The organism is Bacillus cereus group sp. MYBKT14-1 (genome assembly GCF_051915185.1).
In the GTDB taxonomy this organism is placed as follows: Bacteria; Bacillota; Bacilli; order Bacillales; family Bacillaceae_G; genus Bacillus_A; species Bacillus_A cereus.
This window is the reverse complement of sequence record NZ_JBQAEF010000010.1, coordinates 1-57671: the sequence shown is the minus strand read 5'-3', so window position 1 is coordinate 57671 and position 57671 is coordinate 1. Positions and strand designations below refer to the sequence as shown.

Here is a 57671-nt window from a genome sequence, read left to right as displayed (position 1 = left end):
TACCTCTGGCCTTGAAGCACTAAAATTAATCGAACAAAAAGAATTCGATATTATTTTATTAGATGTTATGATGCCAAGTATGGATGGATGGGATACTTGCTATCAAATTCGTCAAATTTCCAACGTTCCTATCATTATGTTAACAGCTCGCAACCAAAACTACGATATGGTGAAAGGCCTCACGATGGGCGCAGATGATTATATTACAAAACCATTTGATGAGCATGTATTAGTCGCACGAATCGAGGCTATATTACGCCGTACAAAAAAAGATGGCTTTGTTAGTTTCAATGGTATTGAGTGGGATAAAACGAAACATACTGTCACAGTTTATGATGAAAAAATCTCATTAACTCCTATCGAATTTTCGTTACTCGGACTATTTTTACAAAATACAAACCGTGCTTATAGCCGAGATGATTTAATCGAAAAAATTTGGGGCTATGAAACAGATATCGAATATAGAACAATTGACTCACACATTCGTAATATCCGTGATAAACTACGCAAAAAAGGATTTCCGATTGAAGATTACCTAGAAACGGTCTATAAAGTCGGATATAAATGGAAAAGTGAATAATTACTTCGGTCAGTGGGAAATCGTATACCACTGACTCTTTATTATGAATAAGGTATGGTGAAAAAATGAGTAAACTTTCCCTTAAAATTGGGACATACTTTTTAATATTAGCTTTATGTATTGAAACAATTGCTTTCGTATCTTTTTATAAAAGCCTTTCAAAAATGCGTATTGTAGAGGAAACAGATGCTCTTTTAGAGAAAGGTAATCGCTATAGTAAAAAAATTAAAAGCCGCGAGAGACGGGATGAATATTATAAAGAAATGAAACACGCTGAACATAATAAAAATCCTAAACGTCCTGTGTACCCTGAGTTCGATATTACGAATGAGGCTGCACACTTAGTTGAATCGGAATCAATTTCTAACTCCGATATAGCTATCATTATTACTGACCATAACGGCAAAATTATTTCCACCTCAGAACCCGTAACAAAAGATATGCAAAAACAACTTACTTGTAAAACAGAAACTGTCCCAGACGGCGGATTGGTCGTTGAAAGGAACTGGAAAAAATCAAAGTTCATCACAACAGTAAGCCCACTTAACACAACAAAGTTTCAAGGAAAGCTATATATGTTATTAAAAACATCTTTCCTAGAAAATATGTTACTTAAACTCATGAACCAATTTCTTATCATTAGCGTTTTAACAATTATTTTAACAACAATTTCTGTCTTTGTTTTTTCACGCGTTATTACAGAACCACTTGTAAAAATGAAGAGAGCGACAGAAAAAATGTCAAAATTAAACAAGCCAATTCAATTAGGTATTAAACGAAATGATGAACTCGGAAGTTTAGCAAAAACAATTGAAGATTTATCGAGTGAACTTACGTATATGAAAAAAGAGCGCAATGAATTTCTCGCTAGTGTCGCTCATGAACTATTAACTCCATTGACCTATATGAAAGGTTATGCGAAGGTAGCAAAGAGAGACTCTTTAACAAAAGAGGAGCGAGAAGAATACTTACAAATTATTGAGGATGAAACGGATAGTGTAACCGATCTCGTCCAAGATTTATTTATGCTTGTACAATTAGAACAACACCAATTTGTTATAAAAAAACAAAAAGTGCTTCTTCAGCCATTTTTAGAACGAATGGTTGAAAAAACAAAAACAACATTAACGAATAAGCAAATGCAACTTCATGTATATTGCAAAGATGATTTAGAAGTTTGCATAGACGAAAGACGTATGGAACAAGTTATGTTAAATTTATTACACAACGCTTATCAACATTCGCCAGAAAACACATCCATTACGATACGTGTACTCATGGAAACAGATTCTTTTACAATAAGTGTACAAGATGAAGGTGAAGGTATTCCTGAAGAAGATATCCCGCATATTTTTGACCGTTTTTATCGTGTTGATAAATCCAGAACACGAGCTACAGGTGGAAAAGGCATCGGGCTAGCTGTTGCAAAAGAAATTGTAGAATTGCATAACGGTTCTATTCTAGTAACAAGCCAATTAGGAGCGGGAACAAACTTTATAATCGAGCTCCCTTTTGAATAATATGCGTGTGAAAACACCAGTAGTAGTAAACACTACTGGTGTTATTTTGTTCATAACAACAGCTCATATAAGCTAAGCTTTTGAAATTATTCTTATTTCAATATAAAATAAAGGTACATTTGCAAAGATTTGGAGGGTGATATAATTGGATATCCATGTATTAACAAAAGACGAAGCAGAAATTTACTTAGAACTTCGCGTAGAAGGATTAAAGCAAAACCCTGAAGCATTCAGCTCTTCTTATGAAGATATTATTAATAAAGAGTGTGCGATTGAATATAAAGCACAAAAATTAGCACAAGATGAAAACTATACGCTAGGTGCATTTAAAGATGGAAAATTAATCGGGGTTGCAACACTGGAAACGAAACCATATGTAAAACAAGAACATAAAGCTAAAATCGGTTCTGTATATGTATCTCCAAAAGCGCGCGGACTTGGAGCAGGAAAAGCACTTATTAAAGAATGTCTTGAGCTTGCTAAATCTTTAGAAGTAGAACAAGTTATGCTTGATGTTGTTGTTGGCAACGATGGAGCGAAAAAACTTTATGAATCATTAGGTTTTAAAACATTCGGTGTACAAGAACGTTCATTAAAATATAACGGACAATATTGGGACGAAGAGCATATGGTCTTATTCTTAGATGAAAATAAATAATAAAAAACATCCTCATGTTTGGAGGATGTTTTTTACTTTATTGTAAACCATGCCGTGTGTAATAATTGAATCGCTTTCGCAATTTCTTCCTCTGATAATATCGCAAACCCAAGTAAAACTACATTTTCAGGTGCAGTATCGTCTTTATAGTACGTAGACACAGGATATATTTTGATACTATGTTTCGCAGCTTCTTGAATTAATTCTTCTTCCCGCATTCCATTATGCACTTTTAATAAAATGTGTAATCCTGAATCTTCTCCTATCACTTCAACACGATTAGAGAAATACTTCTCTATTTCAAAAACAAGTCGATCTCTCTTCTTTCGGTAGACGACACGCATTTTATGAATATGTTTTTCCCAATAGCCTTCATTTAAAAATCTTCTAATCACTTCTTGGTCCATTCTTGAAACACTTTGTGTATAAAATAAATATTGCTGTTGATACTTTTTAATTAATTTCTTCGGCAACACCATATAGCTCATCCGTAGCGATGGTAATAATGCTTTAGATAGCGTCCCCATATAAATAACTTTCCCCTCTGTATCTAACCCTTGCAGCGCCGGTATAGGCTTTCCAGAATAGCGAAATTCACTATCATAATCATCTTCAATAATATACCTGCTCTCTTCTTTCTTGGCCCATTGTAAAAGTTGCATCCTTCTCGTAATAGGCATAATCATTCCATACGGAAACTGATGGGAAGGTGTAACAAATACAACATTCGCATTGCTATTTTCTAAATCCGCAATACAAATTCCATCTCTATCTAAAGATAACATTTGGACTCTTGCTTCTCCCTGTTCAAAAACAACCATCTTTCTATGATACCCTGGGTTTTCAACTGCATAATTGCTTCCCTTTAACAATTGAAACAATAGTTTCACTAATATTTGTGTTCCCGCTCCTAATACAATTTGACTAGCTGAACAACGTACACCTCTAGATTCATACAAATAATTCGTAATCTCTTCTCTTAAGCTCGCTTCTCCTTGAGGGTGTCCTAGAAAGAGAAGTTCGTTATTATGCGGCTGCCATATTTCATTTACAATTTTCCGATACATATTGAATGGAAAAGCATTTGTATCAATTCCTGTTTGTGTAAAATCAAATTTATAACTCTTCTCCTGAAACGGTACTTCTTCTATTCTATCTCCGCTATCCTCTATATGAACCATTTGCTCAATCTTGCATACAAAATAACCTTTTCTCGATATCGACTCAATATAACCTTCTGCCAGTAATTGTTCGTACGCTGCCTCTACTGTATTTTTACTTACTTGTAAATGTATCGCTAACTTTCGCTTAGCCGGTAATTTCGTAAAAGGGACAATCGATCCATCTTTAATTTCTTTTTTTATATACTCATACAATTGCACATACAATGCCTTTTTACTATTCATATTTAAATTAGGCGTTAATTCTAACATAATATCTGACCCCTTAATAAAACTAAAATCTGATACTTTTTACAGTACCAGAAGTTATATATAATTCCTTTTATCATGTCACACATAAAAAATCAAATACTGGAGAGGAGAAACATGATAATGAACAATGGTAGACGTATCGGACTCATTATGATTATTACAGGGGCTACATTATGGGGATTATCTGGTCCAATGATTCAGTGGCTATTTCAACATACTAATGTATCCTCAATTGATTTTTTAACAATTCGATTGTTGCTTGCAGGAATATTTATTTTGTCTTTCTTACTTATAAAGAAACAAAACATATTTCAAATTTGGAAACACCCTAGATATTCTATACAACTTATTATTTTCTCTATTCTCGGCATGCTCGGTGCGCAATACGCCTTTATCGAAACGGTTCATATTAGTAATGCAGTCACAGCAACGCTATTTCAATTTCTAGGTCCTGTTCTTATTACCATGTATGTTGCATTTGAACAAAGAAAATTCCCTGCTTCCATGCAACTATTCGCAATTATAGCCGCGCTAATAGGAACATACTTTATTATTACAAATGGCTCAATTGAAAATATTGTTTTATCCAAAGAAGCTATTATTTTTGGACTATTAACAGCAATCGGATTTGCATTTTATACCCTTCATCCGGCTTCTCTCATTAAAGAATGCGGGACAACTGTAGTAATTGGTTGGGGGATGTTAATCGGAGGAATTGCACTACTTATTTATAATCGTTCATTCGGGTGGAATCAATTTTCACAAACCCTTACACTAAAAACTTTTTCTATGCTTATTCTTATCATTATTAGTGGTACCCTTTCTTTCCTTCTATATATCGGTAGTCTTAAATATTTAGCAGCAACAGAAACAAGCATTTTATCTAGCATTGAACCCCTTGTAGCTGCCATCGTTTCAATCACTTGGCTAAATGAATCTTTTGGAACATATCAATTATTAGGCGGCGTATGTATCGTTCTGTCCGTTATTTTTTTGACGATGCCTCAAAAAGAAACCGAACCAACCTATACAACGGAACAAATATAAAATGAAACTTTAATTAGTGGGGACTATCTCCCACTAATTATTAACCTACACCAATCGGGCTTTTACGGGATAAAAATGTCAAAAGAGGTCGTACAAAACTTACGACCTCTTTTTATACTTTAAAGGAATTGTCCCGCCTTCTAGCAAATACAATTACACTAACAATAAAAACTAGGAGTGTGGCACCATGAAAAAAATCGGAACTATGCTACTTCTCTCCTTCCTCATCACTGGATGCACACAAACGCAATCGGATTCAAAAGAACAAAAAAAAGACGTAATAGCAACGTCATCCACTCAAGTGAACGCACCTTCCTTCTTTCACCTTAGTGTTTTAAAAGATGTAAATTGGGAAGAAACACCTTCTTTCGTAGAAGGAAAAATGCCTTTAAAAGGCATCGAAGGTAAAGTCGCAATGGCTGATAGTCCTATTATCGCAAATGAACAAAATGAAATAATGTGGCACTTTCTAGATTCTGAAATACCAACTGGAAAATTGTCTATTATTGCGCTAAAACAAGGATCTGTAACTCCGACACAAGTACTCTTTCCAAAAAAAACTTCCAAACAAACTTGGACTACTTCAAATACAATCGATTCTACTACAAACGAACTCCCTCTCACTATGTCACTACCTTCATCTGGATTATGGTTATTAAATATATATGTGAATGAAAAATATTATGATCAGTTTGTAATCACTGCTGAGTAAAGTGACAAAAATAAACCACTTTCTTACAACAATGTAATTTCTACGTCATGTACTTCGATAGTTGAATTATCTCTCTTCTCTTATACTTAAAGTAAGAAATGAAACGAGGAGAGATGAGAGATGAAAAAAATGATAGAAGTGATCGTAGCAGTAACTGAGGTTTTAGTGAATGGTAAACAAGTTGCAATGGAATTAAATAAATAGTGAAGAAACATAAATAATTCTACACTTCTTCATTATTTTGATTTCTTATCTCAAAAAAGCAGTGCCTTTTAGGCACTGCTTTTCGCTATTAATAACGTGGTATTTTCGTAATTTGTGCCACGCCTGAATCAATAGCTGCTTTCGCTACTGCTTCTGCAACACTTGGAACAACTCTTTTATCTAATGGATTCGGGATTACATAATTCGCATTACGTTCTTCATCAGTAATGATGTTAGCGATCCCATATGCTGCCGCTAATTTCATCTCTTCTGTAATATCAGTTGCGCGCACATCTAACGCACCGCGGAATATTCCGGGAAACGCCAATACATTATTTACTTGATTCGCATAATCCGAGCGTCCAGTTCCTACTACAGCTGCCCCAGCCTCTAATGCATCCTCAGGGAAGATTTCTGGAATTGGATTCGCCATTGCAAACACAATTGCTTTCTCATTCATCGTCTGTACAAGTTCTTTCGTTAATACGTTAGGAGCAGATACGCCAATAAAAATATCAGCTTGGTGAATTGCTTCTTTTAACGTTCCACGCACATGTTCACGATTTGTCTTTTTTGAAACTTCAATTTGTGCTTCGTTCATCCATGTTTCACCTTCACAAACAATACCTTCTAGGCTAACTAACGTAATGTGCTTTGCACCAGCCTTTAATAATAATTTTCCAATTGCAATTCCTGCCGAACCCGCACCGTTAATAACGATTTTCACATTATCCATTTGTTTGCTAACAACTTTTAATGCATTAATAACAGCTGCTAAAACGACAATAGCTGTTCCATGTTGATCATCATGGAATACAGGAATATTCGTTTCTTCTTTTAATCGTTTTTCAATTTCAAAACAACGCGGTGCTGCAATATCTTCTAAATTAATCCCTGCAAATGTAGGCTCTAAATTTTTTACAAGGGTAACGATTTCATCTACATCCGTTGTGCCTAAACATAATGGGAAAGCATCTACATTCGCAAACTTCTTAAACAAAATACTTTTTCCTTCCATAACAGGCATAGCCGCTTTCGGTCCAATGTTTCCTAAACCGAGTACCGCTGTTCCATCTGAGACAACTGCCACCATATTGCCACGTGCTGTATAGTCATACACTGTTTCTTCATCTGCCGCAATTGCTTTGCAAGACTCCGCTACACCTGGTGTATATGTCAGACTTAGATCATCCGCTGAATTTACTTCTACTTTACTTGTAATTTCAATTTTTCCTACTAATTCTTTATGCAATAACAATGATCTTTCATTAATTTGATTTTCTAACATACTTATAATCTCCCCTTAATTTGACAAGCTAGCTATATGAATATAGCTAGCTTGTTTGATCATGAAAACATTTTTAATAAAATTGTCGCTGTTACAACCATTGCTGCCCCGCCTAAACGAGTCGAAATTTGCGCAAACGGCATTAATTCCATTCGATTTGAAGCTGATAAAATAGCAACATCTCCAGTTCCACCTAAACCACTATGACATCCAGTTACAATTGCTGATTCAACCGGATACATTTTCATCACTTTCCCTACAAGGAAACCTGACGCTACCATTGTAAGAACAACTGATGCGCACACGACAACATATCCTACTGAAAGAACTGCTGCTACGTCTTTTAGCGGAATATATAGTAATCCTAGTCCAACCATTAAAGGCCAAGTTAAATTCTTCGAAATGAATTTATATAGATGGAATGCTCCTTGCTCCATTTTTGCTGGCATTAATTTAAAGTATTTCACAAGTGCTGCTGAGAAGATCATAATGATTGCCCCAGGAATACCGATGAACTTAGAAGCAAATCCTCCGAAGATGAAGAATGTACACGCAATTAATAAACCTGCTCCCATTAATGAGAAGTCAATTGGCTTCTCTGTATTTTGTTCTTTTAATAACTCGGATTGATTATCTGTTTTTACTAATACACCGTTACCACTAAGCTCCGGTTTCTTCTCACCTAAACGCTTCATATACCCTGCACTTACAATTGCGAACATATTTCCAATAATAGCTGCTGGAATAAGCTGTGATACAAACGTCGCTGATGATTCATTTAAAATATCACTATAAGCTAGCGACAATGGTAAAATCCCTTCCCCGATACCACCACTCACAATTGGTACGATGATAAAGAAGAATGTGTGCTTCATTTCAAATCCAAATAATGAACCGACCAATAACCCTACTGCTACAGAAGCTAACGTCCCTACTACTAAAGGAATAAACATGCGAACGAAACCTTGTACTAACACTTTACGGTTCATTCCTAAAATACTTCCGACTACTAAACAAGAAATATATAAATATAAAAAGTTCGATTTTTTCATTAACATAGTCGCAGCTTCCATTGAAGCTGGATTCATCCAGTTAAAAAATACAAGTAATGATGGAATAAATAACGAAAGTATTGCTGGACCGCCGATATTTTTTAAAATTGGAATTCTCATCCCAATATCGCCTAAGAAAATCCCCATGATCATAATAACTGCAAATCCACCAATCATATCTGCTGGCAATTTATTATATACAGATGCCCCATAAATAATAGCAGCCAATACTACATATAACGGTAAAGGTATAACACCGATTTTTACATTCATAATTTTAGAAGCGAAAGATTCTCTTTGTACTTCATTTCCTTCAGAAAATGATACCGCTTCCACATTCTTTTGAATTCCCATATGGCACCCCCTCGTTTTCTTAATAACAATATTAAAACGCTTTCAATAGTAAAAATAGTTTTTGTAAGTTTTGTAATTGATTTTGTAATTAAAAAAAGTATAAGCGACTTATATTAAGTCGCTTATACGTAAAACTCTATTTTATTTTGGTCAATACATCTTAATTTACTCACCGGTCTCCCTACATGTTGATACACCATTTCGTTTTCTAACACTCCAATTTCTGTCAAAAACATTACATACTTTCGAATAGAAACTCTTGAAACACCAACTAATTGCGCCATTTCATCTGTTGTAAACGCTCGTCCATTCAACGACTCGATCTTCTTCCAAATTAATTGCATCGTTTGCTTCGTTAATCCTTTCGGAAGCTCTTTCATGACAGTAGGTTCTCTTTTTTCTTTTTGCAAAATTAACGAATCTAATTCCGATTGACTAATTTTTTGTTGTTCTTTCATGAAAGTAAGTTTTTCTCGATATATAGTTAATGCTTCTTTAAATCGTTCAAATGTAAATGGTTTAATTAAATAATCTACTACGCCATATTGTAATGCTTTTTTAATACTCCCCATATCATGTACAGCTGAAATCATCATAATATCGATTTCTTTTTCTTGGTTCCGAATATACATTAAAAGCTCAAATCCAGTCTCTTCAGGCATAAAAATATCAAGTAATACTAAATCTACTCGTGATTCCTCTAATACTTCTATCGCCGATTTTACCAAATTCACTGCTTGAACAAGTTCAAATCCTCCTACTTGCTCTAAATAATGCTTATTTAGCATTGCTACCATCGGGTCATCTTCTACAATTAAAACTTTAATCATATTTGCCTCTCATCCCTACCTTTAGGTATTTCAATTGTTATCGTTGTTCCCTTACCTACTAATGAATGCATATGAATTTCCCCATTTATTCGCTGTATACTTTCTTTTACAAGATACAAACCATAACCGCGGTTATCTCCCTTTGTGGAATAACCTTTCGTAAATAATTCCTCTATTTCTTTTTCTTGTATACCTTTTCCCGTATCTTGTACTGTAATAGTTAGTATATCCCCATGTTTTATCTTAACTTCAACTCGCTTCTTTTCACAATTCGTAACTGCCTCTAATGCATTATCAATTAAATTTCCGACAATCGTAATAAGTTCATGAGTAATACTTTCATCATCTATTTCCGGCATATAAGAATCTTCACTTATAATTAATTTTATATTTTTCTCTCTAGCATAGCTGAGCTTCCCGAGTAAAAAACCAGCAAATACTGGACTTTTTATTCTTTTCATAACTCCACCAATTTCATATTGATGCTCTGATACCATGCCGCTTATATACTTCTGTAATTCTTCATACTGCTTCATATGTGTAAGCCCTAATACGACATGCATCTTATTCATAAACTCATGAGATTGTGCCCGTAATGCTTCTGCATATAGTCTAATACCAGTTAGTTCCTCTGCTAGTTTTCTAATCTCTGTTTTATCACGAAATGTTGCAATTGCACCAACTATTTCTCCTTTTACATATAAAGGAACTCGATTCGTCACAATCGTAATTCCATAAATATTTTGTTCTTCGTTTAATTGTACTTCTCCCGTTTGCAATACTTCTTTTATACGTGAATTTGGCATATACAACTCAACATCTTTACCGATAAAATCTTCTTCAAGTCCGCTTTTTTTAAATAGACGTTTCGCTTCATTATTAATTAATGTTACTCTAGCCTCTTTATCTACAGCAATAATACCTTCCTTTACAGATTGTAGCATCGTATTTCTTTCTTCAAGAATTTTTGCTATCCTGTGCGGCTCAAGACCGAATAAACTTTTCTTTATATGTCTAGCTAGCAATATTGCTCCTATAATTCCGACTAATACACCAACTCCGACACCAATATAAATGATATGTCTACTTTCCTTAACTCTCTCTTTTACATTATCTGCTGAAATACCAACAGCCACAGCTCCAAGTTGTTCACCTGTTTCAGAAAATATTGGTACAAACACTCGCATGGAAATACCTAAAGTTCCTTCTGCTAACGATACATGTTCTTTTCCTTTCAATGCAGGCCCTTCATCTCCCCCAATAAAATGATGCCCTATTTTTTGAGGATTTGGATGTGACTTTCTTATTCCATTCATGTCCATAACTACAATAAACTGAACACCTGTGTTTTGTAATATTCTATTTGTATACGTTTGGATTGCAGAGGTATCTGCTTTCCCAACCAAACCATCGATTACAATCGAATCATTCGCCACAATGTGTGCAATTGTTTTTGCCTTCTCTGCTTGGCTATCCTCCGTCGTCCGTTCTACATTATGACTAATTAATATATCTGTCACAAGTAAAGAAAAAATTACAACTGTACAAACTAACAATGTAATTGTTTTCCATAAATTCCATAGTCTTCTTCTTTTTTTCATCCCGTTAATGACTCCCCTAATTGCTGAATAGAAAAATAAGTAAGGTGATATTATTTTCACCTTACTTATCTGCTGTTATTATACTTTAAATTTACTAGTCATCGCTTGTAGTTCTTCTGCCATCTCAGCTAAGTTTTGCGAAGCTGAACTAATTTCCTCCATGGAATTAACCTGTTCTTCTGTTGAAGCTGCAACACTTTGCATACTAGCTGTATTTTCTTCTGCAGCAGCTGCAATTTCATCAATAGCATTTGTCACTTCATTTGCATCTCCAGCAATTCTCTTCGTTGTTTCTACCATTTGATTAACTTGAGAAACAATATGTGTAGTAGAACTTAAAATTTCCGTAAAACTTACTTTCGTTTTTGTTACAACATCAAGGCCCTGTTGAACTTCTCCATTCACATTATCCATCGCCTTAACAGTATGTTCAATATCCGCCTTAATTTCTGCAATTAAATTTGCAATCTCTCCAGATGACTCTCCTGATTGCTCTGCTAATTTTCTAACCTCATCTGCTACAATAGCAAATCCTCGTCCCTGTTCACCTGCTCTTGCTGCTTCAATAGCCGCATTTAAAGCTAATAAGTTTGTTTGAGTTGCGATGTTTTGAATTGCTTCAGAAATAGCTCCTACTTGCTTTGATTTCTCATCAAGCAGTTTAATAATAGCATCTGACTCGGATACCGACCTAGAAATAGACTGCATTTGTTTTGCAGTTTGTTCAACTAAATCTTCTCCCTCTTCAGCTCTTTCTCGCGCATGTAATGAGGAAATAGAAATTGACTCTGCGCTTCCAGTTACATCTTGAATTGCTGTATTTACTTGTTGCAATGTAGCCGCACCTTCTTCAACACCTTGACTTTGTGATTCAGCCCCACCTGATACTTGTTCCATTGCAATTGTAATTTGATCTGTCGCATCATTTGCTTGCTGTACGCTCGCTGTTAACTCTTCTGCCGATGCTGCAACATGTTCTGCTGAAAAGCTAATTTGGGTAATAACATCTTGTAAAGACGTAGACATTTCATTAAATGAATTCCCTAATTTCCCTATGTCATCCTTGGAATGGATTGTAATTTTCTCTGTTAAATCTCCCTTACTAATTTTATATGCCGATTCAGCTATTTTTCGTAATGGCCTTGTAATAGACTTTGTAATGAAATAAATTAATATACTACCAAATGCAATAGCGATAGCAATGACAATCAAAGTCTTATAAAACACTGGACTGGCAGCTTGGGTAATTTCTTCATCGAACATAACTCCAACTACTTTCCAGCCCGTTTTCTCATTTGTTGCAAAGATTAAATTCTTTTTATCATCTTGTTCTGTATAAGACACATTTCCTTGTTTATCTTCATAAATTGGTTTAATCCAAGGATCAGTAACTTTTGCACCTGGTTTTCTAGATGGATGACTAACAATTTGCTTATTTTGATCTAAAATAACTGCATAACCTTTTTCACCAATGTTAATCATTTTGGAAATTTTTAAGATGTTATCTAAGTTTAAATTAATTCCTATAACACCTTTACCATCTTTTACTTCTTTCGCAATCGTCACTACCATATTTTTTGTAGATGCTGACTGATATGGCGCAGTAACAATTACTTTCCCTTTATTTTCATGTGCTTCTTTATACCAAGATCTATCTGTTGGATTATACCCATCAGCCATTTGAATAAATGGTTCTCTTATAAACTTTCCCGTCTCTGTTCCAATATAAATACCTTCTACTTCTGGATGAAGCTTTATATATTGTGCTAACTTCGTTCTTACTATTTCTTCTTGTCCATTTGGATATGTATCCTCTGTTAAGATGTCTGCAAAGTACGTCGCATCAACAAATTTCTCTTCTATATTTTGAGAAATAACAGTATTTAAAATCGAAATATTCTCCTTTGCTTTATCTGTCATTTGATGTTCAAAATTTGTTTTGGCAGTTTGATATGAAACACCACCGATAATAATTCCTGGTATAGTTAAAATAATAAAAAATGAAATGATTAATTTTTTATTGATACTCATACATTTAACCCAGTTAAATATTTTTTGCATAATAAGCCTCCTTTATGTAATGTGGATACTTGTGTCATTTTATACAATTAACATATATAAAACAATATATAATGATAACATGTAATTTTTTCGTCAATTATGCATTTTTGCATATTCACTCCTTATACGTATTTTAATCATAAAAATAAGAGAACTTTAGCATTATATATACTAAAGTTCTCTCATTTCTTAACAGCTTCTACTCTACAAAACTTCTCTTATAATCCTCAAATCTTTACCCTTCGCCTTATAGTCATATTACTAAAACTCTTCGTCCTAATTTATTTGGCGCTCTTTACATAACTAATTGCCTGACTTCCCATTTGTACCCATGCCTGTTCAAAGGTTTCTCTCGGTACTTTTACATCTAAGCTATCCTCAAGTGGATCTCGAATATATACAGATTCCTGATCATATCCAATAAGTACAACACAATGTTCATTATACGTAATAGAAACATCTCCACTATTTGTTTCCCATGTAGTAAATTCATCTTCATCTAACGGTACAAATGTTGCATTCGTAATCATAACTACCGGTTGTCCTGCTTTTACACTCTTATAAATTTCCTCTATATTCTTCCCTGTTAAGTCTACAGCTTTATTAGGTAAATATTTTTCCGCTAACTGAAAAAGTGGCCCATGATATACACCATATCCCGATTCAGAAAATGTATAAATATTACCTACAAATCCTTCATTCGGATTCCCGCGCACACCATCATCTATAAAATCAACTTTTTTTATTTCATTTGCTAATGTCATCTTATCCACTGAAACACCAGCGTATTGTAACATCATCGCTAAGCTTGTCACTTCACAGCCTCTATCCAATTCTGGTAACTGCCGAATTAAGGGAACATTTGATAAGATGACTTTTTCATCGTTATTACTAAACTCCGTTTCTTTTCCTCTTTGTATATTTGAGAATGTAAACTTCTCTATATACTTTGGAATTCCATTTGTATATACACTCCATATTACTGCACCTAGTAAAGCTATACATATATACCACTTCAATTTTCTTATCGCTTTCACGTCCTTATTAATTCGTTAAATAAGAATAAAATGCGTCAGCATCCGTTCGTATCATCGGTACAAAATTTAGTTCTTTTCCTTTTTCAGGCTGATCTTTTTTTATCTTTTCCGCTAACTCTTGAATATTCATATTCATTTTATCCATATTAAGCTCATCTGCCATTTGTAGCACCTTTTGTTCATTAATTTCTCTTAATATTTGATATATATCTTTACCATACAAATCAATATGATATTTTTTTGCTTCTTCCTGTACTTTTTGTTCGTACACTTCTTGTGCTAACTCTTCAATTTCTTTTCCTTTTTGAGAAATGTCTAACTTTCCTGCTTCTTCTCTTACTTTCTTTCCGTAGATTTCTTCCGCGATGTCTTCGATTTCTTTTCCATCTGTCGAAATACCTAATTTATCTGCTTCATCTTTAATTTTAATCGCATTAATTTGAGTAATTAAATCTACAATTGATGTATTCTCTATAGATATACCTAGCTTTAACGCTTCTTGCTTTACTTTTGTTTCATAGATTTCTTCTGACAGCATCCCAACATCTTTTCCTTCAATCGATATGCCTAACTGCTCTGCTTCCCTTCCTACTTCTGTTTCATGAATTTCTTTTTCTAGTGTAATTTGTTCTTTTCCTTCCGTTTCAATACCTAGTTTCTCTGCTTTTTCTTCTGTATGCACTGCATGTATCTTACCATTGTTCAATTGTTCTTTACTGCGCTGCGTGTAATCTGTCTTTCCTTTTTGTGTTTCAGAAGGAGAGGCACCCCCTAATATACTTAAACTCATTACTCCAATAGTGAATACCGTTATCATTTTCTTTTTCAAAATTAATTCCTCCCTCTTATACTTTCTTTCCCATCATTCCCCTAGTTTTTTTAATACTATACATACATCTCATCGCTGCTTGAGATAACATTATGATTGATAAACCCCACTCACATACACCTAATCTCTTCTTCATGTAACGAACTTTCTTTATGCCATACATAATATAAATAGTTTCTTAACTTTCCCTTAAAAAAAGACGACCTTGTAAAAACAAGGTCGTCTTCTTACTTATATTTTTTGGTTTTTAGGGAAAATCACTTCAAAACAAGTGCCATCTCCCCATTTGCTCTCTACTGATATTTTTCCGTAATGCTTTTCTACAATCCAATTTGCGATTGAAAGACCTAATCCAGCTCCTTCTGACGTACTTCTTGCTTTATCCCCTTGATAAAAACGATTAAATAATTTCGGAATATCTTCTTCTTTCACTCCTATCCCGTCATCTTTCACCTGTATGCGAATTGAACTACTCGTTTGCGTACAATCAATTTGAATATGCCCACCTTCGTTTGTATACTTCATCGCATTATCTAACAGTATGACCATCATTTGATGAATCCGCTCTCTATCAGCCATAAAAGATACACCACGTTCTACTTTTAGCATCATTTCTTTTTCTTGATAAGAAGCAATCTCTTTATATGGAGCTACTATTTCTTCTAACAATTTATCAAGTTCAAATGTTTTCTTATCCATCTCAATTTGATTAGAATCAGAACGTGCTAGCAATAATAAATTACTAACGAGTTTCGATAACCGCCTACATTCTTTTGAAATTGTAGAAATATCCATCGCTTTTTCTTCTATCGTAGCGGATGGTGACTGGAATAAAACATCCGTTTTTGATTGAATAACTGCAAGTGGTGTCCTGAGTTCATGTGATGCATCAGAAACGAATTGTTGCTGTTTCTCCCATGAACTTTGAATAGGTACAAGTGCTCTACCAGCTAGGAAAAAGCCAATACCTATCGCACAGAGGCTTCCTATGCTACAACCTATAACGAGAATTAAAAATAAAGTATTTAACATTCCTTCTTCCGCTGTTATATCTCGCACGATTTGAACTATTTCTCCATCTTTTTGAAGCGAAAATGCTCTAAAATATCGTCCTTGTACTTCAATATCTTGTAACTCCTCTAATTTTTCGGGAGAAAAACTTTCCAAATTCTCTTCAAAAATAGAACGGAATTTACGGTTATCGCCCTCTATTTTCACTATTTTCCCATTCCAAGTTATTCTAGTTACTCGCGGATCTCCAATTTGGATATTCTCCATGCGTTTTCTTGGTGGTACTTTAACATCTAATTTTTCTCTATACTGAGCTATCATTTTTATAGATTGATCTACTTCACTATAAATACGCTTGTATGTGTACGAATAAATAATACTGCCTAATACGCCTATCAAAATGATAAATACTAACGAATTTATTATAGTCAATCGAATGCGCGTCTTCTGAAACATGCTTCCCTTTTTCATTGTTCTTTTAATATGTATCCAATACCTCGAACGGTTTGAATATCTTTCTGATAACCGAATGGCTCTAATTTTTTACGTAAATGATGCACATACACTTCTACAATCGCTACTGTCGTATCTGAATCAAATCCCCAGACGCGATCAAAAATTTGTTCACGCATTAAAATCTTTCCGCTATTTTGAACAAGGTACTCTAGAAGCTCATATTGTTTTAATGATAACTTCATACCTTTTCCATCTACTTGAACATCTTTATCTTTTCCGAACAATTCAATGCCTTTATAGCGAATTGTTTGCTGCGTTGTTAAACTACCACTTCTGCGTAGTAAAGCACGAATTCTCGCTTTTAATTCAGGGGCCTGAAATGGCTTAACAATATAGTCATCTCCACCAAAGTCCAATCCCTTCACCCGATCTTCTAAAGAATCTCTCGCTGTCAAAAACAGGACTGGTGTTTCAATCTTTTCATCTCGTATTTTTTGAATCACTTCAAATCCGTCCATCCCTGGCATCATCACATCCAGCAAAATTGCATCATATATATTTTGAAGAGCTAAAAACAATCCATCTTCTCCATTTATTGCCGTATCTACTTCAAATTCATCACGTAAAATTTGTACGATAGACTCTAATAACGAAGCATTATCTTCTACTACAAGTAAACGCATGCTCTCACCTTCCATCAAATAGTTCAATTCTATTTATTATTACATTTCTTCTCTTCATAACAAAAGAATGTAGTTACATTACGTAATTTCATTTTTAACTATTTCCTTCTAAAATTTTGAAGTTTTATTATAAAAACTTTGTCTTAAATTTAGCTTAATAAAAAATTGAAAGAAATAAGATTCCTCTTATCTCTTTCAATTTTTTATTACATATACCTTTTTACTCGGCAACTCTAAACAATTTAGCTGACCGCCATACACAGCCCCGCCATCAATCCCAATAATACGATTACTACCAAAATACACTCCGCAATCCTCACTACCATGAAGCGTTTTTGTTTCCGTATGCCCAAATACAATAACCTTTTCACCGCTATATCCATTATGAAATTCATTACGGATCCACATTAATGTATATGGTTCAGATTCAGAAACTCGTTTCATCGGTTCAACCCCAGCATGTACAAATATATACTCTTCTGTTTCAATGTAATGATCTAATTCTTGAATAAACTTTATATGTTCCTCTAATACACGAGAGTGTAAAATCGGTTTTTGGAAGTCTTTCTCATTAACCGCAATATCTTCTTCTACAAATCCATAGCTATATAATGTCTTATCTCCACCATTTCTTTTTACCCAATGGTTCCATGAACGTTCCTCATTTGTCCTTAACGCCTTAATCATCATATCTTCATGATTTCCTTTTAAAATGAGTGCTCCCTCTTTTTTCAATTCTCTTACCTTTTCAATTACAGCACGCGCATTTGGACCACGATCTACATAATCTCCCAGTAAGATTAATTGATCCTGTTTCGCATCATATTGAGCTTCTTCCAATAAATGTTCGAACTTTTCTATCTCTCCATGAATATCACTAATAACAAGAATTCTTTTCATATTATCCCCCCTCTTTCTAATTATAGTTCAAAACGACAGAAAGTTCAGAATTAAAATCAAGCATTAACGGGCAGTAAGCCCCCCACTGATTACAGTTTCACTTTATTACAAACTAAACTATTATCCTTACAACAATGTAAGTCTCTTGTCATCCAATTCGATAGTTGTAATTACTGTATTTCCTTATACTGAGAGTAAGAAATGAAACAAAAAATAAGGAGAGATGAGAGATGAAAAAAGTAATGGAAGTTGTAGTAGCGGTAGTAGAGGTTTTCGTAAATGGTAAACAAGTCGCAATGGAGTTAAATAAATAATGAAAAGGACAACATTCACTCTAGACCCTTTACTCATATAAAAGAGATAAGACTTCATCATTTCTTTGATCCCTTATCTCCCTATAAAGAAAGCCGTATCCCTTTTAAGGATACGGCTTTCTCTTATTTTTGACTCGTACGAGCTGAAACGCTAATTGCTCTATCTGTTGCTTTGGCAGCTTCATCTAACGCTTCTTTACTATTCTTCCCGTCATACATCGCTTCTAATGCTTTTACAACTGCATCTCGTGATTCTGGGAATACACTAATTAAAGCCCCTTGTGTTGCTGGAGATTGCTTCGTCGTTTGCAATTGATCTACTGTTACTTTCAACTGTGGATATTTTTCATATTGCTCTTTTACTAATGGCTCATTATATGCATCTGGATTAATTGAGAAATAACCTGTTGCAGTATGCCATTTTGCTTGTACGTCTGGCTTCGTTAAATATTTCATAAAGTCCCAAGCACCTTGTTGCGTTTCTTCTGAAACCATATTCGTCATCCATAATGATGCTCCACCAATAACAACACCATTTTGTTTCGAATCCTCAGGATACGGAATATATGAAACACCTACATTAAACTTAGATGCATCGATTAAATCACGAACACCTGCTGAAGAATCTAAATACATAGCAACTTGTCCAGATTGGAACGCGGCACGAATATCATCCCAACTTGCTCCATACTTTCCAAGTGCGCCAGCTTTATTTAAATCATCTAACATTCCAAATACTTTCTGTCCTTCTTTACCGTTAAATACCGCCTTCTTTGCAGCATCTTTACGGCCGTTTTCGTTATCTACATATAAAGCACCTTGTGTCGCTAACAATTCTTCAAAGAACCAACCGTAGTTAAGCATGGAGAATCCATATTGTTTTACATTTCCGCCTTCTTTAATCGTTAACTTTTTCGCTGCTTCTTGTAATTCCGCATATGTTTTTGGAGCTTTCTCTGGATCTAAGCCCGCCTTTGCAAAAGCATCTTTATTATAAATTAATACTGGTGTAGATGAATTAAATGGCATAGAATACATTTTTCCATCAACTGAATAATAATTTGTAATTGCTTTTTCTAATTTTGACGTATCGTACTTATCTTTTTTTATCCAGCTATCAATTGGTGTGATTTTTTTGCTATCAATCATATATTTCGTTGTAATTTCACTCGATTGAACAAGAGCTGGCGCTTCTTTCGTTGCAGACATCGTTCTAAATTTCGTTAAAGACTCTTCATATGTCCCTTGGAACTCTGCCTTTATCTCATATTTATTTTGCGACTTATTATAGTCTGCAACAAGACCATCTAATACTCCTTGTGTTTTTCCACCCATCGCATGCCAGAAGCGAATTACAGTTTTATCACCATTTTTTTCAACAGGTGCTACTTTTGCCTGTACTTCAGGTTTTCCCTCTGTTTTACTATTTGAACAAGCTGCACTAGATAATGCCATTGTTGCTACCATTAATAGAGCAGCACCTTTTTTAACTAGACTCATTTAAATCTCACCTTCTCTTAGTTATTTAATTGCACCTTTTGTTAATCCTTGTTGTAATTGCTTTTGCCCTAAAAATAGTAAAATCAATGTTGGAATAACGATAACCGTAACACCGGCCATTACGCTTCCCCAATCAGTTGCAACTTCTTGAGACTGAAGCTGCTTTACACCGATTTGCACTGTTCTTACTTTTTCATCAGTGGTCACTAAAAGTGGCCATAAATACATATTCCATGTTGTTAAAAAGCTATATACTCCAAGCGTAATAAAACTCGTTTTACAATACGGTATTACAACGCTGAATAAAAATCTTATATTTCCAATCCCTTCAATAAAAGCAGCTTCTTTCAGTTCATTCGGGAGTGTCATAAAATGTTGACGTAACAAGAAAATACCGAAAGCTGTTGCAAAAAACGGCACTGTCATCCCGGCGAAACTATTGATCCAGCCAAAGTTTTGAATCGTTAAAAAGTTAGGCACCATCGTTGCTTCCCACGGAATAAGCATCGTTGAAATAAACAGGAAGAAAATTAAGTTTCTCCCTTTAAACTGAAGAAAAACAAAAGCATAAGCTGCTAAACTTGATACGATAAGTTGTCCAATCATAACGACTGTCGATACAATTAAACTGTTATATAAGTATGTAAAAAGCGGTACTTTTTGAAAAATATTAATGAAATTATCAAAAGTAAACTGGGTCGGAAATAACCTTCTCATTTGAATATCGTCTGGTGTCATAAAGCTTATTAAAAATGCATACAGTACAGGAAAAAATACCATCACTGCACTAATAATGAGTAGCATGTATAATAGGAAATTTTGTTTCCACTGTTTAACAATCATTTATAATGCACCTTTCTCTCAGCAAACTTAAATTGAAGTAATGTAGCAACGAAAATGAAAACAAATAATACCATCGCTTGTGCACTTGCTGTTCCAAATTGATGATTCACAAACGCCTCTTTGTAAATCGAGTACACAATTAAATTCGTTGCATCATTTGGTCCACCGTGCGTTAAAATATCAATTTGTCCAAAGCTTTGGAACGCACTAATTAATGTTACTGTTACAATAAAAAATAAAGTTGGTGATAGCATCGGTAATGTAACACGGCGAAGCTTATATAAATAACTAGCACCATCTATAGATGCACTCTCATATAAAGACGTATCAATATTTTGTAAACCACCTAATATAACTAAAAATGCAAAACCTGTATTCACCCAAACTGTTGTAACTGATACAGAGAATAGTGCCCAGTCCGGACTCGTTAACCATGCGATTGCAGGAAGGTTCATAGAGGCTAATATATTATTAAATAATCCTACACTTGGATGAAATAAAAATAGCCAAATCACTGCACTAGCAGCTACTGATATTCCCATCGTCGAAGAAAACAGAACTCGGAATAACCCAATACCTCTTACCTTTCCATTTGCAATCAATGCAAGAAACAAAGCAAATATAATACTCGTAGGAACTGTATATAAAACAAATAATAAAGTTGATTTTATACTTTTGTAGAAGGCTGGATCAGAGAATAAATATTGATAATTTTCTAAGCCAACGAAAAGATTAGCTTCTCCATGTATATCGGTTAAATAAAAACTATAATAAATCGTCCTAAACAATGGATAGAACAGAAAAATCGAAAATAGCAAAATAGATGGCGCCAAAAACAATAATCCTATTCTTAAATCTTTCGTTCTCTCCCATAATTTTTTCTTTTTTGACACCTTTGTTTGAACTGGTAACTTACTTACTTCGATCATTATTTCGCCACCACTTTCAACTCTTCTTCACCTACCACTTTTAAGCGTTCATTCGTGTTTTCGTTAAAGAAGCATAACTTTTCTTGCGAGAATAATAATTTTACTTTGTCACCTTTGTTCAGGAGTAACTGTCCGATAACTTTCGCACTCCAAGTTGTTCCATTTACCGCAAAGTTCAATATAGATTCATTCCCTAATACTTCTACAGATTGCAACGTCACTTCTTGTCCCTCCTCAGACAGTGCAATATGCTCAGGGCGCATGCCTATGCGAATTGTTCCTTCTGGTAATTGCTTTAACTGTCTAATAGATAATGGAATTTGCAATTGTCCTATATGTAATACACCTTTTTCTTTATTTACTTCCCCATCATTTATATTCATAGAAGGAGAACCTATAAAGCTTGCAACAAATTCGTTTGCTGGTTCGTTATATATGTTAAGTGGTGTTCCAACTTGCTGTATACTTCCTTTATTTAAAACCATGATACGATCACCCATAGTCATCGCTTCTATTTGATCGTGGGTAACGTAAATCATCGTAATTCCTAATCGCTGCTGAATTTCTCTAATTTCAATTCTCATTTGCGCACGTAATTTCGCATCCAAATTCGAAAGTGGTTCATCCATTAAACAGATTGGCGCTTGACTCACAATTGCCCTGGCAAGTGCAACACGCTGTCTTTGTCCGCCTGATAATTGGCCTGGTTTCATTTTCACATACTCTTTCAGTCCTACCATTTCAATAGCTTCCATTAATCGCTTTTGTCGCTCTTCTTTTTGTACTTTTCTTACCTTAAGTCCAAATAAAATATTTTCTTCTACAGATAAGTGTGGATATAATGCATAATTTTGAAATACCATTGATAGATTACGGTCTTTCGGCTCTAGATCATTTGCAACACGTTCATTAATAATTAAATCTCCTGAAGAAATCTCTTCTAAGCCAGCGATCATTCGTAATAATGTGCTTTTCCCGCATCCCGAAGGTCCAACTAAAACAAAAAATTCACCCTTCTTAATATGAACCGATACGCCTTTAACCGCTGTCTCTTCTGCATTTTTATATACCTTTGAAACATTTTTCAATTCAATCACAAGGTTGCACTCCTTTTTTCTTCTTGTATCCATACTTCATAATGACTTGTTGAAATCGCACTTGCTCCTGCACGAATTGCAATTTCCGCATCTTCTCGCGTTTGAATCAGCCCTCCTGCAATAATAGGAAACTCTATTTCCTCTACTAGCTGCTTAATAATAGAAGGCATAATCCCCGGCATAATCTCTACTGCATTTGGTTTAGTCGTTTTACAATTTTCAATTGATTTAGTAAGAGATAAAGTATCTACAATAAAAATACGTTGAATTGTTTTCAATCCAATTTTATTAGCATTTCGAATTGTTGAACCCTTTGTTGAAATAATACCTTGTGCCCCGATAACATCTTGAATATACAAAAGCGCTTCCTCTGTATTCGTATTTAAGCCTTGTATAAAATCACAATGAAGAAATACATCATGTTCATGTTTCTGCAATTCATATACACGCTCTGGTAATTCCAGCATTGAACCAGTCATAAGAAAAACTGTTTTCGGCAATTTTTTGTATGCTTTGTATCCTTTCCAATCCTTTATCATCGCAATATAAGGTTCTTTAAACATTTATTCCACCTAACTGTTCTATTTTTATCCAAACTAAAAACACCTACTTACATAGAACGCCTTTCTCCTTATTTGAACTCTAAGGAATAGAGCACACCTAAGAAAGTGGCACATTATATGTAAGTGGGTGTTCTCAAATGTTCTCTACCCTAGTTATTTTGTTACCTTTACTATATTACGCATTTATTAAGTCAGTTTTGATAGATTGTTAATTAGGTGTTAATCGAATGTTAATATTCACCATATCATTATTTACATTAATCTAGATATTAAAATATAAATAAATAGAACGAAACAATACTTAAAATTCAATCAATATGTAAATTCATTCCATAGTTAATGATTTTTAGTTTGCTTGCCACTGCTTGCAAACTAAAGTTATCCCAAGCAGTACTATAAAGTGGAATGCGCCTTTTCTCTTGTATTGATATGGCCCAGGCTGTAACAACATCAGTACCATATCCGTTCCCTTGAAACTCCGCTAAAGTTTCCACACTTGCCTCAGCAGCTACGGGCGTACTTCTGGCACTGCAACAAACAGAAACTACTTTTTCATTTTTTACAATTGCCAAATAAGGTTGCCTCCTTATTTACTCCATTTACCATCCATTCATAATCTATTTTTCATGTTCAAAATAAAAATCCCATTCAAATACACATTACTGAATCCATCATACTAACTGATTTCTTCATTCTGTCTATCTAAATGGGATTATTTTTCGTTTTTTACTCTACTGGTTGTTGTGGCTGTACTACTTCATTCGCTCCAGCTACCCTCAACATATTTACAATATCTTTAAAACCTCTTTTTTCAGCGTATTGCAGTGGCGTCAGATGTTCCTTGTTAGCCATGTTTACATCTGCACCGTGATCAATAAGTAATTGAATTACTTTCTTATGGTTTTCACTACCATTTCCTAATACAATTGCTTCTAATAACGCTGTTCCACCACGTTCATTTTTATAATTCACATCAATATCTGTATGCTCTAATAATTCTTTAACAACCTCTACATGGCCACGCTCAGATGCAGAAATAAGTGCTGTCCCACCTGACCTAGTCGTTTCTTTCGTATTAACTCCTGCATTAATTAATACTTTTACAATATCCGTATATCCTTCTCTACTTGCATAAAGAAGTGGATTACTTTTTTTCTCATCTTTAATTTCAATATTAGCACCTGCACCAATTAATGCTTTAACTGTCTCTACATGATTTTGGTACGTCGCTGCAAGGACAGGCGTTTCTCCGTTGTCACCTTCTACGTTTATATTCGCTCCATCCTGAATCAACTTCATAGCTGTCTCTGTGTCTCCAAGAGTAGCTGAAAGTAACAACTGTTTGTCCATTAAATTTATACTTTTCTCTTCTTTAGATTCTTCCTGTTCTTTATGCTTCTCTTTTTTCTTCTCATTTTTCACATGAACCGGTTTCGATTCTGGTTCTTCTTGCTTATCGCAAGCCACTACCGTCATTAAAAGTCCTAATAAAATACATAATAAAATTTTTTGTTTTCTCACAACTACAGCTCCTATGAAAGATAATGTTTTCTTAACCATTCCTCCATCACATACAATAACTCTTCTTGAGTACATTTATCCATAAGCCCTTTAGATTCCTTCTTTAATCGGATTATCTTAAGCTTATACTATGTTTCTCAACCTATTGAAATGATACGCCTGATGGCCCCATCATTAACATTATGAAGCAATTAGTTTAGCACGTTTTTACCGCATTTGTATACATTTCTAAAAAGTACATAAATGATTGCTTTAGGTTACTATATTCCATTGTAACCGTTCTGCTAAAAATTTTACACCTTTTCTATATTTGCACCTGAGTAATAATAGAAAAAGACAACTACATAGTTGTCTTTTTCTATTAATGATGTCCACCATGATTTCCTGCTTTCGGTTTCCCCATCATCTCTTTATTCATTTCCCATTTATGCTCTGCTAGCTCTTTATACGAAAGAACTTTCCCCTTATAGTTAGATACAAAGCTCTCTGCATCTTTTTTATTTTTAAATGAAATGACATTATAAGCCATCGGTGTCGTTATTGTTTTATCATATACGTAAGTAGCGTCTTCTAACGAAATCCAATCTTTCGAATCATAATCTCGGACAAATTTCTCTTTCGTCTTTTCATCTGAGTTGATCTCCATCCATTTATACATACAACCGATATCATCAAACTTTAACGCTTTTCCATTTTCTAAAATAATTTCTGTTGCAAATTGATTATCTGTTACCCCAATTTGGCAAATATCACATTTATCATGTTTCTCATCAATGGAAACAGCTGCTGTTTCCTTTTTCCCACACCCGACTACCGTAAATACGAAACATAAACATATAGCAAGTACGACATATTTTACTTTCATCAATATTCCTCCCTAGAAACCGTATACTCCACGAAAAGAATACCAAAAGGTTGTGTGAGATTTGTGAAAAAACAATGTGCTTTTTGTAATATAGGAAACAAAAAAAGATGTGTAGTTATTTCTACACATCTCTCATCACTCGCAACCTGTAATTAACAAATCATCTTCTAATTTAACTAATAATGTATCCGCACTAATTTCCTGTCCAACTTCTACATTTACCAATCTTATATTTCCACTAATCCCGACTGCAATTTTTTTAAGCTCACCGTCATTTTTTCGGATCATCAGTAATTTTTCCCATTCATATACGTAAGAAGATTCATTAATAAAAATCTCCTCTACTTTTCCTTCATAAGAGCTATAAATCTCTTCAATTCTCGTTTTCATATAACATCTACTCCCTATTTCACACTTCACTATTTTCATCTTATTCTACCATTCTTACGAGAAGCAGCTTACTTTTTAAAAATTCAAATTAACTACCGTGAACAAAATGAACAAAATAAAAATTATGCTTCTAATGATGTTATTTTTCAAATTATTTACCATTTGAATAGATGCTTTTATTATAAATAAAAAACCTTTTTCTGAATTTTTATTCTATTTTGAAAGCGCAATCATTCTTTTGAGGGGGAAATTACATGTTAGCACTACTTGGATTTGCGATGGTATTTGTCTTTATGTTTTTAATTATGACGAAACGTATGTCAGCGCTAGTAGCATTAATATTAATTCCGAGTGTTTTTGCATTAATTGGCGGATTCTATGCCGATATGGGGCCTATGATGTTAGAGGGGATCCAAAAATTAGCACCTACTGGTATTATGCTTATGTTCGCTATTTTATATTTTGGGATTATGATTGATAGCGGTTTATTCGATCCTGTCATTAGTAAGATTTTAAAATTTGTAAAAGGAGATCCTTTAAAAATCGTTGTCGGAACGGCTATATTAACTATTATCGTTTCTCTAGATGGTGATGGTACAACAACATACATGATTACAGTTTCCGCAATGTATCCACTATATAAGCGCCTTGGAATGAACCCCCTCATATTAGCTGGAGTTGTTATGTTAGGGGCAGGGGTAACAAATCTTACACCTTGGGGTGGACCCACAGCTCGTGTTATGAGCGCACTTGGGCTTGAGGCTTCCGAATTATTTACACCTCTTATTCCAGGAATGATTGCTGGTGCAATTTGGGTTGTTTTCGTTGCCTACTATCTTGGAAAAAAAGAAAGAAAACGTTTAGGAATTATGGATGTACAGTATTTAAAACAAATGCAAACAATGGATGAGCAAGCTGCAACTGTCGAAGCAGCAGTGCATAAACGCCCTAAACTTCTATGGATTAACTTTTTATTAACCGCCACATTACTTGTCTGTCTCATACTAGAAGTTATGCCATTACCTGTTTTATTTACAGTCGCTTTTGCTATCGCTGTTATGATTAACTATCCAAACTTAGAGCAACAGAAAGAACGTATTGCTTCTCATGCTGGGAATGTATTAGCAGTTGTTTCTCTCGTATTTGCTGCCGGTATTTTCACTGGTATTTTATCTGGAACAAAAATGGTAGATGCAATGGCTAACAGTGTAGTAACTCTTATACCAGATGCACTTGGACCACAATTGCCAATTATTACAGCACTTCTCAGTATGCCATTCACATTTTTCATGTCTAATGATGCATTTTACTTCGGGGTATTACCTATTTTGACGAAAGCTGCTGCTACTTACGGAATTAGTGCAGCTGAAATGGGACGTGCTTCCTTACTTGGGCAACCCGTTCACTTATTAAGTCCTCTTGTCGCTTCCACTTATTTATTGGTCGGAATGGCAAAAGTTGATTTCGGTGAACATCAACGCTTCACTTTATTGTGGGCCGTTGGAACGACAATGGTTATGTTAATTACCGGAATTGTAATTGGGATTATTCCAATATAAGATGCAAAAAAACAGTAGAAGGAATAAAATCCTCTACTGTTTTTTATTATGAAGAAACAAGAAAATAACGTCTCTCGGGTCTCCCAACACTTCCATATATTAGCTCTGCGTGGACTTTCTTCCCAGATATCAAATACTCTAAATAACGCCTTGCAGTTGATCGGCTTACGCCTACCATTGAACTTAGCACCTCTGCTGTAATCCCTTCTTCATTAACTGTTAACATATGCTTTTTTATTTTCGCTAAAGTTAAAGGATCTATCCCTTTCGGGGCATATTCTATTTGATCTCCCTTCACCCCTCTTTGAGACCATAAATATTCAATTTGCTCCGTAGATAATTGATTATTTTTCTTTAACTGTATAATCTTTTTTTGATAGCCTTCCAGACTTGCTTTAAATCGGTCAAACATTAGTGGCTTTACGATATAATCTGTTACTCCGCCCCGCAGGGCGTGCCTCACTACATCTGTTTCCGATGCCGCTGTAATCATAATAATATCTGTATCGTGCAAATGATGCCTAATATATGTGACAAGTTCCGTTCCTTGCATATCAGGTAAGTACACATCTAATAAAACAAGCTGTGGCTTCACAAGCTCTAGCCATTCTTTCGCTTGTTCTCCAGTCGTTGCCGTTCCAATTACTTTAAATCCCTCAATTTTCTCAGTAAAACGACGATGAATGTCAGCAATCCGAATATCATCTTCTACAATTAATACTTCTATCTCCTCACCCATTACTATTCGCCTCTCTCTTTCGGTAGTGCAATAATAAATAATGCACCACCTAAATCCCCTTTTTCAATTGCAATACTTCCATTTAAATCTTCTACTAACTCTTTCACTTTTGCTAATCCATATCCTCGCTCTCCTCCTTCTTTCGTCGAAAAGCCTTTATAGAATATGCTAGTAATTATTTCATCATGAATCCCTTGCCCTGAATCTTCCACTTCAATTAATATTTCTTCTCCAATATCAGTTACAAACATCCTTACTTTCTTATCATTCTCTTCATTTTTTTCAATTGCTTCAAATGCATTCGTAATTAAATTTCCTAAAATAGAAACGACATAATTACTCTCAATATGTGGACTTAATTTTTCTAAACCACTTTCTCTATCTAGCATAAAATCAATCTTCAACTCTCGTGCTCTATTATAAAATCCAATTAAAATTCCACCTAGCCATGGATTTTGAATCCGCTTCATAATAAATTGAACAAAATCTTGATATACCGCTGTTTCCTTATGAATAAGCTCTAAAGCATCTTCGTATGATTCTAATTGAATAAGACCTGAAAGCGTATACAATAAATTATTATATTCGTGCGCTTGCGCTCGTAATGCCTCTGTATATTGCTTCGTCTGAGATAATTCTGCTGTTAACTGATCCATTTCAGATTTCAAACGTAAGCTCGATACAACGCCAGTTACTTTATTCTTTACTTTAATAGGTAGACGGTTCGCAATAACAGCCTGTCCTTTTATATTTAATTGGCGATCAAACTGTTCTTCACCAGTTTGAAGTACATCTAGTATCGTTGAATTAGGAATTACATTTAAAATAAATTCCCCAATAATATTTTGTTGTTTATCTAGCGAAAGAATATCATAAGCTGCTTGATTGACTAAACTAATCATGCCATTTTTATCGATTACAATAATCCCTTCACGTACAGATTGAATCACTGTACTATGCTCTTCATATAAAGATGAAATTTCTTCTGGTTCCATCCCGAACATCATTCTTTTTATACTTGCCGCTAAATATATAGAGCCAATTACTCCAATTAATAGCCCTATTATTGTAATCCAAAATACACGCTTTCCATACACTTCTACCGCTCCATGAATATCAGCCATTGAAAATCCAACAGACACCACACCAATGATTTCATTTTCCTGATTACGGATTGGAACTTTTCCGCGTAATGAAGGGCCTAATGATCCAGTTGCTTTCGAAACATATGATTTTCCTTCTAATAAAACGCCTTTATTATCTCCGCCAACCATTTTTTCTCCTATTTTATCTCGTTCAGGATGCGCATAACGAATCCCCTCTTTGTTTCCAACTACAATGAAGTCAGCCTCTGTATCCATTCGAATTTTTTCTGCGATTGGCTGAATAATAGAAGCTGGATTTTCTTTTTGAAAAGCTTCCTGAATTTCTGGTATCGCGGCAACTGTTTTCGCAACATGCAAAGCCCGTTTCCCAATTTGCTCTTCTACCGTTTCAGATAATATGTAATAAAATAAATAACTCGTTAGCAGAAGTACCACTAAAATAAGTGTACTAATAGTTAATGTAATTCTCGGTTGGAGTTTTAATTTTTTAAATTTCAAAACCATTCCCCTAACATGATTAAAGATAGAATTTAAAGAATATACAGTCTCTTTAATTATACTTAATCATAACACGGTTACTCTATATTTCTTTCTTTTTCTCTTCATAAAAAAAGAAACGAAGTAAAATTATTACCTCGTTTCTTAATATTTGTTATTACACTTTAAACTTACTAATCATCTCTTGTAATTCTTCTGCCATTTGTGATAAATGGACTGCTGCTGCATTTATTTCATCTACTGAAGCTAATTGTTCTTCTGAAGAACCAGCAATATTTTGAACGCTTGCTGCATTTTCTTCAATTGTAGCTGCAATTTCATTAATAGATGCACTTACTTGTTTTGCATCTACCGTCATTTGTTTTGCTACATCTACCATGCTATCAATTTGTACAACTGTATCATTTGTAGACTTCAATATTTCGGCAAAGCTTTGCTTCGTTTCATTTGCAACTACAAGTCCTGATTGTACTTCTGCTCCAACTTGATTCATAGAGCTTACTGTTTCTTTTATATCAAATTGAATCTCTTTCACTAGTTTCCCAATTTCCGTAGAAGACTGTCCTGATTGTTCTGCTAGCTTTCGCACTTCATCTGCTACAATTGCAAATCCTCTTCCTTGCTCTCCAGCTCTCGCAGCCTCAATTGCCGCATTTAACGCTAATAAATTTGTCTGTTCTGCAATATGTTGAATCACTTCAAGGATTGCTCCAATTTGTTTCGACTTATCGTCTAACAAACCAATGATTTTGTCTGACTGTGAAACAGACTCATGAATTAATTGCATTTGATTCACAGTTTGTTCAACTAACTTCCCACCATTTTCAGCTTTTTTCTTCGTATACATAGAGGCTGTAGATACTAATGAAGAACTATCTGCAACACGCTGAATTCCTTCTGTAACTTCTTCTAACAATGTTGCTCCTTCTTCAACTTCTTTCGTTTGTATTTCTGCACCACTTGATACTTGCTCTATCGCCTGTGTAATTTGTTCCGTTGCTTCGCTTGTCTGCTTCATACTAGCTGTTAATTCTTCTGAAGATGCCGCTACATGACTTGCTGAAGTGTTTATATTGGAAATGACACTTTGTAACGATGCAGCCATCTCGTTAAAACTTTCTCCTAGCTGTCCAATTTCATCTTTAGAATGAACTGTAATTGACTCTGTTAAATCACCTTCACTAATCTTCTTCGATGATATGACAAGTTGTTTTAACGGTTTAATAATAGACGCAATTATGAAGTAAATTACAATCCCACCGATTATTAGTGAAATTCCAAGAACAGTTATTGTTTTATAGAAAATAGGTTCAGCCGCTTCGATAATTTCTTTGGAAGGCATAATTCCTGCTATTTTCCACCCAGTTTTCTTATTCGTTTTAAAAGTGATATTGCGATCTTCACCATCTAATGAATAATGAAAATCCCCAGCTTCCTGTTTATACAATTCTTTACTAAGTTTCTCTTCTAATTTCTCTCCTGGCTTCATTTTCGGGTGCGCTACTACATTTTTATCTTGATCAAATATCGCTACATATCCTTCCTTACCGATATTAACCATCTTAGAAGTAGTAACAATATCATTAATGATTAAGTCAATCCCAAGAACTCCACTTTTATCCTCGTTTTGTTTTGCTAGTGTAATAACAATATTTCCTGTCGTTTTTGACTTATATGGAGCAGTTACAATTACTTCTCCGCTTTTCTTCACTGCCTCTTTATACCAATCTCTTTCTGTAGGATTATATCCATCTGGCATCTGAATAGCTGGTGATTGAATGAACTGTCCATTACTAGATCCTGTATAGATTGCTTCCATTTCTGGATGCAGTTTATTGTATTCTTCTAGTTTATTTTGTATGTTTTGAATTTGATCTGCTTGGTAACTTGATTGTGTAAATAATTTCGTAAAATAAGTTGCATCTATTTTTTTACTATCCAATTCCTTATTAATTACATTATCCAAAATTTTTATATTATCTTTCGCCGAGTTTAAAATCGTTTCATTAAAATTCGTCTTCGCCTGTTGATAAGACGTCCAACCAATTACAATACTTGGAAGAATTAAAATAATAATAAATGATACAAGTAACTTTGTTTTTAAACTACTACTCCTTAATTTCCCTTGAAACATACTTCTACCCCTCCATACCGTTTTAAATGTAATTAATTAACATTTAATCTTTCTATAAAAATAATACGATTTAAATGTATCAATGAGACTCTCTATCTTTTTATACATCTAAAGAATTGATACATATCTTTTTCATTCTATATAAATTAAATAATTAAAACAATGTATAAAAATGTATATTATTCGAAATATTATAATTCATAGGAGAACCTCTAGTATTTCACTTACTAGAGGTTCTTTCCACCTTACTATTCTTTATCTACTTCTTTTTTCTCATCTTCTACTACAGATACAACAGGTTTATCGCTTGATAATTGTTGTACCGCTCCTTTTCCTGCAAATCCTTCTAATAGCTCTTTTAAGTCAATGCCAGAAGAAGCTTTTAACGTTTCTTGCATCGTTGCCATTAAATCAGTCGCATAACCCGCAACTTTTCCGGCCCCGCTATTTTTACCACCGCCGCCTGTATCGACAACTGTGATTTTATCAATATTACTAAGCGGACTTGCAACTTCCTTCGCATAACTTGGAAGCATTTTAAGAACCATATCCATAATTGCCGCTTGACCATATAATTCAAATGCTTCAGCAATTTTTTGTTTCGCTTCTGCTTCTGCTAAACCTTTTAATCTAATAACATCTGCTTCTGCTGTACCTTGCGCTTTTTGTACTTCCGCTTTCGCTTGACCTTGCGCTTTTTCGATTTCCGCCTTCGCTAAACCTTCCACACGTACTTCTTCCGCACGAGCTCTCGCTTCAGCTTCAATCTTATATTGATCCGCATCTGCCTTTTTAATTTGTTTTACTTTTTCTGCTTCTGCTGATTGCTCAACAGCATAGCGATCTGCATCTGCTTTTTTCTTAACTTCTGCATCGTATTGCTTTTCACGACGCGCAATCTCTTTTTCTTCTAACTCGATTTGCTTTTCACGCTCAATGATTTTAACGCGCATTTGCTCTTCTGTAACACCTTGTTGTGCTTTCGCTTGTTGTAATTCGTAAGAAAGATCCGCATCTGCACGTGCTTGCTCTTGTTCTCTCTTATAGGACTGTACTTTTAATTCTTTATGTTTTTCAGCTTCAGCGATTTGTGCATCACGTTGATATTCTGCTTCTTTTGCCTCTTTTTCAGCACGTGCTTTTTCAATACGTGCTTCTTTTTCACGCTCTGCATTTGCAATTGTTGCATCACGCTTAACTGTCGCAATTTGCGGCTGACCAAGCGCATCTAAGTATCCGTTTTTATCCATTATTTCTTTAATTGTGAAAGAAACAATGCGAAGTCCCATCTTCTTTAAATCTGTAGAAGCTACTTCATGTACCTTTTGAGCAAATTGCTCTCTATTACTATACGCATCCTCTACTGTCATAGAAGATAAGATTGCACGTAAGTGACCTTCTAAAACCTCTTTTGCTTCTACTTTTAACTCTTCTGTTTCTTTTCCTAAATATTGCTCAGCTGCAGTAGATACTTCTTCAATTGTAGAACCTACTTTAATAATAGAAACACCATTTACTGTAACTGGAACACCTTGCTTCGTATACGTATCACGTGTACCAACCTCTAATTTGTAGTTTAATAGGCTTAAAGGCTCTGCTCTTTGCATAATTGGAACTACGAAAGTACCGCCCCCGCGGATAATCTTAATCTTCTTTCCATCATCAGTGGTAACAACATTCTTTCCTCCACCAAGCCAGTTCCCTGTAACAATTAACGCTTCATCTGGACCAACCGTACGATACTTCGTAATGAATACTAAAATGAGTAGAATTAAAATTGCCAGTAAAACTCCACCGATAATTAATGGAATCGTCATGTAAATTCCCCCTTATAATTTTGGTTTTTTTAAAGAATAAGCGATGTTTTGTACAAGTAAAACACCATCTTGGACTCCCTCGATAATAACCTCTGTTCCTTGCGAAATATCTTTTTTTCCAACAGTTTTAGCTGGGATTGCATTACTTCCAAATTGGGATAAAATTAATACTTCACCAAATCCTTCTGTAGGAATTGTCGTAATGACTTCTCCTTTGCAACCGATAAATTCATCCATACGTTGTACGGTATTTTGTTCTGCTTCTGCAATCGGTTTTAAAATTAGTATTTTCATGATGAAAACACCGATAAAAGATATAGCAAATGCAGCCCCGAAAATAGTAATACTATTAAAGGAAAATAAGTACTCTCCTATATAACTAAGCCCACATAACATGGCGAAGAAACTAAGTAATAAAGTAACAACGGATACAGATCCGCCCCCAAAACTAAATATCGATTCAAATATATCTCCAAAGAAGATATAAATAACAGTGAGTATAGTAGCAATAATAAATCCATATAAATAAATTGTTTCAAGTGGATAACCAAACAAGACCATTTCTTATCCCCCTTTCTTAAACAATCCCTTTTTTGTTATGTGTATGCCCCACCTCTTTCAAAGATTATAGTTCTTAATTTTCAGTTATTTACTCTTTAAAGAAAAGCCTGTAAAACAGGCCCCTAAAAAAGAACAGGAGAAACCTATTGTGACAGGCTCCTCCTAGAAAATAACCGATATATTATATATCTATATAATATACTATTTTCCACAAAAAGTAAAGTTAAACATACATTGGAAAATCACTTATTTTCCCCCGATTGGTGTGGGCTAATAATCATTGGGGGATGAATGATTAAAGTTTCACTTTACTGATAATGAGTACGTTCCATCGCCATTATCATATTTATATACATACAAGTAATACTTGCCTGGTTTTGCATTAAATTTCGCTTCTATATGATTCCCATTGGCTTGACCGTAAGCTGCATAATTTTTCATATCTGATTCATGGTGAAGTACCCATGTCATCCCAATTCCATACTCATTTAAAACAGAAATGTCGATATCTTTCGCTGATGCTACATTAAATGTATAAACATCAGTGTGGTCCCCGCCAATAAGATTACCTTTTATCGTACTATTTAGCCCGATACGATTTGCTTCCTCTGGACGATTATTTGGTTCTGATTCTGTTAAACTTCCATCTTTAATCGTAACAGTTGTTTCGCTTCTGCTCTCTTTGCCTTTATCATCTTTTACTCTTAACGATACTTTATAAGAACCTTCTCTTTCATATACATGTACTGGATTCACTTCTACACTTGTGCTTCCATCTCCAAATTCCCATAAATAAGAAACAATTTTTCCATCTTCATCGTTTGAGCCATCACTTTTAAATTGAATTCCCTCTTTTACAAGACCGCTATAAGGGCCATTTATATTAACCGTTGGAGCTTTATTTTCTCCATCATCTTTTGCGATTCCATGGAAGACTACATCATATTCAAATTCATTTGAGCTATTCACACGATAATTGACGAAGTATGCTGTAACAGTTTTGTAGCCACTCCATTCTTTTTGCGCCAATTGTTCTAAAGATTCATTTACTCTTTTACTCATTGCTTTCCAATCTTCTGATTCACCTTTTGTGACACTACCTGTATACGTACCTTCTAATGTAAATGTATTAAAGAATTGAGAATTATGTTTTGTCATTTTTGTATCATTCATAGGCAACGTATCACTAATTTCTTTTTTCACTTCAGTTAACGATTTCGGTGCATGTTCAGCTAAATAATCATCTGCTACTTCCGGTACATTATATTTATCTTGATTATCAATTAACTGCTGCATATACTCTTGATACTCTTTATTTAACTTAGGATCTTTACTTAGATTTTCACGATATGCATCATAATTTTTCACGTCATTCGCACGAATCAAATCTTGAATTTTATCAAATGTTTCAAACTGATGCGTATATAAGTAAGACTGCAATGCGAACGAGTAATTATAGAAATCCCAAGAACCGTATTTAGCAAATAGTGTACGCTCTGCTGTATAACGGCTTGCAGGATCAGATGATAATCCGCTAATTATACTCTTTCTTGGTACAACGTTATTCGTACGAGTAGATCCTGCGAAAAACTCTGCATTTCCTTCTTGGAACCAAGTTAGCCTTTCATTTTGATACATATCTCCTCTTCCAAATAAACCAGGAACTTCATATCTCCCTTGCAAATAATGAGTAAATTCATGACGGAATAACTCTTCTAAACTATAAATACTTTGCTCTGGTGTACGCTCATATGTAAAGAATGTACCTGTCTCTTCAATATAAATTCCACCGTTGTTTGTTTCATATCCATACAATTGTCTATTTAATTGGTACTCTTCTGGACTGTTATAAATTACGATCGTTAATACATCATCCGCATTTCCTGGCTCTAACGCTTTGTCATTTCCAATTACACGGTGATACTGTGCCTTTACTTCCTTCGCAGCCCAATATAGTCTCTTAATTTTTTCTTCTGATACTTTATCTCCTGTTTTGAACACAATTGATCCATCGTCGAATGTATACGTTTTTGGTAGGTATTGCTCTTTTCCTTCTTTACGTATTTTCTCTAAATCTACTGTATTCCCGCTATAATCTTTACCATTATAATTTGTTGTAATTTGTTCTACCGCAACAAAATACGGTTCACTTAAGCGCGGGTACATATGCATTGCTTGTGTAACAACCTCTAATCCTTTATTTGGATTGCTATGAAACTTCCCTAAACGGCTAGCAAAATAAATGCCATTATTAACGAGCCATTTATTTTCTGGCGTTACTTCATTTAGAAGAGCAATACGATTTATTTCATTAATAAACCCATCTACTTTTCCATACCACATCGTTTCATTCGCTTCTTTACGAGCCTCAGTTAAGTACGACTGCATATCATAGTCAATACCTTGCATAATATCGTATATTGCTTGTCCCTTCATTCGATCATTTACATAAGTAGTATAATTATCATTGTATTGCTTTAAAATATTCGATGCATATTGAACCGTTTCAACATCGCTTGAAGCATTACTAATTAATTTACCGTACGCAGATACGACTGTATCTTGTTCAACTGTACCAAGCTTAAAGTTTGGATTTTTTGCGATTGCTTTTAAAGCAGGTAAACATTTATCCTGGAAGCTTCTTTCATTTAAGTCGCTTAATTCACTATTATAAAATGCAAGATAAAAAGCTGAACGCAGCACTTCAGTAAACGTTTGAATTCCTTTTGAATCATCTTTCGTAAATGTACTACCTCTATGAGCTAATTCATCTATAATGACTTGCATTTTTCCTTTATCTTTATAAAAAGCCTTTGCATCTTCATTAAACTGGAATAAGTCTGTAATTTGGTGCCATTTAATACTGCCTAACGTTTCAACTAATTCTTGGTTATTCATTTTGTTTAAATCAGCCATTGAATAGCTTTCTTTAACCTGCTTTACTGCAGTTTTCTTCGTAATAGATGCTGGTCGCTGTGAAAAATCTCCTACTTTTAAACGTTCTTGAAATGATAAAGTTTCATCAACTTTTGAAATATGTCCAACTTCATCTACCGACTTTTCAATTCCAACCGGTTTCGTTTTTAACACGTTATACGGTACTTTTTCTTCCGCTGCTGCATGAGTTTGAAGTGCGCCTAACGATAAAGCCATTGTACTAATGCTAAGCATCACTTTATTGATCTTTGATTTCTTGTTCATATCCTTGCCCCCTATTTTAATATTCCATTCAAGAATTTAACATAAAATATGGATGTAACAATATAAAATGCAATATTTCATATTATTTCTTCCTATAATTTGTACATATCGTGAACACATTGCTCTTTACCTACCTAAAACAAATTGCATCCTTTCACATTATAAAAAGGAAATTTTTTGACAATTAAAAACTTAATTGTTATGATTATTATAATTGTTAACTTTATTAAATAAGGGTGGGATTCTATGATAAAAAAAGAAAACAGTGTATTTTATATCTCCTTCTTGCTAACAACATTATTCATCATATGGGGAATTACCCCGGTAAGTTGGATACAAGGCTATGATTTACAAAGTGTTACCTCTTCCTTAAATTCATTTATCCTCAATAAATTTGGATGGTTTTACTCTCTACTTATGACCGCAATGATTATTTTAGCCACTTATTTAGCATTTTCTAAGTACGGTTCTATTCGTCTTGGTAAAGATGGAGAAAAGCCAAAATATAATTATCCATCTTGGCTATCCATGTTGTTTGGGGCAGGAATGGGAATTGGACTCCTTTTTTATGGAATCGCTGAACCGATTTCACATTTTACAGATCCGTTAACAGGAAAAGCAGGTACAGAAGAAAGCGCCAAACTTGCTATGCAATATTCATTTTTCCACTGGGGACTCTTTCCGTGGTCACTATACGCAATGGTCGCTTTAACAATTGCATATTTCACATTCCGCAAACAAAAAGGTAGCACTATCGGGGCTACAGTTACTCCATTATTTAATCGATCGCAAAATTCCCGTATCGGAAAAACAGTTGATATTTTAGCTGTTTTAGCCACAGTATTTGGCATTGTACCATCTGTTGGGATTGGTGCTCAACAAATTGCTGGAGGACTAAGCTATTTATTCCCTTCCATTCATAACACTTTACTTACTCAGCTCGTACTTATAGCTATCTTCGCTGTTTTATATTTAACAAGTGCACAAACTGGCTTAGATCGTGGGATTAAATATTTGAGTAACTTGAATTTCTCTCTTGCAGGTATTTTACTCGTCTCTTTCTTACTTTTAGGCCCAACTGTATTTATTATGAAATATTTCACATCTACACTCGGTTCTTATATCGGGGCTTTACCTAGTATGGGATTAAATTTAGGAGCATTTAGTGAAAAATCTTCTTCTTGGATTGAAAACTGGACTATTTTCTATTGGGGATGGTGGATCTCTTGGTCTCCATTCGTCGGCACATTTATCGCACGTATTTCTAAAGGACGCACAATAAAAGAATTTATTTTTGGAGTTGTATTAGTCCCAACTCTTATCTGTACATTTTGGTTTGCAGTATTTGGTGGTACCGCAATCCATATGGAAATGTTCCAATCGCTTGGAATAGCTGATGAAATTGCAAAAAATGGTACAGAGATTGGATTATTCGCTGTTATTTCACATCTACCATTCTCTACATTTTTAACGATTATCGGGTTAATTTTAGTAGCCACATTTTTCGTTACTTCTGCCGATTCAGCAACATTTGTTGTTTCAATGCAAACGAGTAACGGAAGCTTATCACCGAAAAATAGTTTAAAACTTATATGGGGATTAACAATCGCGATAATTGCCGCTATTTTATTACAATCTGGAGGATTAAATGCACTACAAATCGCAGCTATAATTGCTGCGCTACCATTTTCTATTGTAGTCATTCTTATGGTCACTTCGCTCTTTAAGGAGCTGCGAAAAGAAGATGTTAATTTGCAAACGAAAGAAATTCCGAAAAAAATAAAAAAGGTTATGTAACGATTAGCACCTCTTTTAAATAAAGTATTCGGCCAATAAATTAATCCTGAATTCCTTATTAATAAAGGCGGGAAAGTAAATTAAATAAACCCCATTCGTATGAAATATAATTTTCATACGAATGGGGTTTTATTCTATCTCTTATACAAAAGACACCATCATATGCATGTTTCTAATAAAACCGCCATGATAATGTCTTCTCAAAAAAGCTAAAATTAATTATATATAATAATAAGATTAAACGTTATTTATTTCTTAAATAATCTCTTTCTAAATACGAACATACTTAGTGCGGAAAGAACAAGTGTTAACCCAGAAAGTAAAGTCGATGTGCTAGCTTCACCGCCTGTTGATGGTAAAAATTTCTTGCCTTCCTCTGGCTTATTAGTATGTTGTTTATTTAAAGTGTCTGCTTTTCTTCCCTCGTTTTCAACAACTTGATTATTCCCTTTTGGCTCTTGATCCAATCCTGTTACTGATTCTTTTACTTCTTTCTTTGGTTCTTTCGCTTCTTCAACTTCTTTTACCGGCTCTTTTACTTCTTCTTTTGTACCTTCAACTTCTTTTACCGGCTCTTTTACTTCTTCTTTTGTACCTTCAACTTCTTTTACCGGTTCTTTCACTTCTTCTTTTATACCTTCAACTTCTTCTTTTTCCACTATATTCTGTATAACTGTTCCGTTAAACCTGATGCTAATTTCATCAGAATCTAAATCAAATTTATACACCTTTTCACCTGGGGTACTCCATTTTATTACTCCGTTATTAAACGTCCCTCCCTCACTTACCAATTGAATATTTTCAATACTTTCTCCTTCTAAATCATATACAGGAATTTGAATTTCTTCGTTTATTTTTGCATCATTTAAAATGATATTTTGTCTTCCAACATCAATTGTAAACCACTGACCTAATTGTATTAATGGCCTTACATCACGAATCTCATTTCCAGCTAAATTTAAGCTAAATAAGTTTAACATGGAACCAATAACCATTACATCTTTAATATGATTGTCCGCAAGATTTAACCACTGTAAATTTTCCAATGAAGATAGTGGTGTTATATCTTCAATTTGATTATGAGATACATTCACATTATTCAATTGTTTCAAGTTTGAAATGAACTCAATATTTTTCAGACCTACTCCTTCTAAAGTGAGGTTTTCTAAGTTCGTCATGTACTCTAAACCTGTTATATCTTTTATCTCATTTCCTTTTTCTTTAAATATCTCTAGTTTTTTAATCTGTAATAAATCTTCTTTTGTGATAGGGGCGTTTAAATCCTCTCTACCTAAATTCTCTTTATTAATATGTTGTTGTAAAGTTTTATCGAGAATTACATTTTGACTTTCTTTTTGTTTTTCAACTATATTCTGTATAACCATGCCATTAAATCTAATTCTACTTTCAGTAGAATTAGTATCTAGTTTAAATTTATATATTTTTTCTCCAGGACTATTCCATTTTATAAATCCGTTATTCAGAGTAGCCCCCTCACTTTGTAAATTAATATTTTGAAGTGGCTCTCCTTTGAGGTTGTATACTGGGATTTTTATTTCTTCATCTACGCTTGCTTCATTTAAAAAGATTTTTTGTCTTTGAATGTCAATTGAAATTCGCTTACCTAATTCCTCAACAGGCCTTACGTCAGAAATTTCATTTGCTCCAAGATTTATCTCATGTAAATTTGTTAAGGTGCTCAACGGCGATATATCAGAGATATAATTCTCTTCTAAATTCAGCACTTGTAAATTTCCTAATTGAGATAATGGTGATATATCTTTTATTTCACTATCAGAAATTTCTAGTTCAATAAGATTACTCATTTTACTAATAGATTCAACATTATTAATTTTATTGTTCCCTATCCATAATAGTTCCACATTATTTAATCGATCAATTCCCGTAAGATCACTGATTTGATTATTTGCTAAGTATAATTGTTTCATAGTTGATAATATAAATAATGGCTGGATATCTTTAATGTTATTACCGATTAAATCTAATGTTTTAATTTTTTTCATTTTACTTAATGGTGTAAGATCAGAAATTTTATTATCTCTTAAAAAAAGCTTATTAATATTCTCTAACTGCTCAATTGGGTGAATACTTTCAATTGAATTAGACGTTAAATCAACGTACTTCAAACCTCTCAATTTCGAGATGGCTGATATGTCTTTTACATTAGACTCTCGTAACGTCAACTTCTCTAAATTTGTCATATACTCTAAACCAGTTATTTCATTTATTCCTTTACCAGAATAAATGGATAATGTTTTAATTTGTAATAAATCTTTCTTTGTGATTGGCGCATCTACATTATCTCTATTTAAGTTATATTTATTAATATATTTTTGTAATTGCTTATCTAATATTACATTTCCGTTCTCATCTTGTTGTTCCTCTTTATTTTCCTTTTGTTTTTCTGGAACTTTGTTCTCTAAATTCAATGTATTTACTTCAAACTGTACTTGGTACTTATTGTCATAGGCCATTGTTGGAATATAAATATGCATCCGCATATTATACCTTTTCCCTAATTCCCCTACTTCAAACTGAATCACTTTCGTTCCATTTTTCTTTTTATCTTCTGATAGTACTTTCACATCATGAAACACATCTGGATTATGAATATCCTCTGTTTTCAAGTATTGAAAGAAATCACTATCACTTAACGTTGCTGTTACAATTTTCTTTCCGTTCTCAATTGTTAATTTCGGATCCTTTATATAAACAGCTGCCATAGACTCTTCATTCGTTTTATCTTTATACGCTTTAATTACAGCGTCATATGTACCATCTTCTAAACCTTGTCCAGTTTTATTCGCCTCAATTGCTACTGCCGCTAAAGCAGGTGTTGAATAAACAGCAAACGGAAGTGATAACGCCGCCACTATAATCATTGCATTTATACGTTTTCTTTTATTTTGTTTCAACTTTACATCTCCTCCGAAATATATAATTCGAAATGTAATCATTTCTCGAATAAATGATAATGATTTTCATTATCATTGTCAAATGGAAAAATAAAAAGTTTACAAAAAAATAACCTCTTTAAAAGAGGTTATGCCATTTTCTCACCTGATTCTTCTCTAAAAAAGCTTTTCATCGCATGAAATACGTCTGCTTTTTGCTTTAAAATATAGTATCTAAAGTTTTCATCTTTAATATTTTTATAGGCTGACATGAGTGTACTGTGGCGGTTGTACTGATTCACTTCCCCATACCCAAACATATTACACTTCTTCATTAGCTCTTCAACAAGCTTTACACATCTAGCATTATCTGATGTTAAATTATCACCATCTGAAAAATGGAATGGATAAATATTATAGCGGTCTGGTGAGTATTTATTATCAATTAGCTCGAGTGCTTTTTTGTATACAGAAGAACAAATTGTTCCGCCACTTTCTCCTTTTGAGAAAAACTCTTCCTCTGGAACTACTTTTGCCTCCGTATGATGGGCAATAAATTCAATATCTACTGTTTCATACTTTGTGCGTAGAAATCTCGTCATCCAGAAAAAGAAGCTCCGTGCCATATATTTCTCCCATATTCCCATCGATCCACTCGTATCCATCATCGCTAATACAACAGCTTTTGAATCTGGCTTTAACACTTCATTCCAAGTGCGGAACTTTAAGTCTTCTTGATGAATCGGATGAAAAGATGCTTTACCACTCATCGCATTTCGTTTATATGCGGATATCATTGTTCTTTTCTTATCGATATTTCCCCATAATCCTGTTTTTCTAATGTCATTAAATTCAACATGTTCAATCCGGTTTTCATCCATTTCTTTTCTCTTTAAATTAGGCAGTTCTAATTCTCTGAAAAACGCTTGCTCTAATTCTAAAATAGAGACTTCAGCTTCATAGTAATCTTCCCCAGCTGCATCTCCTGCTCCTTGGCCTTTTCCTGGCCCTTTTTGTTTTTGACCACCTGATCCATCTCTCGCAACGACATCACCAACTTTGCTGTCACCATTTCCTTGCCCAACATGTTTATTTTTATCATAATTGTATCTAATCTTATATTCATCTAGAGAACGAATTGGTATTTTTACAACATCCTTGCCATTAGACATAACTATACTTTCTTCTGTTACAAGATCGGGTAAATTATTTTTAATTGCCTCTTGTACTTTTTCTTGATGGCGCTGTTGGTCGTCATATCCTTTGCGATGGAGGGACCAGTTTTCCTGTGAAATTGTATAATTTGGTTGATTTTCTTCGCCCATTCCTTTCCCTCCTTACTGTAATTGTCTTCCTGTATGAACAGCAATCTATAAATTCTGTTCTGTAATGTGCAAGCTAGAATGTTTGAAAGGTAACTGCCCACAGAAAATCATCCCATAAACATTTATAACGTTTTTCATACAATACCCCGAGCATCCTAAACAAAATTTTGCCACTCACATAATAGAAAGAAATATTCAGCCACTGATAAGAAAGAAACACAATGCATTGTTGCACATATTTTTACTTTGCAACATATTGTATTGTGTTGGCTTTTTTCGTATGAATGGTTGGTTACTCTATCATATGCATATTGTAAAAATAATTGACAATAAATTCATGAAATTGCATCTTAATTTATTACATTTGGACAAGGTATGACACTTTATACACATATGAACGGATAATAAAACGCTGTCCCGCAAAATACAAGAGACAGCGTTTTGTTATCAAACTATCTGTTTAACAAGCTACCTACATAGCGTAGTAATTCGTTTGCTGAAGAAGAATTATAGCCGTGCTCATCAATTAAACGCGCAACAACATCATTGATTTTCTTAAGCTGATTTTCGTCCGGCGTTTTCGTTGATGTTGTAATTTTCACTATATCTTTTAAATCAGCAAATAGTTTTTTCTGAATCGCTTCACGAAGACGTTCATGTGAATTATAATCAAAACGTTTTCCTTTACGGGCATAAGCAGAAATGCGAATTAAAATCTCTTCACGGAACGCTTTCTTAGCATTCTCTGAAATTCCAATTTGCTCTTCAATTGAGCGCATTAATTTTTCATCTGGACTCATTTCTTCTCCTGTTAACGGATCACGTAATTTCGATTTATTGCAGTACGCCTCGACGTTATCTAAGTAATTATCCATAAGCGTCTTAGCTGATTCTTCATATGAATAAACAAACGCTTTTTGTACTTCTTTCTTCGCGATTTCATCGTATTCTTTTCTCGCTAATGAGATGAAGTTCATGTAACGTTCACGGTCTTCATTACTAATGGATGGATGCTGATCTAGCCCATCTTTTAAAGATCTAAGTACATCTAACGCGTTAATAGATGGTACCTCTTTTCGAATGATTGTAGACGAAATTCGGTTAATGACATAACGAGGGTCAATACCCTTCATACCTTCATCTTGATATTCACGTTGTAATTCTTCTACATCAATCGCATTATAACCTTCTACCGTTTCTCCATCATACAAACGCATCTTTTTAATTAAATCAATATCCGGACGCTTCGGATCTTTTAAACGAGTTAAAATAGTGAACATTGCTGCAACGCGAAGTGTGTGTGGTGCAATGTGAACATTCGACACATCACTTTCACGAATCATTTTTTCATAAATATGCTCTTCTTCACTTACTCGTAAATTATAAGGAACTGGCATTACAATAATTCTTGAGTGCAATGCTTCATTTTTCTTATTTGCTATAAATGAGCGATACTCTGTTTCGTTCGTATGCGCTACAATTAATTCATCTGCTGAAATAAGCGCAAATCTTCCCGCTTTGAAATTCCCTTCTTGTGTAAGCGATAATAAGTGCCATAAAAACTTCTCATCGCATTTTAACATCTCTTGGAACTCCATCATTCCTCGGTTCGCCTTATTTAATTCTCCATCAAATCGATACGCACGCGGATCTGATTCTGAACCATATTCTGCAATCGTAGAAAAGTCCAGACTACCTGTTAAATCTGCAATATCCTGTGATTTTGGATCAGACGGGCTAAATGTACCAATCCCTGTACGGCGATCTTCAGAGAAGAAAATACGCTCTACAACTACATCCTCAATTCTTGATCCGTATTCTTGCTCTAGACGCATCACATTTAATGGTGATAAATTCCCTTCAATTCTAACACCATACTCATCAAAGAAATCATCTCGTAAATGATGTGGAATTAAATGCAGTGGATCCTCATGCATTGGGCATCCTTTAATTGCAAAAATTGCTCCGCGATCTGTTCTTGAATATGTTTCTAATCCTCGTTTCAACATTGTAACTAACGTTGATTTTCCTCCACTAACAGGACCCATTAATAATAAAATTCTTTTTCTAACATCTAATCGTTTTGCAGATGGATGAAAATATTCCTCTACAAGACGTTCTAGAGCATCCTCTAATCCAAAGAGCTGATTACTAAAGAAGTTATACTTTCTTCTACCATCAACTTCTTCAATTCCAGCGTCTTTTATCATATTGTAAATGCGAGAGTGTGCTGTTTGAGCCACCCATGGTCTTTCTTTCACAAGCTCCAAATACTCCGCAAACGTACCTTCCCATTGTAAACGTTCTTCTGCTTCTCGGTGCTGTTCAATCTTTTTTAGAATATCCATTATAGCTCCTCCCCCATCTCCTTGTTCAATCGGATTATTATAAAAGGTATGCTAGGATGTCCTTAAACATTCTTTAAATCAAAACGAAATATATAATAGCACGCTAAAATTCTCTCCAAAATTCAAAGAAAATTCTGTATAATATAGGTATTAACATTTTTACACTGCTATTCATTATAAATAAATTCTTTTCTTCTAAGAACCTTACATACATTTTGGATAATAAATAAAACTCATAAACCGAAAACAGTAAGGAGGATATTAGTATGAAATTATTATTAATTTTAGGTGTATCACTCACATTTCTTACAGCTATTTTTACATCCGGTTACAATGACAAACCAGGTACACATAAAAAATGATGTGCTTTTAGCACATCATTTTTTTATTTATAATACATATTTTCCATATCATATTTGGATAGTGGTCGGCTATAATAATAACCTTGTACAAGCTTCACATTCTTTTCTTTCAAAAACTGTATTTGCTCCTTTTTTTCTACTCCTTCTGCAATTATATTCAATTCTAAAGTATGAGCTAAATGAATAATTGCAGCTGTAATATTCGTATCACGTTCATCTATATGTATACCTTCCATAAAAGAACGATCAATTTTTAAAGTATCAATTGGATATGTTTTTAAATAACTTAAAGATGAATAGCCTGTTCCAAAATCATCTAAATGAATCTTTAAATTTTGTTCTTTTAATTGTAGTAACACTCTCTTTGATATATCTTTATGTATAAGAGCTCCTTCTGTAACCTCTATCGCTAATAAATGAGCTGATACATTGTACTTATTTAAAGCCCGTGTAATCATCTCTATTAATGTAATAGAACGAAAGTGTCTAGCTGAAATATTAACCGCAATTGGGACCACTTCATATCCTTTATTTAACCATTCGCGCAGTTGCTGACACACTTGATTTACTACCCATTCATCGAGCTTAATAATAAATCCTGTTCTTTCTGCCAACGGAATAAATTGGTTTGGAGAAACAAATCCTAATTCCTTATTCTCCCACCTTATTAAAGCTTCCATACTAGCTATTTTTTTCGTTTCAATATTAATTTGTGGCTGATAATATAAGAAAAATTCATTTTTTTCTATAGCACGATGTAACTGGTTTTCTATTATAAACCTTTGTTCACGCTCACAGTCTAATCCACTACAATAAAAATGATAATGTCCTTTTCCTTTTTCTTTTGCTTTTTCTAAAGCAGCATCGACCCTCTGAAATAGTATTTTTTCATCTTCTCCATCTGCTGGAGCCATTACAATTCCAATTGATGCACTTAAATATATATCTTCTTCTTCGATTACAAAATATTCACTAATATTTTTCAGTATGCTTTTTGCAACTTCCTCTACACATTCTTTCGTTATATTTTCTATCAACATAACAAATTGATCATCGTGTTCTCTAAATAAGTGCATATCTTCTATTTTTAGATTGCTTAAACATTCTGTAACTTTTTGTAATACTTTATCTCCCTCTTTATGACCAAATGTATCATTAATACGATGAAACTCATCTAAATCTATAAATACAAGTGCAAAATTTACACTCTCATTTAAAAAAGTATTTAACTTATTTGTACATGAAATTCTATTCATTAATCCCGTTAACTGGTCATAGTAAGCTAAATATTCTGTTCGCATTTCGTTTAATACTTGCCTTGTAACATCTCTCGTAACAATATAAACCCCAACAATTTCACCTTTCACAATAATCGGGATAGTTCTCAAAGAAATATATAGCTCGTACCCTTCTTTATGAACATATTTCTTTGAAACAATTTGTTTTGCTTTTCCTTGCATCGATCCCTTAAATAGAATTTGAAAATCTTTTTCATATTCTTTATTAATGAATTCAAAAATAAATTTATTATTTAATTCCTCATACCGATATCCAAATATTTCATACGTTGCCGGATTTGCATATGTAACTCTCCCTATAGAATCTATAGATATAATTGAGTCATTATTATATTCCAGTAACGACTTAAATAACATTTGTTTTTCCTCTATCTTTGTCTTCTCCTCAATTTGAGCTGTAATATCTCTTGTAATGCAAATAACAAATTGACATATTCCTTCTTCGTCGCAGACAGGATTAAGTGAAGATTCATAATGTATCTCACCTTTTGGTAAATTGACTACATCACAAAAGGTGTGTGCTTTCGCTTCTCTCACTACTTTTGCATATTGCCTTTGCAATATCCCCGCTATATCTTTTGGTAATACTTCTGCAAAAGTTTTTCCATAGCACTCTTCGCTTAACCTAGCATAATCCATTCCTATTTTATTCACATACATATATTGAAACGTTTCATTATCAATAACTTTCAATATGAATACTAAATCTTGAATAGCATGTAATAATCCTTGTCTAATTAAATCCATATCTATCATACTTAAAAAGGTATTTTGATTACTATATTCTTCCTTCATATTTATCTCAACCCGTCTTATCTATTTTTAATCATATATCCCATTCTATATGATTATGTCCTCTCTTTTAAATGTATGATTATATATTATTTTTATTTTATAAAAAAAAGTCGCCATATGGCGACTTTTAATAAACGATTTCTAAATCTAATCCAGGGTAATTTTGTTGACGGAACGCTTCATAAATTAAAATTGCTGCTGTATTAGATAAATTTAATGAACGTACTTTATCTGTCATTGGAATACGTAAACAATGATCAAAGTTTTCTTCGATTACATTAGCTGGTAAGCCGTTTGTTTCTCTTCCAAATACAAAATAGTAATCCTTCTCACGCTTGCTATAGTCAAACGCTGTATGAGCTTTCTCGCCATACTTTGTTAAATAGAAGAATTCACCGTCTTTATTTTTTTCATAAAATTCTTCAATTGAATCATAATACGTAATTTTTACGTGCTGCCAATAATCTAATCCTGCACGCTTTAACATTTTATCATCCGTTGAAAATCCAAGCGGTCTAATCAAATGTAATTCTGTTCCAGTTGCTGCACAAGTACGAGCAATATTCCCTGTATTTGCTGGAATTTCTGGCTGATATAAAACAACATGTACTCCCACGCGATATTCACCTCTGTTTTTTGTCTACTACGTATTATACCACTTGAGCGAAAAATCTCTACCCATTAATAATATGAAAGAATTTATATTTCATTTGTGGTGTATATTTACTAGAGTCTTCATAGTTCCAATAACGTCGACGGCTATTCGCTGAATGTGCATTTACAAGCGGCATACCATCTGCATCTTTTGCTACTACAATCGTCGTATGATTCCATCTTCCGTCATCCTCGAAATCATAAGCAATGACATCTCCAAGAATAAGTTCTTCTGGCCTCTCTACCGCCTCTGCTCGAAGTCCTGTTGTAGCACCTGACAAATACCAATAAAAAGAATGTGCAACAGCCCAGCTCCAACTCCACTGATTCTCCCTTTGCCACCATCCTTTACGAATATTAGGATACCCGTTCATAGGTACTTCTCCAGTATGAAGACATTGAGAAATGAAATTCGTACAATTATCAGGGAAATTACGATACATAGGATTCCGGTCATCCCACCAACGCTCTGCATATTTCACTGCCTCTAAACGATTATACTGATAAGAACCGTACTTCTCTTTCGTAATATCCCTTTCTAATGTCTCACCCATTCTAATTTCTTCTGACACTTCAATAGCAGAATCGCCTATAATTCGACTATTATTTAAACAAACTCTTCGTTTTAATTGTTCCTCTTCAATATAAAATAATTCTTTATGCTTAATTAAATATTTAAAATGTATTTGATAATCAATTTCTTGATGGTCATTACTATTTAATTGTCTAATGAAAGAAACATCCGCAGTTGCTTTCACTATATGTGCACTACGCCTTTGAAACAATTGTTTCTTTCTCAGTGCCATTTGTAGTAAATCCTCAGCAATACCATCCACATTCGTTCTTTTCTCCGTTATATATGCTAAAAATTGTTGTACTTGGTTTTCAATCTTCGTTTTTACAACCATTCTGTCTCCCTCCCATATTACAATATGAAAAAGGGAAATATTATCTACTCTTTTTTCTGTGCTAACAATTCAAGCCCGCGATTCATTTCATGAAGCACTTCTTCATCTTTCTCACGTTCCATCGCTTTCTCAATCGCTTCGCCTACTCCATCTCCGCCAATTTTCCCAAGTGCCCATGCTGCCGTTCCGCGTAGTACCGGTCTTGGGTCATCTTTCATAACACCAATTAAATCTGGAATTGCCGATGCTTCTTTAAAATGTGCTAATGCTAAAATCGCATTTCTTTGCAGTGGCTTTTTCCCTCTCCATGACCCTGACATAACCCCATATTTCTCTTTAAAATCACGATTACTAATTGTTAAAAGTGGCGTTAATAATGGTTTAACTAGCTCAGGATCCGGCTCCATCTCAGGATGATTATGAAAATCCATTCCTTTATTTTTCGGGCAAACAGTCTGACACGTATCACATCCATATATACGATTTCCTATTTTATCGCGATATTCTTCAGGTAGGAATCCTTTCGTCTGTGTTAAAAACGCAATGCACTTCTTCGAATCTAACTGTCCCCCCTGTATTAAAGCACCGGTAGGACAAATATCAATACATTTCGTACAGCCTCCGCATTGATCTTCTATCGGCTTATCTGGCGGGAATGGAACATTTGTAATCATTTCCCCTAAGTATACGTACGAACCAAATTCAGGTGTAATAATAGAGCAGTTTTTACCGCTCCATCCAATACCAGCACGCTCTGATACAGCTCGATCACTTAATTCACCTGTATCAACCATGGACTTCACTTCTATATCGGGAAGTTTTTCAATTAAATATGCCTCTAATTTTTGCAAACGATCTCGTAAAACAAGATGATAATCTTGTCCCCAAGAAGCACGACAAAAAATCCCACGGCGTTCTCCACGCTTACTTAATGGTGCATTTTTTAATTTTGAAGGATATGCTAAAGCAATCGCAATAATTGATTTAGCACCCGGTAATAACAGTTGCGGATTCGTTCTCTTCTCTATATCAGGCTCTTCAAATCCAGATTGATAATTTAATTGTTGTTGCTGGATTAAGCGCTGCTTTAATTCCTCAAAAGGAGAAGCGCTCGCAAAGCCTATTTTATCTATGCCAATTGTTTTACTATACGCAATTACATCTTGCTTTAATTGTTCAAAATCCACTCTTAATCGCCTCCTCAGATGAATCCACCCCTTATGTAACCACTCTATTGGTTAGTAATTCACGTTTGGAATACTATCATTTACTTCTATTTTCGCATGTAATTATATTTTTCAAACATTAAAAAACGCAATGCCTCGTTTATCTCGGAAACGAAACACTGCGTTGATCACAATTTATAGAAAAACTTTTAATAAAATTTGGAGCGGGTGAAGAGAATCGAACTCTCGACCAGAGCTTGGAAGGCTCTTGTTTTACCACTAAACTACACCCGCAAATATGAATTACATATAAGATATTAGAATAACTTATGTAAAATAGTATAGCATGTAAAAAAAGTAGAGGCAAGAATTTTATCGAAAAAAGTCGAAAAAGTGATGAGAGACCTCATCACTTTTTCAATTCTTTATCAATTGCCTTCTTCATACTATCAAAATCAGGATTTGCAAGATTTCCGTTTACATATACAGAAGGAGCACCTTGAACTTTTAATTTTTGAGCACGATCTGAATCTTTACGTACTTTTTCTGTAATTTCTTTACTGTGTAAGTCTTTCTTAAATTGCTCTACATCAACTTTTGGAAGTTTCTCTTTCACAATGCTAAGAAGCAAATCTTCTGTAATCCATTCTTCCGTATCTTTCTTTTGATTTTGATAAATCTCATCATAGAAAATCCAGAATGAATCTTTATCTTGTTTATAAATTGCTTCACCAGCTGCTGCACCTAAATCTGAGTCTTTTCCGATAAATGGGAAGTTAATAAAATATAACTGCACTTTGCCTTTATCGATATACTCCTCTTTTAATCGAGGTAATACTGTTACATCCCAAGTACGACAAGCAGGACATTTAAAGTCTCCAAATTCAACTACCTTAACTGGAGCATCATCTTTCCCTAAAGATTGTTGCGTAGAATAAGCAAACATCTCATTCCCTTTATCTTTTTTGTCATTTATGATGCTATACGCAATTGTTCCAATTACAATCAATACTGCGATAGAAAAAACTATACCAAGAGCCATGAGTTTATTTGATTTCATATACATTCCTCTTTAAATTCATATTCTGTATACAGCATTGTACACAATACACATAATATCAACACTTATATACGTCACGCAATGAACACGCTCACATAAATTACAAAAACACAATAATTGTGACGATATTGTGTCACAATTTGTCACAATTTATTCAAAAAAAGAAGCTCCTCTGTAGGAACTTCTCTTAACTTACTGCTTTTTTACGCGCGCTATTTAACATCGACTGCTCTATTTTTATATCATGACGAATTACCAATTTCTCACTAACTGCTTGAACATACTCATCATGGCTTATATAGCCTTCTTTCTCCATTAGTCTCAAAACGACATTACGTCTCTCTACTGCTTTATCATAATTTTGGGCAGGTGAGTAATAAGCAGGTGCTTTTACTACAGCAGCCATCATTGCACTTTCAGCCAACGTTAATTGGTTCACCTTTTTACCGAAGTAAAGGTTTGCTGCTTTTTCAATTCCCCATGCTCCTTCTCCATAATAAATATTACTTACATATAATTTTAATATTTCATCCTTTGTAAATGTGCGTTCAATTTTTTTCGTATAAAAAATCTCTTTCCACTTCCGAGAAAATGTACGTTCATTCGTTAAAAAGGCATTTTTAGATAGCTGCTGTGTAATTGTACTTCCTCCTTGCACGACACCACCAGCCTTTATATTCTCAACAGATGCCCTAATAATTGCTATATAATCTAAACCGTTATGATGATAAAATCTTTTATCTTCTGTCGCAATAAATGCATGTGTTAATGATTCTGGCACCTCTAACTTAGCCGGTACATGTAATTTACTAATATCACTTTTCTCAATCATTACATTTCCAATGAATAATAACGTACAACTTAACAATAATAATAATATAATGGCTTTATAAAAAAGTTTAGTCATTGGATTTAATGCAACTTTTTGATGATAGTTCACCCTAGATAATACTCGTTCTTTCATCTTGAACACCTCTTTTCCACACAGCATATAACTCTTACTTTAAGAATACATTGTTGTAAAAAAATATCCCATCGATTTCTCTTACACGTACCTTACATCATTGTAAGGTATAAAGTGAAACTTTAATCGGCCCTCATTAATCAAGCTTACTGCCCAGCAAATAGTTGGATAAAAAAGTATTGTATCACAGTCTTTTTTTATCTACTATTCATCTGAAATATTGAATATAGATTATGTTAAAGTACGAATAACCAATAAAAGAGAAACCCTTAAGACTATTATATTTTCACTTTACACTTTAATTATATCATCTACAAATATATATACTTTTGACTATCTAGTAATCTAAATGTATATAACATATAGATTTATTATACAGAACAAACGTTCCCTAAATCAATACTAGTGCTATTATTATTTTGACCTTTTTCTTAAACAGTATACAAAAAAAGAGTAGTGATTCGAATGTATCTCAAATCGGCTACTCTTTTCTTTACAATCTTCCTATTAAATTATACGGCTGTACTTCCCACGTTTCATACGGAATAAAATGTGTTGCTCTCATTGCATCAAGTGTTCTGGATTTCATATGAGGACGCGTTATATACTCATCTATGTTCTCTTCATTTAAATCAACAAATTTAGCCTCTTGTATTTCTTCAGGTTGAATTTTTATTTCACCACTTATATATGCTACTTTAAAAACAACAGCTAGAATATGCATAGAAGTATTATAATAAACGCCTGTAATTCCGATAGGCTTCACCGTTAACCCTGTTTCCTCTTTTATTTCCCTACAGACAGCTTGATCGAGCGCTTCGCCTTCTTCTACCTGTCCTCCTGGCAACTCCCACGTATCAGCTCGCCAGTGCACTTTTGTTAATAACACTTCATTTTTTCCATTTGTTAAATAACCGGCTACAGCAACGATATGCTTTGGTGTCTTATGTTCCATATTAAGCCTCCTAGAGATAATGAATATTTTATATATCCCTATAATCATATTCCCTACCTACAACAAAATACCTTTAATACTTCATCACCTTAATTAACTTCATAAAAAAGACCCTATCCGCTAAGCGAAAAGGGTCATCTATCGTATTACTCTCCTAAGTCTACGTTGTGATAAACTTGTTGAACATCTTCTAAATCTTCTAATGCATCAACCATTTTCTCAAATTGTGCTTGAGCATCTTCAGGAAGTGTTACATCACTTTGTGCAAGCATTGTTAATTCTGCAACTGTAAACTCCTCAACGCCAGCACCTTTAAGTGCAGATTGTACTGCATGAAATTGATCTGGTTCAGCATACACGATAACAGAATCTTCTTCTTCTAGAATGTCACGTGCATCTACATCTGCTTCCATTAAAATTTCAAGAACTTCATCTGATGTTTTACCTTCAAGGCCGATAACAGCTGTCGCATCAAACATGTAAGCTACAGAACCGTTCACACCCATATTACCACTGTTTTTGCTAAATGCAGCTCGTACATCTGCTGCAGTACGGTTTACGTTATTTGTAAGTGTATCTACAATAACCATAGCTCCATTTGGTCCGAATCCTTCATAACGAAGCTCGTCATAATTTTCTTCTGAACCGCCTTTTGCTTTTTCAACTGCACGATCAATAATTGTTCTTGGAACATTGTATGTTTTCGCACGCTCTAATACAACTCTTAGTGCTTGGTTTGATTCTGGATCTGGCTCGCCTTGTTTTGCTGCCACATAAATTTCACGCCCAAATTTCGCGTATATACGGCTTGTATTTGCATCTTTTGATGCTTTTTTGTCTTTAATATTGTTCCATTTACGGCCCATACTTTCCACTCTCTTTCCCGTTTTAAATCTACATAAAAATATTAATATGAAATATAATGTGTGTTCAACACATTTTTAAAAGAAATATAAAAAGTTCATTTTTGATTCATATTACAGACATAATATAAATCACTATCATTTTGTTCTTTCGACAAGTTATATTATACATGAATTCCTACGTTTATTACGAATTTTAGAAGCACATAGTATAATTTAACAAAAAGACTCTAACATTTCTGTTACAGTCTTTTTATATTGCCAATAAATATTTCCATATTATTCCCATAATTGTTTTCTATTGTTGTATAATAAAAATAGGAAAAAATTTGAAGAAAAGATGGAGGGTGAATTATGACACATTCAAAAGACAAAAAATCACATGCTTTTAAAGGAATAGGAGAAAAATTAAACCCAACTATCTATCAAGTGAGATTCATGAAATTAGATGAACCAATTCGATTTGAGTCGTTTCCTGAATTAAAGGAATTAAGAGACTGGTTGAGTACTTCAACGCACATGTGGTCATGCGACTCAACTATGTACAAATACAACAGAGAAGAGTTTGAAAAGAAGTTCTTAGAAATTACGAAATTAACAGCTGATCATGTACTAATATCTACTGGTGGCGTCGGATTTAACTTCATGTCACCAGGTTGGAGAAATTCTCTATAAAATAATGAAATTATATAAAGGGATAAAAATTTATCCCTTTATTGTTTTGTAGCTTTCCCCAACTGTATCGCATGTACTAAATGAATAAGTTTACCTTAATCATTTATAACCATTTCACCAACACACCATTTTGCTTATTTTATAGTGTGATGAAAATATAAAAAGACTCTACACATTTGGTGTAGAGTCTTTTATTACGCCGTTCATGATACCGATGGTCGGGGTCGAACCGACACTCCCGAAGGAACACGATTTTGAGTCGTGCGCGTCTGCCAATTCCGCCACATCGGCACAAAAGAAAAGGCGGCAACCGGATTTGAACCGGTGATAAAGGTTTTGCAGACCTCTGCCTTACCACTTGGCTATGCCGCCATATAAAGTTTTATTGGAGCGGAAGACGGGATTCGAACCCGCGACCCCAACCTTGGCAAGGTTGTATTCTACCACTGAACTACTTCCGCAAAAATGGCTGGGCTAGCTGGATTCGAACCAGCGCATGACGGAGTCAAAGTCCGTTGCCTTACCGCTTGGCTATAGCCCATCGAATTCTTACTTAATTATATGTAAGTATCCATTAGATTATTTGTAATTTTTAAAATAAAAATGGGGCGACTGATGGGAATCGAACCCACGAATGCCGGAGCCACAATCCGGTGCGTTAACCACTTCGCCACAACCGCCATGTTGTGTAAATATATTTGGCAGGGGCAGTAGGAATCGAACCCACACTGGAGGTTTTGGAGACCTCAGTTCTACCTTTAAACTATGCCCCTATGTAAATGGTGGAGGGGGGCAGATTCGAACTGCCGAACCCGAAGGAGCGGATTTACAGTCCGCCGCGTTTAGCCACTTCGCTACCCCTCCGAAACTTACATGGTGCCGGCTAGAGGACTTGAACCCCCAACCTACTGATTACAAGTCAGTTGCTCTACCAATTGAGCTAAGCCGGCGTATTTTATTAAAATAAATGGTGGCTCGGGACGGAATCGAACCGCCGACACGAGGATTTTCAGTCCTCTGCTCTACCGACTGAGCTACCGAGCCTTATTAAAATGGCGGTCCCGACCGGGGTCGAACCGGCGATCTCCTGCGTGACAGGCAGGCATGTTAACCACTACACCACGGGACCATTTGGTTGCGGGGACAGGATTTGAACCTGCGACCTTCGGGTTATGAGCCCGACGAGCTACCGTGCTGCTCCACCCCGCGATAATACTATTCATATAAAATTTATATGGTGGAGGATGACGGGATCGAACCGCCGACCCCCTGCTTGTAAGGCAGGTGCTCTCCCAGCTGAGCTAATCCTCCAAAGTGGTGACCCGTACGGGATTCGAACCCGTGTTACCGCCGTGAAAGGGCGGTGTCTTAACCACTTGACCAACGGGCCAAATATTATAAATCCTATGGCGGAGAGCAAGGGATTCGAACCCTTGATACGCTTGTGACGTATACACGATTTCCAATCGTGCTCCTTCGGCCAACTCGGACAGCTCTCCAATGGCTCCGCAGGTAGGAATCGAACCTACGACCGATCGGTTAACAGCCGATAGCTCTACCGCTGAGCTACTGCGGAATAATATTGCCTGGCAACGTCCTACTCTCACAGGGACAAGGTCCCAACTACCATCGGCGCTAGAGAGCTTAACTTCCGTGTTCGGTATGGGAACGGGTGTGACCTCTCTGCCATCAT

General features: G+C 34.5%; 44 protein-coding genes, 16 tRNA genes, 1 rRNA gene and 3 pseudogenes (1 of these 64 running past the window's edge). 8 read left to right on the top strand and 56 right to left on the bottom strand.

The genetic code is table 11. The features are described from left to right. The 3 genes from ACTFO4_RS21945 to ACTFO4_RS21935 form a co-directional block, all read left to right on the top strand. Positions 1-580, top strand: partial view of a response regulator transcription factor gene (locus tag ACTFO4_RS21945; protein WP_000238957.1) — the 3' portion only. 92 nt of this gene lie to the left of the window's left edge; the window shows 580 of its 672 coding nt (coding positions 93-672); the start codon falls outside the window, past its left edge; the stop codon is at positions 578-580. 65 nt (positions 581-645) lie between these two features. Further along, positions 646-2100 carry a HAMP domain-containing sensor histidine kinase gene (locus ACTFO4_RS21940; protein ID WP_000041024.1) on the top strand — a complete coding sequence of 485 codons (1455 nt, stop codon included), beginning with the start codon at positions 646-648 and terminating at the stop codon, positions 2098-2100. A gap of 145 nt (positions 2101-2245) precedes the next feature. Beyond that, complete coding sequence (locus ACTFO4_RS21935) at positions 2246-2758, top strand: GNAT family N-acetyltransferase (protein WP_000351212.1); 513 nt, start codon at positions 2246-2248, stop codon at positions 2756-2758. 32 nt (positions 2759-2790) lie between these two features. Here the strand turns inward: ACTFO4_RS21935 and pdxR are convergent, their stop codons facing one another. Then, positions 2791-4191, bottom strand: a complete 1401-nt coding sequence (pdxR, locus tag ACTFO4_RS21930) for a MocR-like pyridoxine biosynthesis transcription factor PdxR (RefSeq protein ID WP_000891876.1) — start codon at positions 4189-4191, stop codon at positions 2791-2793. 120 nt (positions 4192-4311) lie between these two features. Between pdxR and ACTFO4_RS21925 the strand changes: the two genes are divergently transcribed. Further along, positions 4312-5238: a DMT family transporter gene (locus ACTFO4_RS21925; RefSeq protein WP_001059054.1), complete on the top strand. Its 927-nt coding sequence runs from the start codon at positions 4312-4314 to the stop codon at positions 5236-5238. A 187-nt stretch (positions 5239-5425) separates the two neighbouring features. Next, entirely contained in the window at positions 5426-5950 is a 525-nt protein-coding gene (locus ACTFO4_RS21920) for a DUF4871 domain-containing protein (RefSeq protein ID WP_016125448.1), read from the top strand. Positions 5951-6242: 292 nt separating this feature from the next. Here the strand turns inward: ACTFO4_RS21920 and ACTFO4_RS21915 are convergent, their stop codons facing one another. From ACTFO4_RS21915 to ACTFO4_RS21820, 20 genes and pseudogenes are all read right to left on the bottom strand, one after another. After that, the gene (locus tag ACTFO4_RS21915) at positions 6243-7442 is read right to left on the bottom strand and encodes an NAD(P)-dependent malic enzyme (RefSeq protein ID WP_223618286.1); all 1200 of its coding nucleotides are present in this window, start codon (positions 7440-7442) and stop codon (positions 6243-6245) included. A 59-nt stretch (positions 7443-7501) separates the two neighbouring features. Next, positions 7502-8848, bottom strand: coding sequence for a 2-hydroxycarboxylate transporter family protein (locus ACTFO4_RS21910; protein WP_326235010.1), 1347 nt, complete (start codon positions 8846-8848; stop codon positions 7502-7504). 122 nt (positions 8849-8970) lie between these two features. Beyond that, a complete protein-coding gene (locus ACTFO4_RS21905; RefSeq protein ID WP_078420939.1) occupies positions 8971-9678 on the bottom strand; it encodes a response regulator in 708 nt (235 codons plus the stop codon). After that, a complete protein-coding gene (locus ACTFO4_RS21900) occupies positions 9675-11279 on the bottom strand; it encodes a sensor histidine kinase (RefSeq protein WP_242259660.1) in 1605 nt (534 codons plus the stop codon). Before ACTFO4_RS21900 ends, ACTFO4_RS21905 begins: the two co-directional genes overlap by 4 nt. A 78-nt stretch (positions 11280-11357) precedes the next feature. Further along, on the bottom strand, positions 11358-12176 hold the full coding sequence (locus ACTFO4_RS21895) for a methyl-accepting chemotaxis protein (RefSeq protein WP_432804035.1): 819 nt from the start codon (positions 12174-12176) through the stop codon (positions 11358-11360). A gap of 120 nt (positions 12177-12296) precedes the next feature. Next, positions 12297-13199: pseudogene (locus ACTFO4_RS21890) on the bottom strand (cache domain-containing protein); the annotation flags it as partial. 422 nt (positions 13200-13621) lie between these two features. Further along, positions 13622-14377: a C39 family peptidase gene (locus ACTFO4_RS21885; protein ID WP_242259662.1), complete on the bottom strand. Its 756-nt coding sequence runs from the start codon at positions 14375-14377 to the stop codon at positions 13622-13624. 7 nt (positions 14378-14384) lie between these two features. Then, complete coding sequence (locus ACTFO4_RS21880) at positions 14385-15206, bottom strand: hypothetical protein (protein ID WP_017674240.1); 822 nt, start codon at positions 15204-15206, stop codon at positions 14385-14387. Positions 15207-15437: 231 nt separating this feature from the next. Beyond that, the gene (locus ACTFO4_RS21875) at positions 15438-16688 is read right to left on the bottom strand and encodes a sensor histidine kinase (RefSeq protein WP_305037709.1); all 1251 of its coding nucleotides are present in this window, start codon (positions 16686-16688) and stop codon (positions 15438-15440) included. After that, positions 16685-17356, bottom strand: coding sequence for a response regulator transcription factor (locus tag ACTFO4_RS21870; RefSeq protein WP_001238621.1), 672 nt, complete (start codon positions 17354-17356; stop codon positions 16685-16687). Before ACTFO4_RS21870 ends, ACTFO4_RS21875 begins: the two co-directional genes overlap by 4 nt. 195 nt (positions 17357-17551) lie before the next feature. Beyond that, positions 17552-18256 (bottom strand): metallophosphoesterase family protein, encoded by a 705-nt coding sequence (locus ACTFO4_RS21865; protein ID WP_017674238.1) that lies wholly within the window; start codon positions 18254-18256, stop codon positions 17552-17554. A 437-nt stretch (positions 18257-18693) separates the two neighbouring features. Next, on the bottom strand, positions 18694-20070 hold the full coding sequence (locus ACTFO4_RS21860; protein ID WP_017674237.1) for an ABC transporter substrate-binding protein: 1377 nt from the start codon (positions 20068-20070) through the stop codon (positions 18694-18696). A 21-nt stretch (positions 20071-20091) separates the two neighbouring features. After that, on the bottom strand, positions 20092-20913 hold the full coding sequence (locus ACTFO4_RS21855) for a carbohydrate ABC transporter permease (RefSeq protein ID WP_000635946.1): 822 nt from the start codon (positions 20911-20913) through the stop codon (positions 20092-20094). Further along, entirely contained in the window at positions 20910-21842 is a 933-nt protein-coding gene (locus tag ACTFO4_RS21850; RefSeq protein ID WP_000573797.1) for a carbohydrate ABC transporter permease, read from the bottom strand. The genes ACTFO4_RS21855 and ACTFO4_RS21850 overlap by 4 nt, the downstream gene beginning before the upstream one ends. Further along, positions 21842-22939: an ABC transporter ATP-binding protein gene (locus ACTFO4_RS21845; RefSeq protein ID WP_000571391.1), complete on the bottom strand. Its 1098-nt coding sequence runs from the start codon at positions 22937-22939 to the stop codon at positions 21842-21844. The genes ACTFO4_RS21850 and ACTFO4_RS21845 overlap by 1 nt, the downstream gene beginning before the upstream one ends. Next, complete coding sequence (locus ACTFO4_RS21840) at positions 22936-23502, bottom strand: glycerol-3-phosphate responsive antiterminator (protein ID WP_006925062.1); 567 nt, start codon at positions 23500-23502, stop codon at positions 22936-22938. The genes ACTFO4_RS21845 and ACTFO4_RS21840 overlap by 4 nt, the downstream gene beginning before the upstream one ends. 308 nt (positions 23503-23810) lie before the next feature. Further along, positions 23811-24086 (bottom strand): annotated as a pseudogene (locus ACTFO4_RS21835) (GNAT family N-acetyltransferase); the annotation flags it as partial. 142 nt (positions 24087-24228) lie between these two features. Beyond that, positions 24229-25098, bottom strand: a complete 870-nt coding sequence (locus ACTFO4_RS21830) for an ankyrin repeat domain-containing protein (protein ID WP_000287336.1) — start codon at positions 25096-25098, stop codon at positions 24229-24231. A gap of 286 nt (positions 25099-25384) precedes the next feature. Continuing rightward, positions 25385-25888 (bottom strand): nitrous oxide reductase accessory protein NosL, encoded by a 504-nt coding sequence (locus ACTFO4_RS21825; protein ID WP_017674235.1) that lies wholly within the window; start codon positions 25886-25888, stop codon positions 25385-25387. Positions 25889-26023: 135 nt separating this feature from the next. After that, on the bottom strand, positions 26024-26278 hold the full coding sequence (locus tag ACTFO4_RS21820; protein WP_000857376.1) for a hypothetical protein: 255 nt from the start codon (positions 26276-26278) through the stop codon (positions 26024-26026). A gap of 254 nt (positions 26279-26532) precedes the next feature. Here ACTFO4_RS21820 and ACTFO4_RS21815 point away from each other — a divergent pair, with 254 nt between their 5' ends. Then, entirely contained in the window at positions 26533-27837 is a 1305-nt protein-coding gene (locus ACTFO4_RS21815) for a CitMHS family transporter (protein ID WP_000880464.1), read from the top strand. A gap of 46 nt (positions 27838-27883) precedes the next feature. On the opposite strand, the gene ACTFO4_RS21810 is transcribed toward ACTFO4_RS21815, so the two are convergent. The 7 genes and pseudogenes from ACTFO4_RS21810 to colA all read right to left on the bottom strand — a co-directional run bounded on the left by ACTFO4_RS21810 (position 27884) and on the right by colA (position 37893). Then, positions 27884-28576: a response regulator gene (locus tag ACTFO4_RS21810; RefSeq protein WP_000503461.1), complete on the bottom strand. Its 693-nt coding sequence runs from the start codon at positions 28574-28576 to the stop codon at positions 27884-27886. A gap of 2 nt (positions 28577-28578) precedes the next feature. Next, a complete protein-coding gene (locus ACTFO4_RS21805) occupies positions 28579-30186 on the bottom strand; it encodes an ATP-binding protein (protein ID WP_002040620.1) in 1608 nt (535 codons plus the stop codon). Between the two features lie 151 nt (positions 30187-30337). Further along, the gene (locus tag ACTFO4_RS21800) at positions 30338-31198 is read right to left on the bottom strand and encodes a methyl-accepting chemotaxis protein (protein ID WP_370622813.1); all 861 of its coding nucleotides are present in this window, start codon (positions 31196-31198) and stop codon (positions 30338-30340) included. An 81-nt stretch (positions 31199-31279) separates the two neighbouring features. Then, a pseudogene (locus tag ACTFO4_RS21795) lies at positions 31280-32314 on the bottom strand (HAMP domain-containing protein); the annotation flags it as partial. Between the two features lie 248 nt (positions 32315-32562). Next, positions 32563-34131, bottom strand: coding sequence for a flotillin family protein (locus ACTFO4_RS21790; protein WP_000155016.1), 1569 nt, complete (start codon positions 34129-34131; stop codon positions 32563-32565). A 12-nt stretch (positions 34132-34143) separates the two neighbouring features. Then, the gene (locus ACTFO4_RS21785; protein WP_000242445.1) at positions 34144-34692 is read right to left on the bottom strand and encodes an NfeD family protein; all 549 of its coding nucleotides are present in this window, start codon (positions 34690-34692) and stop codon (positions 34144-34146) included. A 303-nt stretch (positions 34693-34995) separates the two neighbouring features. Then, a complete protein-coding gene (gene colA / locus ACTFO4_RS21780; RefSeq protein WP_017674233.1) occupies positions 34996-37893 on the bottom strand; it encodes a collagenase ColA in 2898 nt (965 codons plus the stop codon). A 246-nt stretch (positions 37894-38139) separates the two neighbouring features. Between colA and opuD the strand changes: the two genes are divergently transcribed. Next, on the top strand, positions 38140-39690 hold the full coding sequence (gene opuD / locus ACTFO4_RS21775; RefSeq protein WP_440014370.1) for a glycine betaine transporter OpuD: 1551 nt from the start codon (positions 38140-38142) through the stop codon (positions 39688-39690). 248 nt (positions 39691-39938) lie between these two features. On the opposite strand, the gene ACTFO4_RS21770 is transcribed toward opuD, so the two are convergent. The 12 genes from ACTFO4_RS21770 to ACTFO4_RS21715 form a co-directional block, all read right to left on the bottom strand. Beyond that, positions 39939-42626, bottom strand: a complete 2688-nt coding sequence (locus ACTFO4_RS21770; protein ID WP_440018866.1) for a leucine-rich repeat domain-containing protein — start codon at positions 42624-42626, stop codon at positions 39939-39941. A gap of 128 nt (positions 42627-42754) precedes the next feature. Continuing rightward, positions 42755-43930: a sporulation protein YhbH gene (yhbH, locus tag ACTFO4_RS21765; protein WP_000503518.1), complete on the bottom strand. Its 1176-nt coding sequence runs from the start codon at positions 43928-43930 to the stop codon at positions 42755-42757. Between the two features lie 452 nt (positions 43931-44382). After that, entirely contained in the window at positions 44383-46278 is a 1896-nt protein-coding gene (locus ACTFO4_RS21760) for a PrkA family serine protein kinase (protein WP_000353281.1), read from the bottom strand. 385 nt (positions 46279-46663) lie between these two features. Next, the gene (locus tag ACTFO4_RS21755; RefSeq protein WP_061456741.1) at positions 46664-48733 is read right to left on the bottom strand and encodes a sensor domain-containing protein; all 2070 of its coding nucleotides are present in this window, start codon (positions 48731-48733) and stop codon (positions 46664-46666) included. Between the two features lie 127 nt (positions 48734-48860). Next, a complete protein-coding gene (trmL, locus tag ACTFO4_RS21750) occupies positions 48861-49349 on the bottom strand; it encodes a tRNA (uridine(34)/cytosine(34)/5-carboxymethylaminomethyluridine(34)-2'-O)-methyltransferase TrmL (protein WP_000538147.1) in 489 nt (162 codons plus the stop codon). A 58-nt stretch (positions 49350-49407) separates the two neighbouring features. Beyond that, positions 49408-50295 carry an amidase domain-containing protein gene (locus ACTFO4_RS21745; protein WP_000260591.1) on the bottom strand — a complete coding sequence of 296 codons (888 nt, stop codon included), beginning with the start codon at positions 50293-50295 and terminating at the stop codon, positions 49408-49410. Positions 50296-50339: 44 nt separating this feature from the next. Continuing rightward, the gene (gene queG, locus ACTFO4_RS21740) at positions 50340-51482 is read right to left on the bottom strand and encodes a tRNA epoxyqueuosine(34) reductase QueG (protein ID WP_440014368.1); all 1143 of its coding nucleotides are present in this window, start codon (positions 51480-51482) and stop codon (positions 50340-50342) included. A gap of 199 nt (positions 51483-51681) precedes the next feature. Beyond that, positions 51682-51755 (bottom strand) — tRNA-Gly (locus tag ACTFO4_RS21735). Positions 51756-51870: 115 nt separating this feature from the next. Beyond that, a complete protein-coding gene (locus tag ACTFO4_RS21730; protein WP_000841308.1) occupies positions 51871-52521 on the bottom strand; it encodes a DsbA family protein in 651 nt (216 codons plus the stop codon). A 187-nt stretch (positions 52522-52708) separates the two neighbouring features. Further along, positions 52709-53485, bottom strand: coding sequence for a transglycosylase domain-containing protein (locus tag ACTFO4_RS21725; protein ID WP_000664715.1), 777 nt, complete (start codon positions 53483-53485; stop codon positions 52709-52711). Between the two features lie 493 nt (positions 53486-53978). Then, positions 53979-54440, bottom strand: coding sequence for an NUDIX hydrolase (locus tag ACTFO4_RS21720; RefSeq protein WP_000400469.1), 462 nt, complete (start codon positions 54438-54440; stop codon positions 53979-53981). Between the two features lie 146 nt (positions 54441-54586). Beyond that, a complete protein-coding gene (locus ACTFO4_RS21715) occupies positions 54587-55306 on the bottom strand; it encodes a YebC/PmpR family DNA-binding transcriptional regulator (RefSeq protein ID WP_000532952.1) in 720 nt (239 codons plus the stop codon). A gap of 351 nt (positions 55307-55657) precedes the next feature. On the opposite strand from ACTFO4_RS21715, the gene ACTFO4_RS21710 reads away from it, so the two are divergent. Beyond that, the gene (locus tag ACTFO4_RS21710; RefSeq protein ID WP_440014367.1) at positions 55658-55978 is read left to right on the top strand and encodes a DUF3884 family protein; all 321 of its coding nucleotides are present in this window, start codon (positions 55658-55660) and stop codon (positions 55976-55978) included. A gap of 209 nt (positions 55979-56187) precedes the next feature. Here ACTFO4_RS21710 and ACTFO4_RS21705 read toward each other — a convergent pair. The 16 genes from ACTFO4_RS21705 to rrf form a co-directional block, all read right to left on the bottom strand. Continuing rightward, positions 56188-56269, bottom strand: a tRNA-Leu gene (locus ACTFO4_RS21705). Between the two features lie 10 nt (positions 56270-56279). Then, positions 56280-56350 (bottom strand) — tRNA-Cys (locus ACTFO4_RS21700). A gap of 14 nt (positions 56351-56364) precedes the next feature. Beyond that, positions 56365-56439, bottom strand: a tRNA-Gly gene (locus ACTFO4_RS21695). Between the two features lie 5 nt (positions 56440-56444). Further along, positions 56445-56519: transfer RNA gene (locus tag ACTFO4_RS21690), tRNA-Gln, on the bottom strand. Between the two features lie 63 nt (positions 56520-56582). Beyond that, a tRNA-His gene (locus ACTFO4_RS21685) sits at positions 56583-56658 on the bottom strand. Positions 56659-56677: 19 nt separating this feature from the next. Next, positions 56678-56751: transfer RNA gene (locus ACTFO4_RS21680), tRNA-Trp, on the bottom strand. A 7-nt stretch (positions 56752-56758) separates the two neighbouring features. Beyond that, positions 56759-56842 (bottom strand) — tRNA-Tyr (locus ACTFO4_RS21675). Between the two features lie 10 nt (positions 56843-56852). Next, positions 56853-56928, bottom strand: a tRNA-Thr gene (locus tag ACTFO4_RS21670). Positions 56929-56946: 18 nt separating this feature from the next. Next, positions 56947-57022, bottom strand: a tRNA-Phe gene (locus ACTFO4_RS21665). Positions 57023-57031: 9 nt separating this feature from the next. Next, a tRNA-Asp gene (locus tag ACTFO4_RS21660) sits at positions 57032-57107 on the bottom strand. Positions 57108-57110: 3 nt separating this feature from the next. Next, positions 57111-57187: transfer RNA gene (locus ACTFO4_RS21655), tRNA-Met, on the bottom strand. A 26-nt stretch (positions 57188-57213) separates the two neighbouring features. Next, a tRNA-Val gene (locus ACTFO4_RS21650) sits at positions 57214-57289 on the bottom strand. A 4-nt stretch (positions 57290-57293) separates the two neighbouring features. Next, positions 57294-57368 (bottom strand) — tRNA-Glu (locus ACTFO4_RS21645). A gap of 17 nt (positions 57369-57385) precedes the next feature. After that, positions 57386-57477: transfer RNA gene (locus ACTFO4_RS21640), tRNA-Ser, on the bottom strand. A 2-nt stretch (positions 57478-57479) separates the two neighbouring features. Beyond that, positions 57480-57554, bottom strand: a tRNA-Asn gene (locus ACTFO4_RS21635). Positions 57555-57562: 8 nt separating this feature from the next. Then, positions 57563-57671, bottom strand: a 5S ribosomal RNA gene (rrf, locus tag ACTFO4_RS21630); the annotation flags it as partial.

What these genes read in the sequence shown, in the direction of transcription:
- ACTFO4_RS21940 (WP_000041024.1), top strand. Translation starts at nt 646, where the DNA reads ATGAGTAAACTTTCCCTTAAAATTGGGACATACTTTTTAATATTAGCT.
- pdxR (WP_000891876.1), bottom strand. Translation starts at nt 4,191, where the DNA reads ATGTTAGAATTAACGCCTAATTTAAATATGAATAGTAAAAAGGCATTG.
- ACTFO4_RS21925 (WP_001059054.1), top strand. Translation starts at nt 4,312, where the DNA reads ATGAACAATGGTAGACGTATCGGACTCATTATGATTATTACAGGGGCT.
- ACTFO4_RS21920 (WP_016125448.1), top strand. Translation starts at nt 5,426, where the DNA reads ATGAAAAAAATCGGAACTATGCTACTTCTCTCCTTCCTCATCACTGGA.
- ACTFO4_RS21915 (WP_223618286.1), bottom strand. Translation starts at nt 7,442, where the DNA reads ATGTTAGAAAATCAAATTAATGAAAGATCATTGTTATTGCATAAAGAA.
- ACTFO4_RS21910 (WP_326235010.1), bottom strand. Translation starts at nt 8,848, where the DNA reads ATGGGAATTCAAAAGAATGTGGAAGCGGTATCATTTTCTGAAGGAAAT.
- ACTFO4_RS21905 (WP_078420939.1), bottom strand. Translation starts at nt 9,678, where the DNA reads ATGATTAAAGTTTTAATTGTAGAAGATGACCCGATGGTAGCAATGCTA.
- ACTFO4_RS21900 (WP_242259660.1), bottom strand. Translation starts at nt 11,279, where the DNA reads ATGAAAAAAAGAAGAAGACTATGGAATTTATGGAAAACAATTACATTG.
- ACTFO4_RS21895 (WP_432804035.1), bottom strand. Translation starts at nt 12,176, where the DNA reads ATGGAACAAGTATCAGGTGGGGCTGAATCACAAAGTCAAGGTGTTGAA.
- ACTFO4_RS21875 (WP_305037709.1), bottom strand. Translation starts at nt 16,688, where the DNA reads ATGAAAAAGGGAAGCATGTTTCAGAAGACGCGCATTCGATTGACTATA.
- ACTFO4_RS21870 (WP_001238621.1), bottom strand. Translation starts at nt 17,356, where the DNA reads ATGCGTTTACTTGTAGTAGAAGATAATGCTTCGTTATTAGAGTCTATC.
- ACTFO4_RS21865 (WP_017674238.1), bottom strand. Translation starts at nt 18,256, where the DNA reads ATGAAAAGAATTCTTGTTATTAGTGATATTCATGGAGAGATAGAAAAG.
- ACTFO4_RS21860 (WP_017674237.1), bottom strand. Translation starts at nt 20,070, where the DNA reads ATGAGTCTAGTTAAAAAAGGTGCTGCTCTATTAATGGTAGCAACAATG.
- ACTFO4_RS21855 (WP_000635946.1), bottom strand. Translation starts at nt 20,913, where the DNA reads ATGATTGTTAAACAGTGGAAACAAAATTTCCTATTATACATGCTACTC.
- ACTFO4_RS21850 (WP_000573797.1), bottom strand. Translation starts at nt 21,842, where the DNA reads ATGATCGAAGTAAGTAAGTTACCAGTTCAAACAAAGGTGTCAAAAAAG.
- ACTFO4_RS21840 (WP_006925062.1), bottom strand. Translation starts at nt 23,502, where the DNA reads ATGTTTAAAGAACCTTATATTGCGATGATAAAGGATTGGAAAGGATAC.
- ACTFO4_RS21830 (WP_000287336.1), bottom strand. Translation starts at nt 25,098, where the DNA reads ATGTACTCAAGAAGAGTTATTGTATGTGATGGAGGAATGGTTAAGAAA.
- ACTFO4_RS21825 (WP_017674235.1), bottom strand. Translation starts at nt 25,888, where the DNA reads ATGAAAGTAAAATATGTCGTACTTGCTATATGTTTATGTTTCGTATTT.
- ACTFO4_RS21820 (WP_000857376.1), bottom strand. Translation starts at nt 26,278, where the DNA reads ATGAAAACGAGAATTGAAGAGATTTATAGCTCTTATGAAGGAAAAGTA.
- ACTFO4_RS21815 (WP_000880464.1), top strand. Translation starts at nt 26,533, where the DNA reads ATGTTAGCACTACTTGGATTTGCGATGGTATTTGTCTTTATGTTTTTA.
- ACTFO4_RS21810 (WP_000503461.1), bottom strand. Translation starts at nt 28,576, where the DNA reads ATGGGTGAGGAGATAGAAGTATTAATTGTAGAAGATGATATTCGGATT.
- ACTFO4_RS21805 (WP_002040620.1), bottom strand. Translation starts at nt 30,186, where the DNA reads ATGGTTTTGAAATTTAAAAAATTAAAACTCCAACCGAGAATTACATTA.
- ACTFO4_RS21800 (WP_370622813.1), bottom strand. Translation starts at nt 31,198, where the DNA reads ATGAAGCAGACAAGCGAAGCAACGGAACAAATTACACAGGCGATAGAG.
- ACTFO4_RS21790 (WP_000155016.1), bottom strand. Translation starts at nt 34,131, where the DNA reads ATGACGATTCCATTAATTATCGGTGGAGTTTTACTGGCAATTTTAATT.
- ACTFO4_RS21785 (WP_000242445.1), bottom strand. Translation starts at nt 34,692, where the DNA reads ATGGTCTTGTTTGGTTATCCACTTGAAACAATTTATTTATATGGATTT.
- colA (WP_017674233.1), bottom strand. Translation starts at nt 37,893, where the DNA reads ATGAACAAGAAATCAAAGATCAATAAAGTGATGCTTAGCATTAGTACA.
- opuD (WP_440014370.1), top strand. Translation starts at nt 38,140, where the DNA reads ATGATAAAAAAAGAAAACAGTGTATTTTATATCTCCTTCTTGCTAACA.
- yhbH (WP_000503518.1), bottom strand. Translation starts at nt 43,930, where the DNA reads ATGGGCGAAGAAAATCAACCAAATTATACAATTTCACAGGAAAACTGG.
- ACTFO4_RS21760 (WP_000353281.1), bottom strand. Translation starts at nt 46,278, where the DNA reads ATGGATATTCTAAAAAAGATTGAACAGCACCGAGAAGCAGAAGAACGT.
- ACTFO4_RS21755 (WP_061456741.1), bottom strand. Translation starts at nt 48,733, where the DNA reads ATGAAGGAAGAATATAGTAATCAAAATACCTTTTTAAGTATGATAGAT.
- ACTFO4_RS21745 (WP_000260591.1), bottom strand. Translation starts at nt 50,295, where the DNA reads ATGGTTGTAAAAACGAAGATTGAAAACCAAGTACAACAATTTTTAGCA.
- ACTFO4_RS21730 (WP_000841308.1), bottom strand. Translation starts at nt 52,521, where the DNA reads ATGAAATCAAATAAACTCATGGCTCTTGGTATAGTTTTTTCTATCGCA.
- ACTFO4_RS21725 (WP_000664715.1), bottom strand. Translation starts at nt 53,485, where the DNA reads ATGAAAGAACGAGTATTATCTAGGGTGAACTATCATCAAAAAGTTGCA.
- ACTFO4_RS21720 (WP_000400469.1), bottom strand. Translation starts at nt 54,440, where the DNA reads ATGGAACATAAGACACCAAAGCATATCGTTGCTGTAGCCGGTTATTTA.
- ACTFO4_RS21715 (WP_000532952.1), bottom strand. Translation starts at nt 55,306, where the DNA reads ATGGGCCGTAAATGGAACAATATTAAAGACAAAAAAGCATCAAAAGAT.
- ACTFO4_RS21710 (WP_440014367.1), top strand. Translation starts at nt 55,658, where the DNA reads ATGACACATTCAAAAGACAAAAAATCACATGCTTTTAAAGGAATAGGA.